General features: G+C 39.2%; 52 protein-coding genes and 1 pseudogene (1 of these 53 running past the window's edge). 23 read left to right on the top strand and 30 right to left on the bottom strand.

Going from position 1 to position 57,671, the window contains the following annotated elements; all coding sequences use genetic code 11:
• The 6 genes in view from I6F48_RS06310 to pelG are tightly spaced (at most 14 nt apart) and all read left to right on the top strand, a layout consistent with a single transcriptional unit that may run on beyond the window.
• Positions 1–2,586, top strand: the 3' portion of a protein-coding gene (locus I6F48_RS06310) for a tetratricopeptide repeat protein (RefSeq protein WP_197119081.1). Its footprint begins 702 nt before the window's first position; only the last 2,586 of its 3,288 coding nucleotides appear in the window; its start codon lies off the left edge, out of view; the stop codon is at positions 2,584–2,586.
• Between the two features lie 14 nt (positions 2,587–2,600).
• Positions 2,601–3,116, top strand: coding sequence for a protein PelC (locus I6F48_RS06305; protein WP_165728463.1), 516 nt, complete (start codon positions 2,601–2,603; stop codon positions 3,114–3,116).
• Positions 3,113–4,411: a PelD GGDEF domain-containing protein gene (locus I6F48_RS06300; protein WP_165728462.1), complete on the top strand. Its 1,299-nt coding sequence runs from the start codon at positions 3,113–3,115 to the stop codon at positions 4,409–4,411. Before I6F48_RS06305 ends, I6F48_RS06300 begins: the two co-directional genes overlap by 4 nt.
• The gene (locus tag I6F48_RS06295) at positions 4,408–5,391 is read left to right on the top strand and encodes a HEAT repeat domain-containing protein (protein ID WP_165728461.1); all 984 of its coding nucleotides are present in this window, start codon (positions 4,408–4,410) and stop codon (positions 5,389–5,391) included. The genes I6F48_RS06300 and I6F48_RS06295 overlap by 4 nt, the downstream gene beginning before the upstream one ends.
• Entirely contained in the window at positions 5,384–6,901 is a 1,518-nt protein-coding gene (gene pelF, locus I6F48_RS06290) for a GT4 family glycosyltransferase PelF (RefSeq protein ID WP_197119080.1), read from the top strand. Before I6F48_RS06295 ends, pelF begins: the two co-directional genes overlap by 8 nt.
• Positions 6,889–8,253 (top strand): exopolysaccharide Pel transporter PelG, encoded by a 1,365-nt coding sequence (gene pelG / locus I6F48_RS06285; RefSeq protein WP_007584803.1) that lies wholly within the window; start codon positions 6,889–6,891, stop codon positions 8,251–8,253. Before pelF ends, pelG begins: the two co-directional genes overlap by 13 nt.
• Before the next feature lie 48 nt (positions 8,254–8,301).
• On the opposite strand, the gene I6F48_RS06280 is transcribed toward pelG, so the two are convergent.
• Complete coding sequence (locus tag I6F48_RS06280) at positions 8,302–9,276, bottom strand: DNA topoisomerase IB (protein ID WP_197119132.1); 975 nt, start codon at positions 9,274–9,276, stop codon at positions 8,302–8,304.
• Positions 9,277–9,493: 217 nt separating this feature from the next.
• Here I6F48_RS06280 and I6F48_RS06275 point away from each other — a divergent pair, with 217 nt between their 5' ends.
• On the top strand, positions 9,494–11,380 hold the full coding sequence (locus I6F48_RS06275; RefSeq protein ID WP_197119079.1) for a hypothetical protein: 1,887 nt from the start codon (positions 9,494–9,496) through the stop codon (positions 11,378–11,380).
• Between the two features lie 213 nt (positions 11,381–11,593).
• Positions 11,594–12,424 (top strand): formyltetrahydrofolate deformylase, encoded by an 831-nt coding sequence (gene purU / locus I6F48_RS06270; protein ID WP_197119078.1) that lies wholly within the window; start codon positions 11,594–11,596, stop codon positions 12,422–12,424.
• Between the two features lie 181 nt (positions 12,425–12,605).
• Here purU and I6F48_RS06265 read toward each other — a convergent pair whose 3' ends face one another.
• Positions 12,606–13,256: a response regulator transcription factor gene (locus I6F48_RS06265; protein WP_007584799.1), complete on the bottom strand. Its 651-nt coding sequence runs from the start codon at positions 13,254–13,256 to the stop codon at positions 12,606–12,608.
• Positions 13,257–13,360: 104 nt separating this feature from the next.
• Positions 13,361–15,301: an acetate--CoA ligase gene (acs, locus tag I6F48_RS06260; RefSeq protein ID WP_165741001.1), complete on the bottom strand. Its 1,941-nt coding sequence runs from the start codon at positions 15,299–15,301 to the stop codon at positions 13,361–13,363.
• A 440-nt stretch (positions 15,302–15,741) separates the two neighbouring features.
• On the opposite strand from acs, the gene I6F48_RS06255 reads away from it, so the two are divergent.
• Together I6F48_RS06255 and I6F48_RS06250 are read left to right on the top strand one after the other, a co-directional pair.
• Complete coding sequence (locus I6F48_RS06255) at positions 15,742–16,908, top strand: DcaP family trimeric outer membrane transporter (RefSeq protein ID WP_197119077.1); 1,167 nt, start codon at positions 15,742–15,744, stop codon at positions 16,906–16,908.
• A gap of 220 nt (positions 16,909–17,128) precedes the next feature.
• Positions 17,129–19,252, top strand: a complete 2,124-nt coding sequence (locus I6F48_RS06250) for a TonB-dependent siderophore receptor (RefSeq protein WP_197119076.1) — start codon at positions 17,129–17,131, stop codon at positions 19,250–19,252.
• 382 nt (positions 19,253–19,634) lie between these two features.
• Here I6F48_RS06250 and recA read toward each other — a convergent pair whose 3' ends face one another.
• Together recA and I6F48_RS06240 are read right to left on the bottom strand one after the other, a co-directional pair.
• Positions 19,635–20,678 (bottom strand): recombinase RecA, encoded by a 1,044-nt coding sequence (recA, locus tag I6F48_RS06245; RefSeq protein ID WP_024591486.1) that lies wholly within the window; start codon positions 20,676–20,678, stop codon positions 19,635–19,637.
• 68 nt (positions 20,679–20,746) lie between these two features.
• Complete coding sequence (locus I6F48_RS06240; RefSeq protein ID WP_197119075.1) at positions 20,747–21,235, bottom strand: CinA family protein; 489 nt, start codon at positions 21,233–21,235, stop codon at positions 20,747–20,749.
• Positions 21,236–21,256: 21 nt separating this feature from the next.
• On the opposite strand from I6F48_RS06240, the gene mutS reads away from it, so the two are divergent.
• Positions 21,257–23,842, top strand: coding sequence for a DNA mismatch repair protein MutS (mutS, locus tag I6F48_RS06235; RefSeq protein WP_197119074.1), 2,586 nt, complete (start codon positions 21,257–21,259; stop codon positions 23,840–23,842).
• Between the two features lie 252 nt (positions 23,843–24,094).
• On the opposite strand, the gene rpoS is transcribed toward mutS, so the two are convergent.
• The 11 genes from rpoS to I6F48_RS06180 all read right to left on the bottom strand — a co-directional run bounded on the left by rpoS (position 24,095) and on the right by I6F48_RS06180 (position 31,680).
• Complete coding sequence (gene rpoS, locus I6F48_RS06230) at positions 24,095–25,069, bottom strand: RNA polymerase sigma factor RpoS (RefSeq protein WP_149594147.1); 975 nt, start codon at positions 25,067–25,069, stop codon at positions 24,095–24,097.
• A 35-nt stretch (positions 25,070–25,104) separates the two neighbouring features.
• Positions 25,105–25,929: a peptidoglycan DD-metalloendopeptidase family protein gene (locus tag I6F48_RS06225; RefSeq protein ID WP_165728453.1), complete on the bottom strand. Its 825-nt coding sequence runs from the start codon at positions 25,927–25,929 to the stop codon at positions 25,105–25,107.
• Between the two features lie 41 nt (positions 25,930–25,970).
• Positions 25,971–26,549: a YqaA family protein gene (locus I6F48_RS06220; RefSeq protein WP_166420172.1), complete on the bottom strand. Its 579-nt coding sequence runs from the start codon at positions 26,547–26,549 to the stop codon at positions 25,971–25,973.
• A 9-nt stretch (positions 26,550–26,558) separates the two neighbouring features.
• Positions 26,559–27,197, bottom strand: a complete 639-nt coding sequence (locus I6F48_RS06215; protein WP_165728451.1) for a protein-L-isoaspartate(D-aspartate) O-methyltransferase — start codon at positions 27,195–27,197, stop codon at positions 26,559–26,561.
• Positions 27,187–27,951, bottom strand: coding sequence for a 5'/3'-nucleotidase SurE (surE, locus tag I6F48_RS06210; protein ID WP_197119073.1), 765 nt, complete (start codon positions 27,949–27,951; stop codon positions 27,187–27,189). The genes I6F48_RS06215 and surE overlap by 11 nt, the downstream gene beginning before the upstream one ends.
• Entirely contained in the window at positions 27,932–28,984 is a 1,053-nt protein-coding gene (gene truD / locus I6F48_RS06205; RefSeq protein ID WP_197119072.1) for a tRNA pseudouridine(13) synthase TruD, read from the bottom strand. The genes surE and truD overlap by 20 nt, the downstream gene beginning before the upstream one ends.
• Positions 28,981–29,478, bottom strand: a complete 498-nt coding sequence (ispF, locus tag I6F48_RS06200) for a 2-C-methyl-D-erythritol 2,4-cyclodiphosphate synthase (RefSeq protein WP_197119071.1) — start codon at positions 29,476–29,478, stop codon at positions 28,981–28,983. Before ispF ends, truD begins: the two co-directional genes overlap by 4 nt.
• Complete coding sequence (gene ispD / locus I6F48_RS06195; protein WP_197119070.1) at positions 29,475–30,176, bottom strand: 2-C-methyl-D-erythritol 4-phosphate cytidylyltransferase; 702 nt, start codon at positions 30,174–30,176, stop codon at positions 29,475–29,477. The genes ispF and ispD overlap by 4 nt, the downstream gene beginning before the upstream one ends.
• Positions 30,166–30,453, bottom strand: coding sequence for a cell division protein FtsB (gene ftsB / locus I6F48_RS06190; RefSeq protein WP_165728446.1), 288 nt, complete (start codon positions 30,451–30,453; stop codon positions 30,166–30,168). The genes ispD and ftsB overlap by 11 nt, the downstream gene beginning before the upstream one ends.
• Positions 30,454–30,484: 31 nt before the next feature.
• Positions 30,485–31,126, bottom strand: coding sequence for a hypothetical protein (locus I6F48_RS06185; RefSeq protein WP_197119069.1), 642 nt, complete (start codon positions 31,124–31,126; stop codon positions 30,485–30,487).
• A 74-nt stretch (positions 31,127–31,200) separates the two neighbouring features.
• Complete coding sequence (locus I6F48_RS06180; RefSeq protein WP_165740820.1) at positions 31,201–31,680, bottom strand: DUF2947 domain-containing protein; 480 nt, start codon at positions 31,678–31,680, stop codon at positions 31,201–31,203.
• 60 nt (positions 31,681–31,740) lie between these two features.
• Between I6F48_RS06180 and I6F48_RS06175 the strand changes: the two genes are divergently transcribed.
• The 4 genes from I6F48_RS06175 to I6F48_RS06160 all read left to right on the top strand — a co-directional run bounded on the left by I6F48_RS06175 (position 31,741) and on the right by I6F48_RS06160 (position 34,755).
• On the top strand, positions 31,741–31,980 hold the full coding sequence (locus tag I6F48_RS06175; RefSeq protein WP_166420176.1) for a DUF1653 domain-containing protein: 240 nt from the start codon (positions 31,741–31,743) through the stop codon (positions 31,978–31,980).
• Between the two features lie 52 nt (positions 31,981–32,032).
• Positions 32,033–32,878, top strand: coding sequence for an AAA family ATPase (locus I6F48_RS06170; protein WP_197119068.1), 846 nt, complete (start codon positions 32,033–32,035; stop codon positions 32,876–32,878).
• 265 nt (positions 32,879–33,143) lie between these two features.
• Complete coding sequence (locus tag I6F48_RS06165) at positions 33,144–34,331, top strand: vWA domain-containing protein (protein WP_197119067.1); 1,188 nt, start codon at positions 33,144–33,146, stop codon at positions 34,329–34,331.
• 1 nt (position 34,332) lies between these two features.
• Positions 34,333–34,755: a hypothetical protein gene (locus tag I6F48_RS06160; protein WP_197119066.1), complete on the top strand. Its 423-nt coding sequence runs from the start codon at positions 34,333–34,335 to the stop codon at positions 34,753–34,755.
• A gap of 468 nt (positions 34,756–35,223) precedes the next feature.
• Here I6F48_RS06160 and I6F48_RS06155 read toward each other — a convergent pair whose 3' ends face one another.
• The 4 genes and pseudogenes from I6F48_RS06155 to I6F48_RS06140 all read right to left on the bottom strand — a co-directional run bounded on the left by I6F48_RS06155 (position 35,224) and on the right by I6F48_RS06140 (position 37,572).
• Positions 35,224–36,243, bottom strand: coding sequence for a DUF2971 domain-containing protein (locus I6F48_RS06155; RefSeq protein WP_197119065.1), 1,020 nt, complete (start codon positions 36,241–36,243; stop codon positions 35,224–35,226).
• Between the two features lie 95 nt (positions 36,244–36,338).
• Positions 36,339–36,622, bottom strand: a pseudogene (locus I6F48_RS06150) (helix-turn-helix domain-containing protein).
• Positions 36,623–36,681: 59 nt separating this feature from the next.
• Positions 36,682–37,098: a GNAT family N-acetyltransferase gene (locus I6F48_RS06145; RefSeq protein ID WP_197119064.1), complete on the bottom strand. Its 417-nt coding sequence runs from the start codon at positions 37,096–37,098 to the stop codon at positions 36,682–36,684.
• An 18-nt stretch (positions 37,099–37,116) separates the two neighbouring features.
• Positions 37,117–37,572 carry a GNAT family N-acetyltransferase gene (locus I6F48_RS06140; protein ID WP_197119063.1) on the bottom strand — a complete coding sequence of 152 codons (456 nt, stop codon included), beginning with the start codon at positions 37,570–37,572 and terminating at the stop codon, positions 37,117–37,119.
• An 800-nt stretch (positions 37,573–38,372) separates the two neighbouring features.
• On the opposite strand from I6F48_RS06140, the gene I6F48_RS06135 reads away from it, so the two are divergent.
• A complete protein-coding gene (locus I6F48_RS06135) occupies positions 38,373–39,152 on the top strand; it encodes a hypothetical protein (protein WP_197119062.1) in 780 nt (259 codons plus the stop codon).
• A 15-nt stretch (positions 39,153–39,167) separates the two neighbouring features.
• On the opposite strand, the gene I6F48_RS06130 is transcribed toward I6F48_RS06135, so the two are convergent.
• The 4 genes from I6F48_RS06130 to tkt form a co-directional block, all read right to left on the bottom strand.
• Positions 39,168–40,343 carry an NRAMP family divalent metal transporter gene (locus tag I6F48_RS06130; protein ID WP_197119131.1) on the bottom strand — a complete coding sequence of 392 codons (1,176 nt, stop codon included), beginning with the start codon at positions 40,341–40,343 and terminating at the stop codon, positions 39,168–39,170.
• A 164-nt stretch (positions 40,344–40,507) separates the two neighbouring features.
• The gene (gene hpf, locus I6F48_RS06125; RefSeq protein ID WP_007376058.1) at positions 40,508–40,864 is read right to left on the bottom strand and encodes a ribosome hibernation-promoting factor, HPF/YfiA family; all 357 of its coding nucleotides are present in this window, start codon (positions 40,862–40,864) and stop codon (positions 40,508–40,510) included.
• Between the two features lie 187 nt (positions 40,865–41,051).
• Positions 41,052–41,366, bottom strand: a complete 315-nt coding sequence (gene ppnP, locus I6F48_RS06120) for a pyrimidine/purine nucleoside phosphorylase (RefSeq protein ID WP_002958974.1) — start codon at positions 41,364–41,366, stop codon at positions 41,052–41,054.
• Between the two features lie 185 nt (positions 41,367–41,551).
• A complete protein-coding gene (tkt, locus tag I6F48_RS06115) occupies positions 41,552–43,543 on the bottom strand; it encodes a transketolase (protein ID WP_197119061.1) in 1,992 nt (663 codons plus the stop codon).
• Positions 43,544–43,846: 303 nt separating this feature from the next.
• Between tkt and metK the strand changes: the two genes are divergently transcribed.
• The 5 genes from metK (at position 43,847) to serA (ending at position 48,283) form a co-directional block, all read left to right on the top strand.
• On the top strand, positions 43,847–44,998 hold the full coding sequence (gene metK / locus I6F48_RS06110) for a methionine adenosyltransferase (protein ID WP_007584761.1): 1,152 nt from the start codon (positions 43,847–43,849) through the stop codon (positions 44,996–44,998).
• 175 nt (positions 44,999–45,173) lie between these two features.
• Positions 45,174–45,722, top strand: coding sequence for a hypothetical protein (locus I6F48_RS06105; RefSeq protein WP_165728434.1), 549 nt, complete (start codon positions 45,174–45,176; stop codon positions 45,720–45,722).
• Between the two features lie 18 nt (positions 45,723–45,740).
• Positions 45,741–46,337 carry a 5-formyltetrahydrofolate cyclo-ligase gene (locus I6F48_RS06100; protein WP_197119060.1) on the top strand — a complete coding sequence of 199 codons (597 nt, stop codon included), beginning with the start codon at positions 45,741–45,743 and terminating at the stop codon, positions 46,335–46,337.
• A 53-nt stretch (positions 46,338–46,390) separates the two neighbouring features.
• The gene (gene rpiA / locus I6F48_RS06095) at positions 46,391–47,044 is read left to right on the top strand and encodes a ribose-5-phosphate isomerase RpiA (RefSeq protein ID WP_007584757.1); all 654 of its coding nucleotides are present in this window, start codon (positions 46,391–46,393) and stop codon (positions 47,042–47,044) included.
• A gap of 9 nt (positions 47,045–47,053) precedes the next feature.
• Positions 47,054–48,283 carry a phosphoglycerate dehydrogenase gene (gene serA, locus I6F48_RS06090; protein ID WP_007584756.1) on the top strand — a complete coding sequence of 410 codons (1,230 nt, stop codon included), beginning with the start codon at positions 47,054–47,056 and terminating at the stop codon, positions 48,281–48,283.
• Positions 48,284–48,350: 67 nt separating this feature from the next.
• On the opposite strand, the gene panP is transcribed toward serA, so the two are convergent.
• A complete protein-coding gene (panP, locus tag I6F48_RS06085) occupies positions 48,351–49,976 on the bottom strand; it encodes a pyridoxal-dependent aspartate 1-decarboxylase PanP (protein ID WP_024594075.1) in 1,626 nt (541 codons plus the stop codon).
• Positions 49,977–50,240: 264 nt separating this feature from the next.
• Between panP and I6F48_RS06080 the strand changes: the two genes are divergently transcribed.
• The gene (locus I6F48_RS06080) at positions 50,241–52,124 is read left to right on the top strand and encodes a bifunctional diguanylate cyclase/phosphodiesterase (RefSeq protein ID WP_007584752.1); all 1,884 of its coding nucleotides are present in this window, start codon (positions 50,241–50,243) and stop codon (positions 52,122–52,124) included.
• A 6-nt stretch (positions 52,125–52,130) separates the two neighbouring features.
• Here I6F48_RS06080 and trmB read toward each other — a convergent pair whose 3' ends face one another.
• From trmB to mpl, 5 genes are read right to left on the bottom strand one after another with little or no spacing between them, the layout of a single operon-like run.
• On the bottom strand, positions 52,131–52,802 hold the full coding sequence (gene trmB / locus I6F48_RS06075) for a tRNA (guanine(46)-N(7))-methyltransferase TrmB (protein WP_007584750.1): 672 nt from the start codon (positions 52,800–52,802) through the stop codon (positions 52,131–52,133).
• A complete protein-coding gene (locus tag I6F48_RS06070) occupies positions 52,802–53,569 on the bottom strand; it encodes an ABC transporter permease (RefSeq protein WP_007584748.1) in 768 nt (255 codons plus the stop codon). Before I6F48_RS06070 ends, trmB begins: the two co-directional genes overlap by 1 nt.
• The gene (locus tag I6F48_RS06065) at positions 53,570–54,499 is read right to left on the bottom strand and encodes an ABC transporter ATP-binding protein (RefSeq protein ID WP_024594076.1); all 930 of its coding nucleotides are present in this window, start codon (positions 54,497–54,499) and stop codon (positions 53,570–53,572) included.
• Entirely contained in the window at positions 54,499–55,119 is a 621-nt protein-coding gene (locus I6F48_RS06060; protein WP_007584746.1) for a flavin prenyltransferase UbiX, read from the bottom strand. The genes I6F48_RS06065 and I6F48_RS06060 overlap by 1 nt, the downstream gene beginning before the upstream one ends.
• A gap of 1 nt (position 55,120) precedes the next feature.
• Positions 55,121–56,476 carry a UDP-N-acetylmuramate:L-alanyl-gamma-D-glutamyl-meso-diaminopimelate ligase gene (mpl, locus tag I6F48_RS06055; RefSeq protein ID WP_024594077.1) on the bottom strand — a complete coding sequence of 452 codons (1,356 nt, stop codon included), beginning with the start codon at positions 56,474–56,476 and terminating at the stop codon, positions 55,121–55,123.
• Positions 56,477–56,727: 251 nt separating this feature from the next.
• On the opposite strand from mpl, the gene I6F48_RS06050 reads away from it, so the two are divergent.
• Positions 56,728–57,516: a hypothetical protein gene (locus I6F48_RS06050; protein ID WP_007584744.1), complete on the top strand. Its 789-nt coding sequence runs from the start codon at positions 56,728–56,730 to the stop codon at positions 57,514–57,516.
• Positions 57,517–57,671: the final 155 nt, after the last annotated feature.

Here is a 57,671-nt window from a genome sequence, read left to right as displayed (position 1 = left end):
GCCATTGAAAGCTTATTAAAGAGCGATCCAAATAACACCGAGTACTTAACAAAAGCCATGCACCTGCGTTTAGCAAATGGGAATGCAAAAGGGGCTGAGCAATTACTCGCCAAGCTATTACTACAAACTCCAAATGACAAAGAGCTACGCTTACTAAATTGGAAAATAAAGCGCTGGCAGAACAAGCCTAAAGAAGCGCTTAAAGAGTTTAAATGGCTAATGTCGAACAGAGCTGTAACCCCAGCGATGCTTACTGACAGTGTTAATGACGCTGCGGCATTATATTTATACCAAGACGCCAACGATATATATGAATACAAAGCACAAAACCGACAATTAAAAGGCAATGGCTTTGCTAAGTGGATGCAAACAAACGAATTTATAGGCAACACAAAACAAGAACTCAGTAATATTGACCGTTTTGAACAAATAAATGGTAAGAGTGCATTATCGCAATATTGGAAAGCGAAAGTACTTCACGATTCCGGAAATTTAAAAGCACTAAGAGCTTTATGGCCTAAATATAAAGGGCCTAAAAATGAAGAAGACTTACTTTGGATAGCTCGTGCATTTTGGCTTGAGGATGACTTTAAAACAGCATTGTCTATTTTAAAAAACAAGCAACAAAGTACTAATGGAGAATTTTGGACTGCACGAGTAGATATGGCAATGCGTGTTCAAGATAAAAAAGATGAGCTTTATGCTTTTGAGCAACTAAAAGCAATCAGCACACTAAGTGTTGGCGACACGCTTTATTACCAACAGCTGCGCTTTGAAGGACGGCCTCAAGAGCTTCTCGATTATCTATGGGAAAATGAGTCACTTACAGACCGCCAACTGATACAAATTGCATTATTAAGCACGCAAGTAAACGATGCTAAATCGGTTGCCCGTATTCACACAGAGCTTGATAAACAACGTTATAATAAAGCTCTCTACCCTGCTTGGGTTATTCTTTCAAATTGGTATCAAAATCAAAGTGATTTAAATTCGGCTTATACAACTCTAAACCGCGCCGCTAAATTAAGTGAATACGACCCCGATGTTGTACTCGCACAAGGTTGGTTAGCGCTACAAATGCACGACACTATAATGATCAGCCGTATTTTAACTCGCTATTCGGACAGCGATCCTACCTACGCGTGGACGCAATTATTAGCTAGCCTATCTATTTATGAAAAATCATATAACAGTGCTTACTTTTATTTACGAAAACTAGCTGTTGCAGATCCAAGTGACTTAACAACACTGGTTAACTTAGCCGATGTAATGAAGCAGCTTGGTTATTATGCGAATGCTGCCGAGCTAAATCACTATTTATTACAGCATTTACCTAAAGATAAATACGCATACAGAGGCCTAATGTACCGCTGGGCAGGTGCAATGGCTGTTCCTCATTTAATGCAATTAAACACCATGGATGAGCTCGCGCCCGACACTATTGGTGAGCCTCAAGCAAACTGGTGGTTAGCACGTCGAGCTGCACAAAAGTTAGAACCTTGGCAAAAACTACAGCTTTATATGACCAACGGCGAGTTTAATAAAGCGAAACAGCTTATAGCTGAAGGTTCACTAAGCAAATTAGATGAGCTAAACGCCCTACTCTATTTAAAACAACCCTATGCCACCATGCAACGTTGGTACGAAGAACTTACTGGCGAGGCAAATGAATCGCAATTGAGTTTACTCAGAAATGCACGCGCATCCTATTTTAGAGCACTTGAAATAAACCTATCGCCAGAGGCTGGTTTAAACAGTAGCCAGTACGATGTAAACGTTTATTTTCCTTATGCTAATGGGCAATGGAAATTAAGTTTAAGTAATCAGCAAAATCTTGATAACAACGGATTACTGTTTGCGATAGAAGATAAGATGACATTTGGTCGTTGGTATTTTGATGCAAAAATAGATTCTCACCAAGGCAGCTTAGTTAGTCGCCAAGGTCTTAGCTTAGACTCTCGTTATCAATGGGATTCGCGTACTCAGGTAGGTTTAAAGCTTGAATATAATGTTGAAAACCGCCAATCAGAAGCGCTACTTAGCTATGCTCAGCTAGATAAAGCCACGGCCTATGTTAACTACAATATTGATGGTAGACAAAATGTACAGCTATCAGCAGCAGCGATGTCTTTTTCTCGAAGAAGCGATGGCAGCTCACTAATAAATGGCCAAGAATATAATGCACGTTACCAATACAGTATTTTAAAAGACCGCCCAATTTGGAACGCTTATTTTAGTGCACAGTGGCAAGACTTTGAACGTGTTAATGCATTAATAAATACAGATGCAAGTAGAAGACCGCTAAGAGTTGACCTTCAACCATTTAGACGTTTTGCACTAGGGACCTCATTTGCTTCAACAGGTTCGTTGGAGCCGCCTTATTTAGGCGCAAGCCCTTCATGGTTATTTGATATAAGTACTGGCTATCAAACACTTAACGATACAGTAGATGTATCAGTTTCAAGTGGCGCTGGTTGGTCTGTACTGGGCGATGATTTATTTAAATTACAGCTGGGTTACCAAAGTAGTAATAAAGTGGGTAACTCAGATACACAATTACAATTAGGTTATTACGTACATTTTTAATGTTAGGAGAGAGTATGTTTCGTTTAATTATACCGTGTTTGGTATTACTATTATCAGCATGTACCACCAGCAGAGTTGCTGATGATGTAGAGCTTAGCCCTTCAAAAATTGTGGCATTAATGCCACTTGTTAATCATGCTCAAACACCGCTTGCTGGTGAGCGTGCTGAAGATATTTTGGCCAGTATTTGGCAGCAAAATAAATTGCCAACTCTTATACGCGCTCCTCGCGTAAACACTAAAGAGCTTCCACCACTGGACGATCAATACCGTTTAGACAATGCTATGCAATGGTTAAGCACTCAACAAGCTGACTATGTACTAACAGGTAGCATTGAAGAGTGGCGCTATAAAGCCGGTCTTGACGGAGAACCTGTTGTAGCACTGACCTTATCACTCACAGTTAACGGGCAAACAACGCCAATTTGGACGGGAACTATTGCTAAAAGTGGCTGGGGTCGCGATAGCATTGCAGCAACAGCACAAGATGTGATTGCCGATTTAATTTCTTATATAGAGGTTAGTGAGTGAAAACACATTTCCTTAGACCAAGAGACGTTCCTGAGCTACAAATATGGGCTGAGGTATTTATATTTACCGCGCTTGCTTTAGGGCTGCCTGTATTATTTAACGCAGAGGACCCATTTTGGACTGAGGGAGGGTTTTCGTGGCCTGTACTTGGCCCACTTTTAGTTTCTCTACGTTATGGCTTTTCAAAAGGCTTTATTAGTATTTTATGTTTGCTTGTTGGTCAACTTTGTTTACTTCAAGCAAATATTTTATCACCACAAAGCGACTTCAATATTAACGCCATGATTGGCTACATTATTGTAATTATGATCACTGGCGAATTTAGGGATGTGTGGGAACGTACTAATCAACAACAAAGTATTCAGCTTGAGTACGTAACCGATCGCCTTGAAACATTTACTCGTCAGTATCACTTAATTAATTCATCTCACGATAGAATAGAGCAAATGCTTGCTGGCCACACGTTAAGTTTGCGTGAATCGCTACAAGCAGTAAGAACCTCTATCGGGCTATTAAAAGAAAGAAGGCTTGATAGCGCAGCGCAAAAAATAATCGACCTATTCGTTGAATATGGCTTATTAGAAAGAGCGGGATTATATAAAGTTGAAAACGACACTGTTTTAGAGCCACCACTTGCCTCTATTAGCCAAATGGGTCAAATAGCTGAAAATGATCCTCTTATATTAGCGATGATTGAAGAAAAAGAATTAGTATCAGTAAAAGACGCAAAAACTGCATTAGGTATAAGTAAATACCATATGGCAATCCCACTTATCGACGTAAATAATACAATTTACGGCGTTATTTTAGTTGAAAGAGTACAATTTTTTGCACTTAAAAATACCACTCTTACACTACTTGCTGTTATGGCTGGGCATATTGGCGACCTGCTGCGCCATGAAATAACAAACCCAGTAATGACGTATGAAGAGTCTCCATACTTTATTCGCCAAGTTAAACGCGCGAATAAAGAAGCAAAACGATACAACATTCCATCGCAGCTGCTAAAAATAAAAGCCAATAATATTACTGATAAATCGACTCAACTTATGAGTTATTTAAGTGAAGCACGCCGTGGTTTAGACATTTATTTGTATGATAATCAAAATCAGGTATTACTGCTATTAATGCCATTAGCTGATGAACTTGAAAAAGCAGGCTTTATTGCCCGAATGAACACGTGGTGTAAAGAGCGCACTGGTAGCACTTTAGCTGAGCTTGATATTGTTATTGAGCAACAACTTGCACTACCAATAAGCTCAGATGATATAAAGAGATTGGTTTCACTTTCATGATTATAATTATTATAGCGGCTATTTTAGGGTGTATTTGTCAGTACTTTGCACTAATAGAAGTACTGGAAACACCTAATTGGTTTTTAGCTATACTATTGCATGCTATTGCTAGCATCCTTTTTGCTATTGTTAGTTATGTGTTTATACCTAAAAAATACAAAACGACTCCTTATAGCTCTTTTTTGCTCATGTTTTTATTATTGTTTACATTACCAGTACTTGGAATTATAGGTGTTGTAGTAGCGCTTACGTTTGCTCTGTGTAAACCTCTAAAAAACGATGATATAGAAATTGAAGAGCATAAAATACCTGAGCTTCCTTTTGAAGCCAGAGCTATATCAGCAAATCCAACCTATTCTATGGGCGGGCTTAAAGCAATTTTAAAGCACGCGAGTGAACCAAATAAACGTTTAAGTGCTGTAATGGCAGCTCGTCACATGAGTGACTCACAAGCTATTCCTATTTTAAAGCTAGCACTTAAAGATTTAGAAGATGATATTCGCCTACTCGCCTACTCAACCCTTGATGGTAAAGAAACCAAACTCAACGAAAAAATCAGTTTATATCAGCAAGAAATAGCCGTTACGACTAAGCAGCCTAAATTGAGTCATTTACAAAAACAACTAGCCGAACTTTATTGGGAACTTAGCTACTTAGGTTTAGCCCAAGGTGCACTGCGAAAATACGTTTTAGAAAAAGCCGAAACACTTGCACAGCAAAGTATTGAGCACGTAAAAACACCTGCAACCTTTATATTTTTAGGCCGTATATCTTTAGCCTTAGACAAATACGAAATAGCCCATGAGTACTTACTTAAAGCAACCGAATTTGGTATGGCAAGGCGTCATGTTCTCCCTTATAAAGCCGAAGTTGCCTTTTGTATGAACAAGTTTGACGACTGTAAACGCTACTTAAAAGAACTCCCAGAACAACCTAAAGGCAGTGAATTACGTCATTTGCAGGAGTATTGGCATGAGTAATAAAAATGCAGACATTTTACTGCTTTTGGAAGGTACCTACCCTTACATACGTGGTGGTGTATCTAGCTGGGTTCATCAAATAATTGAAGGGTTACCTCATTATAACTTTGAGCTTGTTTTTATAGGTGGAGCGCCAGAGCATTATGGCGAGATTCAATATACTTTACCTAAAAACGTTACCAAGCTGCATGTTCATTATTTAGTGGAAAATGACACTTCTGAAATAAAAGCTAAGCATGGCATTAAATATAAAAAAGAGCTCTTTGATTTTTGGCAGCAACTACAAAATTATTTTAGAGATTGTAACGAGCCTATTCCGAGTGAATTGTTAAAATTTGCATTTGAAACTTTGGCTAAAAAAGACGGTATTAACGAAGCCGACTTTTTATATAGTGAATCATCGTGGCAAGTGCTCATCAATTACTATTCAACTTTTTGTGATGAATCCTCTTTTATTGACTTTTTTTGGTCATACCGCAATTTATATAAACCGCTATTTAAAATAGCCGAAATTGCACGTGGACTTCCAAAAGTTAAACTTATTCACTCAATATCTACCGGGTATGCTGGTATTTTAGGATCTGGTGCCAGTGTAATAAGCGATACTCCCTTTTTGTTGACCGAGCATGGTATTTACACCAAAGAGAGAAAAATAGATCTTATTCAAGCCAGTTGGATCAAAGAGTCTGAACAAAGCCTAGGTAAAAACTTAAATACCGAGATGGGCTTTATTCGCCGAATGTGGATCAGCTTTTTTGAGCAAATAGGCCGAACAACATACCAAGAAGCAGATAAGATCATTTCGCTATACGATGGTAACAGACAGCGCCAAATAAAAGATGGTGCAGCGCCTGAAAAAGCATTTGTTGTACCTAATGGTATTAAAACAGTGCGCTTTATTGAAGCGCTTGAGAAGCGTCCAAAACAGATACCACCGGTTGTTGGATTAATTGGACGTGTAGTTCCTATAAAAGATATTAAAACCTTTATACGTGCGATTAAAGAAGCGCAATCGATATTACCAGAGGTCGAAGGCTGGATCATCGGCCCTTATGAAGAAGATCCGCAATATTACAAAGAGTGTGAACTACTTGTAGGCAGCCTTGATTTACAAAACAGTGTTAAGTTTTTAGGTATGCAAGATATTACCAAAATTTTACCTAAGCTCGGAATTGTTGCTTTAACCTCGATTTCCGAAGCGCAGCCTTTAGTGCTTTTAGAAGCAATGGCGGCCGGTGTGCCTGTACTTGCTAGTGATGTTGGCTCGTGCCGCGAAATAATCGAAGGCGGCACCGATGAAGATAAAGCATTAGGTAAAGCTGGTGAAGTTGTCTCAATTGCTTCACCTAGCGAAACAGCACAACAAATATCAAATATGCTAACAAATGAGCAAGCTTGGCTTGAGTATCAAAAAAGTGGTTTAGACCGCGTACAAAAATTTTATGACGAGAGCCACATGTTTGCCCGTTACGATAAACTTTATAAGGATACAATGGCATGGCCGGAATAGGTTTTGAGATACGAAAAATTCTCAAAAAAAATACCCTGCTCTCAGTTTTTGAAGCATACGGCTACGCAGGGTTAATAGGCTCAGGCCCCTGGCTGCTCTCTATTGTAGCGTTAATGCTAATTGGTATTTTAAGTTTAGGAATTGTATTACCTAAAGTACTTATTATTCAGTTTTTAACGCTTGTTACCTACATGATGGCAGCCTCACTTATTTTAACGGGTGGCTTGCAGTTATTACTAACTCGGTTTATTGCCGATTTGTTTTTTCAAAAAGAAGAGGCAAAAGTACTCCCTAATTTACTTGGTGCGCAACTTGTAACAACAATAGCTGCGTTATTGGTGGGCTTAGCTGTATGGCCTATGCTCCCTATACCCGTTGTTACTAAGATTATAATTTTAGGTGCCTTTGTAAGCTTATGTAATCAGTGGCTTGGCGCTATTTTTCTATCAGGTATGAAAGAGTACCGGTTAATTTTAATAACTATGCTAAGTGGTTACGCCTTTATGGTATTGCTTGCATATTTATTAAGAGACTGGCAGCTAGACGGCTTATTTTTTGCGTTTTTTGCAGGCGAAGCACTGCTCTTTTTTAGCTTTTTATTTATGATTATTCGCCGCTACCCAGGTGAAAAACTTATAAGCTTTGACTTTTTAAGCAATAAAAAAGTGTATTACAGCCTATTCTTTTGTGGTCTGTTTTATAACATTGGTGTATGGGCTGATAAAATCATTTTTTGGTATTCTCCAAGCACATCAATTCAAATTATTGGTACATTAAGAGCCAGCCCAATTTATGACTTACCTATATTTTTGGCTTATTTGTCTATTATCCCCGGTATGGCGGTATTTTTAGTAAAAATGGAAACAGACTTTGTAGAAGAGTACGACCGTTTTTACACCGCTATTCGTGGTGGCTCATCTCTTGAAGAGATCTACATATTAAAAGACAGTATGATCCAAACTGCGCGTGCCGGTTTATACGATATATTTAAAATTCAGGGTATTACCGTTGCCTGCTTATTATTATGGGGTGAGCAAATACTTACCTTTATTGGCATTGATCCAAACTATAAAACGCTTTTATTTATTGATGTAGTAGGTGTAGGCGTACAAGTTATATTTTTATCTATTTTAAATATTTTGTTTTATTTAGATAAACGCTCAACAGTGCTATTTTTAGCGGGGTTATTTTTGGTAATAAACGTTGTTTTAACTTTGTTATCAATTGCTTTTGGACCGCAGTTTTATGGCTATGGCTTTGCATTAGCAACCATTATTACCTCGGTAGTAGGATTATTTTGGCTTTCAAAACAATTTGAAGATTTAGAATACGAAACGTTTATGCTGCAATAGCATAATATAAAAACTTAGCATAAAGGCTGTAAGCTACAGCCTTTATCGTTACGTTAAAAACTCTAATAAACCGCGCTCAAACCGACTAAGATACTTTGTTTTACGGGGTAATTTAAAATTGTCGCGCCAATGAGTTTGTTCTGATTCATTTTTCTTACAAAGCTCAATAACATCAGGATGAATATAAGAATTACGCGCTATTGTTGGCGTATTCCCAAGCTTTGAAGACACTTCATCAAGCATTTTTTTTAATGTAATAGCGCCTTTTTCTTCATACACTTCTTTAAAAGCAATCACACTTGCTCGCCATGTTCTAAAGTGTTTTGCGCTAAATTCTTCACCCATTATATTTTGAATATACTGATTGATTTCAGTAGAGGTAACGTTAGAGCGCTCCCCCTCTTCTATATATTGAAACAAGTGTTGCCCGGGTAAGTCCTGAAGCTCCTTAATAACACTACTCAATGCTTTATCCGTTATATTTACTTCCCTTTCTTTGCCTGACTTTGCACGGTATTTTAATCTAATATTTTTTCCTGTTAATTTTGCATGCCTTGATCTTAGGGTTGTCGCACCAAAACTTTTATTTTGTTTTACATTACGTTCATTCCCCACCCGTAAAGCACCTAAATCCATTAATCTAACAATGGCTGCTAAAGTACGTTCATAATCGAGCTCATCACCTTGCAATGCTTCCTTTAATTGAGCCCTAAGTAACGGCAGCTTATGTCCAAACACACTACAAGCTTGATACTTTTTAGCATCTTGTTGTTGTGTAAATAATGGATGATATCGGTACTGCTTTCGTCCTTTACTGTCGTAACCTGTTGCTAAAATATGCCCATTTTCTTCAGGGCAAAACCATACACTTTTATAAGCAGGCGGGAACGCGAGTGAATTTAAGCGCTCAATAACGGCCTTCTCTTTAATTATTTTTCCTATTGGGTCAAAATACTGCCAATGTTTGTTTTTTTTCTTTCGGGTAATTCCGGGCAAACTATCATCAACGTAAATCAATTCCATCATTCCTCCTCAAGCATTTAAAAGAGATATTGTTAACTCGCTTAAGCTTATATTTCAAAGCATAGAATGTACCACTTTAAAATAACCTTAAACTGAACGACTTTATTGATATATAATCAAAAATTGAGCAAAAACAAAAATACGATATATATAATGGTTATTATAACTACGCTTATATTCTCCCTTAATTGGGCATGCTGTTTAAAAGGAGCATTCAATGGCTTTTGATTATGGATCGATTGATCTTGGACTAAAAAACCCCTTCAAACTTGAAGGTAAAGTAACAGCTGTAAGAGGACTCATTGAGTCTATAGCGGGTATTAGTTTACTTGTTATTGCTGCGGGATCAGTAAAAGAAGATACAACCGCTGGATGGATTTTAATGGTGTTTGGCATGCTTATTTTAGCATTCGGCATTCGCTCACTTTCAAGTGGTATTTATGCAACTCTTAAGTATTTTGTAGGCAGAAACCACCCTACTTCACTTGCTTATAACTACAGCAAATCACAAGCATCAACCGCCCAAGAAGAACAAAAAGAAGTAGCCTACACCGCGCAATCACTCGAAGAAATGCTGGTTGGTCGTAAAAACAGTACGTTTAAAGAGCCTAATGGTTTTTTATCACGTTTACTTCACAGCTTAATCCCTAAGTTATTATTCCTACCTTATCCTATTCGTAATGTTGCTCAGCGCTTATTTGGCTCATGGGTAAGTACCCTTGTTGCACTTATTGCTTATGGCCTTGTAGCATTTGTATCTTTATCGGGTTTTACCGGTGAAGCAGGCGAATTAGCATTTCCTGTTTATAGTGCCATATTAATGTTCTACGTGCTTTTTTCGTGGCGCTCTACGGGTAAACCTATTTCTAGAAACGCTGAAAAAAATATTGAAGCACTTGGTACTGGTGCACTCGCTAAAATTATTTCTTTATCTTTTATTCTACCAATCGCTATTGGCCTTTCTATGTCATGGCTGATGAAAGAACAACACATTAGCAAACAAGAAATAGATGGCTGGATTGAGCAACTACCTAGTCTTCATGCTGGCATGTACTTAATTGCGATTATTGTATTAGCCACTCTGAGCTGCGCAATTGCTTTTATTATGATTAAAGCGCGTTTAAATGCAGTTACCCCTTCTGCTGAAGTATCAGAACTACGTGAAAACTGGCAAGAGTCTGTTCATCCAGACGAAATTTTTATAAACCTAGACAATCTAGTAATGGCTAACCGTCGTTATAAAGAAGTACCTAACAGAGTTTATCGCGAATTAGATCCTAAGCTTCAAGAACAAATTGAAGGTAAAGGCGGTTTTAAAGGTGAAATGATCCAAGAGATTCAACCTAAACTGCACTCAATAGACTTAGGTAAAAACTTTACGCTAGCAAGGTTACTTGCTTTAGTAAGTGGTAACTTGCTTTATATTATAGCCTTAGCGTTTACTGTGTTTTTAGCGTATTCGTTTATTAATATTTATCATTACGTTGACGCTGCAAATATTAGTAGCTTTAAACAAGCATTTAATAACCAACATGTTATTCAATTTAGTGAGCTATTAATGACAAGCTTTCACTTATTGCTAATAGGTATACTTATTAAAGCATTTGCGCAATTGCTTACAAATACAGCTCATCTATTTTTTGCTGAAATGCAATTTGAATCACTACTAGTGTACTTTAAATGCGAAGGCACATTTACTGAGTCTAAAATATCAACAGGTACTGGTATTCACGATAGTACTCGCTCAGAAAATACTTTAGTACGCAGTAGCATAACGCCTTGGATTATTGTTTCTCGTGTTATTTCTACTACGTTTGCAGCAACAGGTATGAAAAATCTTGAACATCCTCGCCATATTATGGAAATGCATAAAGACGAAGGACAATTACAAGCAATCAAAAAAGACGTTATCGCGTTCTTGAAAGACCGTGAATCTATCGCCTCAATCACCAGTGAGCGTGATTTAGGTAATGCTTCACAAATACATCAATTAAATCAGCAAACGCGTGCTATACCTACTCAGCAAGCGATAGCTAAAGATGACGAAGAAGCTGCCGGGTATTTAAGACAAGAAGAAAGCTTATCTCCCGAGCCAAAGGGTTAATTAACTTAAACTCTGGATTATTAGTATTAATGCCACCTTGTAAATTAGGTGGCATTTTTTTATCCTTTATTAACCTCTATTCAATACCTTTTAACTTTACTACCTCTTTTATACTCAACAACATGATTAATATTGGATTAGTCCACAAAGCCCTTGCTTTATGTGCCAAAACACAAATAATGAAGTATTAATCACAGGGTAAGAATGAGGACAATGAGCTATATACTAACCACCCAATGTGCTGACGACGTAGGCTTAATAGCTAAAATCACAGGGCTTTGTCATAAAAATAATTTAAATATTACGCGTAACAACGAGTTTGTAGATAAAGACGCACAGCGATTTTTTATGCGCACAGAGCTTACAGGCGAGCCACAAAGCGACTTTTTAGATCAACTACGCGCACTGTTGCCACAAGGCGCTAAACTTGCCCTACATTGCGGTGCAAAAACTAAAGTAGTTTTACTTGCAACTAAAGAAGCCCATTGTTTAGGTGGTATGTTGCTAAAGCAATTTGAACAAACTCTTAATATTGAAGTATTAGCAGTTATTGCTAACTACGCTGATTTAGAGCCTTTAGTAAAAGGGTTTGATGTGCCGTTTCATGTTGTATCGCACGAAGGACTAACTCGTAGCGAGCACGATCAAAAAGTAGGTGATTTAATTGCCAGCTACAACCCTGATATTATTGGTCTTGCCAAATACATGCGTATTTTAAGCCCTGAATTTGTGGGTCGCTTTGAAGGCAAAATAATTAATATTCATCATTCATTTTTACCCGCATTTATAGGTGCTAAACCTTATCATCAAGCATTTGAGCGCGGCGTAAAAATCATTGGTGCTACCGCTCACTTTGTGAATAATGAGCTTGATGAAGGACCTATCATTCTTCAAGACGTAACAAGCGTAACGCACGCTAATACTGCAGAAATGATGGCTAAAATGGGTAAAGATGTAGAGAAAACAGTGTTTTGTAAAGCACTCCAACTTGCATCAGAGCATAAGCTATTTATTAATGGTAATAAAACTGTAGTGTTTTCTTAGCATTGTACCAATTCGCTTAATTAAGTAGTTTATTTTGAGGTAATAAAACAGTGTTGATAACAAGGTATGCACTTTGTTATTAACCTGAATTCTGATTAACTATTCTACACATAAAAATATGCCAGCATTGTTGCTGGCATTTTTTTGCTCATAATTAAGCAAGTGACTTTTTAAATGTAAATTATGCCTGCTCTATTGGCTCGAGTTTTAATTTCGCGGCAATTAAAACGGCTTGGGTACGATTGTACACGCCGAGTTTTCTAAATATGGCTGTAATGTGTGCTTTTACTGTTGCTTCTGATATGTGCAGTTCATAAGCAATTTGCTTATTAAGTAAACCTTCGTGCAGATATTGCAGCACTCGGTATTGTTGAGGTGTTAATGAGGCAACTTGCGCTGCTATTTCTCGGTCTTCACCTTCAATTTCAGCTACTTTGTTTTTTAACTCTTTTGGTAGCCATGTATCGCCTTCAAGTATTTGGTTAATTGCACTGGCAATATCATCAGACGATGACGATTTAGGAATAAAACCCATAGCGCCGTAACCCATTACTTTAGAAACTATATTAGCGTCTTCACTACCCGAAACAACGGCAATAGGTAAGCTTGGGTATTCTTCTCTAATACGAATAAGACCATATAAATCACCATTACCTGGCATGTGAAGGTCTAGCAGTAATATATCAAGATCCTCTTGCTCGCTTAACACTTGCAGTGTGCTGTCAAAATCGGATGATTCAAAAACCTCTAAACCTTCAAATTTTGCGCTCAATGCGCCCTTTAGTGCTTCACGAAATAACGGATGGTCGTCCGCTATTAAAAACTGACTCATGGTTCACTCCTAATAAATTCGGCTGCCAGTTAGGTATAAAACCCTTACTGACAGCCGATATACTACGTTTAGAATCAACTTGTAATCAAGTTTTTAACGCACATTTAACGATTTAATCTGTTCTCGATTAGTTCATCGACTACAGATGGATCTGCAAGCGTTGACGTATCACCGAGTTGTTGGTGCTCATTTGCAGCGATTTTACGTAAAATACGACGCATAATCTTGCCTGAGCGCGTTTTAGGTAAACCTGGAGACCATTGAATCATATCTGGTGATGCTATTGGGCTAAGCTCTTTACGAACCCAGTTACGTACCTCTTTGGTTAACTCATCGCTTACTGTTACACCTTCATTTGGCGTAATATAAACATAAATACCTTGGCCTTTAATATCATGCGGGTAACCTACAACAGCGGCTTCTGCTACTGCTGGATGTGATACAAGAGCACTTTCAATCTCCGCAGTACCTAAGCGATGACCTGATACGTTAAGTACATCGTCCACACGTCCTGTGATCCAGTAATAACCGTCTTCATCACGACGACACCCATCACCAGTAAAGTAAACACCTGGGTAGGCGCTAAAATAAGTTTGTTCAAAACGTTCATGGTCGCCATAAACAGTTCGCGCTTGCGATGGCCAACTATCTAAAATAACTAAATTACCATCTACGGCACCTTCGAGTGTATTACCTTCAGCATCAAATAATGCTGGCGCAATACCAAAAAATGGATGGGTTGCAGAGCCAGGCTTTGTATCAGTTGCACCCGGTAAAGGCGTAATCATTATGCCACCGGTTTCTGTTTGCCACCACGTATCAACAATCGGACAATTAGATTTACCAATACTCTCGTAATACCACGTCCATGCTTCTGGATTAATTGGCTCACCAACCGAGCCTAAAATACGTAAACTATCGCGATTTGACGAAGCAGTTGGCTCATCACCTTTCGCCATTAGCGCACGAATTGCTGTAGGCGCAGTATATAAAATAGTTACACCGTGTTTATCAACAATTTCGCCCATACGTCCTGCAGTTGGATAAGTTGGTACACCTTCAAATAATACTTGTGTACAACCGTTTACTAATGGCCCGTATGCAATGTAACTGTGGCCTGTGATCCAACCTACATCGGCACTACACCAATACACATCGTCTTCTTTTAAATCAAATACGTATTCATGTGTCATTGATGAGTAAACTAAGTAGCCACCAGTAGTATGCACAACACCCTTCGGCTGACCTGTTGAACCTGATGTATATAAAATAAACAATGGATCTTCAGCGTTCATTGGCTCTGGTTCACACTTTGCTGGTAAATCAGCAACTAGGTCATGCCACCATATATCGTGCTCATTCCAATCAACTTCACCGCCGGTTAATTGGTGCACAATAACATGCTCAATTGAGGTTACAGTTTCTTGCGCTACCGCTTCATCTACATTTGCTTTTAATGGAACACAATTACCTGCTCTGCGCCCTTCATCCGAAGTAATAACAATTTTGGCACCCGAATCTCGAATACGATCTGCAATCGCAGAAGGTGAAAAGCCACCAAATACAACCGAATGAATAGCACCAATACGTGCACAAGCCTGCATTGCATAAACAGCTTGAGGCGTCATAGGCATATAAATCGCTACACGATCACCTTTTTGAACACCTAGCTTTTTTAAACCATTGGCAAACTTAGCCACTTCATCATGCAATTGTTGATAAGTAATATTCTCACTTTGAGATGGGCTGTCACCTTCCCAAATAAGCGCCGTTTTGTCTGCTTTGGTTTTTAAGTGACGATCGATACAATTGTACGAAGCATTAAGGTAGCCATCCTCATACCATTTAATATTTATATGTCCTTTGTCGAATGATGTGTTTTTAACTTTTGTATAAGGGGTAGACCAATCAAGACGTTTGCCATGCTCACGCCAAAAACTTTCTGGGTCATCAATAGATTGCTTGTAAAGCGTATTATATTTATTTTTATCTACAAGAGTCGCATCTTTAATATGCGCCGGAACTGGATAGATACTTTGTGACATCTTCGTCTCCATTAAATTACTTGCCTTAGGCTCTTATCAAGGATTACTCAGCAGTACTTTATTAAGTATTAGACCTTAGTTGTATTCCTCACCAATTTGCTCATTTGTAGTTTATAATCCTTCTGCTTTCAATTTTTTTACATAAATAATACAACGCGTTAAATGTAAGTGAATACAAACTTATCAACTCTAAAACCTTAGTCTTATAGACCAATAGGTAATTGAGTAAATATTGCGCATATTCAACAGTGTTCGGTACTGTAATAAACGTATTTACTGCAGTACTTAATAAAAGCTTTATTTAACGAATGAAAACAATATGTGTATTGAAAAGCTAAATTAACACCCTTTTTATTCGTAAGTAATACTCGTAGCAAGTAATACAACCTTACATGAAAAAAAAAGTAACAGACAACAAGTAGCCTATAAAGGACACCACAATGAAATTTATCCCATTAAAAACATTGGCAGCAAGCGCTGTACTATGTGCACTATCAAGTACTGCATACGCGGCAACTGCTGCAAAAATTGGTGATACCGAATTTACTTACGGTGGATACATCAAGCTAGACACAATGTGGAGTGATTACTCCGCAGGTGCACCGGCTGGTACAAACGTTGGCCGTGATTTTTACGTACCAAGCACGCTAACCGTTGGTGACGACAATAGCTCTGATGCAGTATTTGATATGCATGCACGCGAGTCACGCTTTAATTTTGGTACATCAACTTTAATGGATAACGGCAAAACCGTTAAGACTAAAATTGAGATTGATTTTTTAGCCTCGGCTGCTGGCGGTAATGAGCGAGTTTCAAACTCTTACGCACCACGTATTCGCCACGCGTTTGTTACTTACGATGGTTGGTTATTTGGTCAAACGTGGTCTAACTTTCAAAACGTGGGTGCCCTTGCTGAAACGCTTGATTTTGTAGGGCCTGCTGAAGGCACTGTGTTTGTGCGTCAATCGCAAATTAAATATACCACTGGCGCATGGTCTTTCTCATTAGAAAACCCAGAAAGTACAATTTCTACGACTAGCGGTATGGTAGTCACTGATGATGCATCATTACCCGATTTTACAGCTCGTTACACACACAAAGCTGATTGGGGTAACATTGTTGTTGCCGCGCTTGCTCGCCAACTTACTTATAAAGTAGGCAGTGTTGATGCCGATGAAACATCTTTTGGTATTAGTGCATCGGGTAAAATAAACCTTGGTGAAGACAACCTTAAATTTATGCTTACTCAAGGCAAAGGCTTAGGCCGTTACGTAGGCTTAAACGTAGCTCACGGTGCAGTACTTAATGGCGATGAACTAGATGCGATTGACTCAACTTCTGGTTTTGTTGCTTACCAGCACAAGTGGACAAGCAAATGGCGCTCAACGTTCTTATACTCATTCTTTAGCGCTGATAACAACACTGATTTATTAGCTATTTCTGGCGATCCGACAGAATCAAGCCAAAGCTACAGCGCAAATATTCTATACTCACCCGTTAAACGTTTAACGTTTGGTGCTGAACTAAAGCATGCTGAACGTGAAACTGAAAGTGGCGTAGATGGCGATCTAGATCGCTTACAGTTCTCTGTTAAATACTCTTTTTAATAACTAAAAAGCTAACTACTTTAAAAAAGCGGCCTAGGCCGCTTTTTTATAAGGGATATTAAGTTCTATATAATTCATCAATTCGTACCCATAATCTCTTTATGTGACGCTAAAATCCAACAAAATAGAATAATAATAGGTAAAAACACACAACCTAATTGCAAATCGATATCATTTAGATTAAGTTACGCACTTCTTTTTGAACTAACTGGAAAAACTTATGTCGTCCCCTCAAGTTTTGCGTTTATCTAAATTAAGCTTTGCTACTTCTTTAATTCTATCTGGTTATGCACTTGCTGATGAAGCAACTGTAAAAGATGAACCTCTCGAAAAAATTGCGGTATATGGTCAACATCACAAAAACTACATAACAGAAGAAGCGCAATCAGCTACCAAACTAGGTCTAACAATTAAAGAAACACCACAGTCAATCTCGGTAGTATCACGCGCATTAATGGACGACTTTTCACTAGACGATATAAACTCAGTACTTGAAAGCACCCCCGGCGTAACAGTAGAGCAAATAGAAACAGATCGTACTTACTTTAAAGCTCGTGGCTTTGAAATTACTAACTTTCAAGTTGATGGCTTAGGTATTCCACAAAGCTCTGGATCTATTCAAGGCAGTCTTGATACTTCAATTTATGACCGTGTAGAAATAGTTCGTGGCGCTAATGGCTTAATGACCGGTGCCGGTAATCCTTCTGCTACTGTAAATATGGTTTTAAAAAAACCAACATATAACACACAAGCTAATGCGTCTGTGTCATATGGTTCGTGGAATAAAAAACGATTAGATTTAGATGTATCGACCCCTATTAATGAAGAACACGCTGTAAGAGCTGTATTTACAAAACAAAAAGCGGATTCATACTTAGATCGTTACGAAACAGATAAAACAATTATTTACTTAGCCTACGAAGGCAAATTAACCGACAACACATTATTAAGCGTTAACTACGTTAACCAACAAAAAGATGCTGATAGCCCACTTTGGGGGGCACTACCTCTTTATTACACCGACGGCTCACCAACCGACTATGACGAATCAACCAGTACTGCTGCTGATTGGTCTTACTGGGATAACAGTGCAGAGCAAGTATATGTAACGCTTGAACAAAACTTATCAGCAACATGGGTGGCTAGAGCGCGCTATGCTCACATTGAAAACGAGCAAGACTCAGAGCTGTTCTACGTATACGGTACCCCTGATAGAGATACTGAACTTGGTTTAACAGGTTATGCTAGCCGTTATGATTACGAAGATAAGCATGACTTATTTGATTTATACGCCAGTGGTAAGTTTGATTTATTTAATCAAGAGCACGACCTATCATTTGGTGTTAGCCAAGCTAAAATGGATTACAACGAGCAGTCTCTTTACGATTACACTACAGGCAATGGTTTTCCAGATATGCCATCACTTAAAACGTGGGATGGTGTAGTACCAGAGGCAACACTTGTTGATGGCGTAAATGGTAGTGATATTACTAACGAGCAAAAATCAGCTTACATATCTACTCGCATTAAATTAAGTGAGCCTTTAAGTGTGCTCGCTGGCGTGCGTTATACCGATTGGGAAACAAAAGGCACAGCCTATGGCGTTGCTCAAACTCGAAGTGACTCTGAGCTAATACCGTACATTGGTACAGTGTACGACTTTAACGAATCTCTATCGGCTTATGCAAGCTATACAGAAACATTTGTACCGCAAAAAGAACTAGACATAAATGCCAATCAACTACCTGCTGTTACTGGCAAAAGTAGCGAAATAGGTGTCAAAGCACAGCTTCTAGACGACCAGTTATTTGTAACGTTTGCTTATTTTGATGCAAAACAAGATGGCCTTGCTGTTGCTATAGCTAACTCATTACCAAGTGATACGCGTTATTATGCAGCTGATGGCATTAGTAGTAATGGTTTTGAAGTAGAGTTAAGTGGTAAATTTACAGATGATTTAAGTGCAAGTATTAGCTTTAGTAATTTAAATATTGATGGTGATGATTTAGTAAAAGATTACACACCAGAAAACCAACTTAAAGTGGCCGCAACCTACCAAGTGCCTTTAGTTGATGGCTTATCATTTGGTGCAAACTATCGCTGGCAGGATTCAACTAGCCGAGTTCAAGTTAAAGATGCTAATGGTATTGCAAGTGTTACTACCAACCAAGATGCATACGGGTTACTTGATTTAATGGCCACTTACAAAATTACAGATAACGTAGGAGTCACTTTCAACGTTAATAACACCACAGGTGAAAAATATTTGCACAGCCTATACTGGGAACAAGGTTACTACGGTGCACCGCGTAACTACGCTCTATCTGTAAATTGGCAGTTATAAATATATTTGATTAATTAAAGGCTGTAGATTTTTGCGGTTAAATTAAAAAACGACACATTTTTAATGTGTCGTTTTTATTTTTATCTAACCTAAACTCTGGTTAAGAGATTTACTAACGTATTGAATCATAGTGGTATTTAAATTTATTTTCTCTAGCCAGAGATTTTCAGTGGAAACAAGGCGAATTTACGCGTCAATAGCTGGCCTATTGTAAGTAAATTCAACGCAGTTAGCGCTGAAAATAGCTGCTCGAGATAGATTTATTATCCAGAGCTCAGGTTATCTACTTTAAGTTTTTAATAACAAAAAAACGCTAATCATTACTGATTAACGCTTTTTAAAGCTCGGGTCAAATCAAGCTTAAAAACTCATTTTGAGGCTGTTAAAGATCAGCGTCATCGCCCAACTTATCTTCACCATCATCTGGTTCAATAGTTGCTTTTAATAAAAGCATTTCGCGTAACTTGCCTTCAATCTCATCTGCAATTTCTGGGTTTTCTTTCAAAAACTTAATTGAGTTAGATTTACCTTGGCCAACCTTGTTGCCACAGTAGCTATACCAAGCACCTGCTTTTTCAACAATTTTATGCTTAACGCCTAGGTCAATTAGCTCGCCTTGCTTAGAAATACCTTCACCATACATGATGATAAATTCAGCTTGTTTAAACGGCGGCGCTACTTTGTTTTTAACAATTTTAACGCGAGTTTCGTTACCAACAACTTCATCGCCTTCTTTAACAGAACCAATACGACGAATATCAATACGTACCGATGCGTAAAACTTAAGTGCATTACCACCCGTTGTTGTTTCTGGGTTACCAAACATAACACCAATTTTCATACGGATTTGGTTAATGAAAATACATAACGTGTTAGAGCGTTTAATGTTACCAGTAAGCTTGCGTAATGCTTGCGACATTAAACGTGCTTGTAAGCCCATGTGCGAGTCGCCCATGTCGCCTTCAATTTCAGCTTTTGGTGTAAGTGCAGCAACCGAGTCAATTACAACAACGTCTACCGCGCTTGAGCGCACTAACATGTCACAAATTTCTAATGCTTGCTCACCGGTATCTGGTTGCGATACAAAAAGCTCATCAATGTTAACACCAAGCTTTTGTGCATAAACTGGATCTAGAGCATGCTCAGCATCAATAAAGGCACATGTTTTGCCTTCTTTTTGTGCTTCTGCGATAACTTGTAAAGTAAGCGTTGTTTTACCAGATGACTCAGGTCCGTATACTTCAACAATACGTCCCATAGGTAAACCACCTATGCCTAAAGCAATATCAATACCTAATGAGCCTGTAGATACAGATTCAATGTTTAACGCTTTGTTATCACCCAATTTCATAATTGAGCCTTTACCAAATTGACGTTCAATTTGTGATAGTGCAGCGTCCAACGCTTTTTGTTTGTTATCGTTCATTTTATTCTCCAAATCCAGCTAATGGAATCAAGTATACTGTATGAAATAACAGTATCAAGCTAATTTTTTTATTTTATCTCATATATTACACTTTTCAATGCAAATACAATAGCTTGCAGTCTAACTTGAGCCCTATCGCCGGTGAATACTTGTTTAAAGGTCAGTACTTTGTCATTAATTTGTATTCCAAACCACACAAGTCCCACAGGTTTGCCATCAGTTGCCCCGCCAGGTCCTGCAATACCCGATACAGCTATAGATATATTTGCATTTGTTGCTTTAATAGCACCTAATGCCATTTCACGCACTGTTTGTTCGCTCACAGCACCGTACTTTGCTAATGTGCTTGCACTTACATTTAGCAAATCTTGCTTTGCTTGGTTGCTGTAAGTCACAAATGCACGGTCAATATAAGCCGAGCTTCCGGGCGTATCTGTAAGGGCATAACTCACTCCGCCACCAGTACATGACTCAGCACTAGTGATCCATAAGCATTTATCCGTTAAAATAGCGCCTAATTGCGCAGCAAGTGTTTTAATCTCTTGATGTAATTCCATATTCAGCCTTTGGGTAAATACATGTCGTTTGATCTTTATGCACCACACACTATAAAACAACAAACCCCTATGATGCAGCAGTATCTAAAAATAAAATCAGAGCATCGCGATATTTTATTGTTTTATCGTATGGGCGATTTTTACGAACTCTTTTTTGATGACGCAAAACGCGCAGCTCAACTGCTCGATATTTCGCAAACACATCGCGGTAAAGCCGGCGGCGATCCTATCCCAATGGCGGGCGTGCCTTATCATGCCGTAGAAAACTACTTAGCACGCCTAGTTCAAATGGGTGAATCAGTCGCTATTTGCGAACAAGTTGGGGATCCCGCAACCAGTAAAGGCCCTGTCGATCGAAAAGTTGTTCGTATAGTTACACCCGGTACAATTTCTGACGAAGCGCTTTTACAAGAACGACAAGACAACTTACTTACTAGCGTTTGGCAAAGTAAAAAAGGCCTATATGGCATTGCATACCTTGATATTAACTCAGGTCGCTTTAACATTGTTGAAGTAAATACCGACGAAGCCTTTAGCTCAACTATTCAACGCCTATCGCCAGCAGAACTTTTGTATAGCGAAAGCTTTGAAAATTTTCATTTAATTGAGCATATAAAAGGCGCTCGTCGTCGCCCAGAGTGGGAGTTCGACTTAGATACGGCTCAGCACTTATTATGCGATCAGTTTGGTACTAAAGATTTAGTAGGTTTTGGTGTTGATAAAGCCCACAGCGCGCTTGTTGCTGCCGGTTGCCTGATGCAATACGTAAAAGATACACAGCGTATTGCACTGCCACATATTCGTGCAATTACGCTTGAGCATAACGAACACGCTGTTATTTTAGATGCCGCAACGCGTAAAAATTTAGAGCTTACCGTTAATTTATCAGGCGGGTTTGAAAACACCCTTGCTCAAGTACTTGATAAAACAGCAACACCTATGGGTTCTCGCTTACTTAAGCGCCGTATTCATACTCCGGTGCGTAACAAAGATGAGCTAAATTCTCGTTTAAATGCAATTAGCGCTATTTTAGATGTACAGCTTTGTGGTGAATTGCATGAGTCATTAAAAGACATTGGTGATGTAGAGCGTGTTATTGCACGCTTAGCTTTATGTACTGCTCGTCCCCGCGATTTAACTCGCCTGCGCAGTGCATTACAAGCACTTGCACCACTGCATACTTTGTTAGGTGATGCTAACGATCCTCGTATAGCGGGTATTATCAAAAACTCACCTGAACTCCCTGATTTACAGGAGTTATTAGAGCGCGCTGTTATTGATAACCCTCCTGTACTTATTCGTGACGGTGGCGTTATTGCCCCTGGTTACAACAGTGAACTTGATGAATGGCGTAACTTAAGTAAAGGTGCAACCGATGTACTTGATCAACTAGAGCTGCGTGAACGCGAACGCACGGGCATTAGCACGCTTAAAATTGGTTATAATCGCGTACATGGCTTTTTTATTGAAGTAAGCCGCGCCAATGCCCACTTAGTGCCAGCCGACTACATTCGTCGCCAAACGCTCAAAAATAACGAACGCTATATTATTCCTGAGCTTAAAGAGCACGAAGATAAAGTACTTGGTAGCCAATCAAAAGCCTTAGCGCTTGAAAAGCAACTATACGAAGAGCTGTTCAGATTTATCGCTCCACATATTGAACAGCTGCAAATGATGGCAGCAGCACTGGCCGATTTAGACGTGTTAAATAACTTGGCCGAACGTGCATTTGCACTCAATTATGCAAAACCAGAACTGTGCGATAACGACAATATAAGCATTAAGCAAGGTCGTCACCCTGTTGTTGAACAAGTAATGAAAGAACCGTTTATTGCTAACCCTGTTGAATTAAACAGCCAACGTAAAATGTTGATTATTACGGGTCCAAACATGGGCGGTAAATCAACCTATATGCGCCAAACAGCACTTATTGTACTAATGGCTCACATTGGCAGTTATGTACCTGCAGACAGCGCTAAAATAGGTAATATTGATCGCATATTTACACGTATTGGTGCTAGCGATGATTTAGCATCAGGTCGCTCAACCTTCATGGTAGAAATGACCGAAACAGCGACTATTTTAAATAATGCCACGGCGCAGTCTTTGGTATTAATGGATGAAATTGGTCGTGGTACAAGTACCTATGATGGGCTCTCGCTTGCGTATGCAACAGCCGATCATTTAGCGTCAAAAATATCAGCTAAAACATTGTTTGCAACGCACTACTTTGAGTTAACAGAACTTGCTGAACAAACAACAGGTCTGGTAAACGTGCACCTTGATGCAATAGAGCATAACGATACAATCGCCTTTATGCATACAGTTCTCGACGGCGCTGCAAGTAAAAGCTTTGGCTTACAAGTAGCTGCCCTTGCAGGAGTTCCTAAAGCTGTGATTGCACAAGCAAAGCAAAAACTTAAGTTACTTGAAAATCATCAAAGCGTTACTGCACCAAATACAGAGCAACAAGCCTTTACTTTTAATAACGAAATTGCACAAAGTGCCCCTTCTGAAGTAGAAGAACAATTAAGCGCAATTGACCCTGATAATTTATCGCCACGCCAAGCGCACGATTTATTATATAAACTAAAAGCATTGTTGTAATACCAACCTGCATAAATCTTTGATCAATTTAACGAATTAAATTGCACTATAACGTCGTTAGAAATTTTTTATTTAGAACAACTAGATACAAAAATTTTTGCCTAGTTCTAGCGTAATTTCCTTAACGTTAAATAGACCCCGTATATAAGCAGATTGGTATAATTTATATCATCTAATTTACAAGCATAAAAAAGCCGAAGAATAAATTCTTCGGCTTTTTAACACACATAGTCTTTTAAATTATTTAAGCTGTTACGAAAACTGATTAAACAAGCTATCTGTACTTAAACCTTCTTGTTGCAAAATGTCTTTTAGACGACGTAATGCTTCTACCTGAATTTGTCTTACACGTTCACGTGTTAAGCCTATTTCGCGGCCTACATCTTCAAGTGTAGATGGCTCGTAGCCAAGCAATCCAAATCGACGTGCTAACACTTCGCGTTGTTTAGGGTTCAATTCACCTAACCAATCTACAATGTGCTTATTAATATCATTGTTTTGTACTTCGCCTTCAGGGCCAGCACTTTTTTCATCAGGAATGATATCAAGTAAAACACTGTCGTTTTCACCACCAATCGGCATGTCTACTGATGCAATTCTTTCGTTTAAACGTAGCATTTTAGTTACGTCTTCAACGGGTCTATCTAGGCAAGCTGCAATTTCGTCAGCTGTTGGCTCATGGTCAAGTTTTTGAGTTAATTCTCGAGCTGTACGTAAATAAACATTAAGTTCTTTAACTACATGAATAGGTAAGCGAATGGTGCGAGTTTGATTCATAATGGCACGTTCAATTGTTTGACGTATCCACCATGTAGCGTAAGTTGAAAATCTAAAGCCACGCTCAGGGTCAAATTTTTCAACTGCGCGGATTAAACCTAAGTTCCCTTCTTCAATTAAATCGAGTAAAGCCAGGCCGCGGTTGTTGTAACGGCGTGCTATTTTAACAACTAAACGTAGGTTACTTTCAATCATACGTTTGCGTGAGGCTTCACAACCTCTAAGTGATTTACGAGAAAAAAACACTTCTTCTTCTGCACTAAGCAAAGGAGAAAAACCAATTTCGCCTAAATAAAGTTGGGTTGCATCAAGATTTTTAGTGACTTCTTCTTTAGCAAAAATTTCATCATCTTCTACTTTATCTAGTAGAGTTGTGCTTTCATCAGCAGCGATGTCATCGAATTTTTCGTCAGTCGTAGTGTGTGTGTCAAGTTTTGCTGCGCTAGCCATAAGCCTTCTCCCGAGCAATTATCAATACCTAAAAATTAGGGTAGGTATTTAGCAGGATTGACAGCTTGCCCTCGGTAGCGAATTTCAAAACGAAGCGCGGTGACCGGAGACTCTGAATTACCAATTTCTGCTATTTTTTGTCCTGCCTTAACCTTCTGCTTTTCTTTAACAAGTAATTTCGAGTTATGTGCATAAGCACTTAGGTAATCATCATTATGTTTCAATATGATTAAACTACCGTATCCTCGAAGAGCGTTACCCGCGTATACCACTGTTCCTTGTGCCGCAGCTAAGACTGAAGCCCCTTTGCGATTAGTAATCTGTAAACCTTTATAACCGTTTTCCTTATTAGAAAAGCGTTTGGTAATTTTGCCCTTTGCAGGCCAAGACCATTTAACTTTACTGCTCGACAAACGTTTAGTATTACTAACTTTGTTACTGGCTTGTTTCTGAACATACTCTCGTTGTTTTGGGGGATCAAGCTCTTTCTTTAATATTATGTTATTTTTTTGTGTGTTTTTTATAGACTTTTTACTCAAGTTCGTATATTTTTCATCCCTTTTAATTTTTTCAGGCTTAGGGATTAAGGAGATATTTTGCCCAGGAAAAATGGTGTAAGGTGATGGAATTGAGTTGTTTTTTGCTAGTAACCTAAAATCCTGCCCGGCACTAAAAGCGATAGAATAAAGCGTATCTCCTCTTTGCACTTTATAACTACTTCCATTAATGTTAATAGTATGACCTAAATCATTAACATTATTATTTAGGCTGCTAACAGGTGCTGGAATATGGCGAGAAGAACAACCAAAGAGAAAAATACTAATAAATATAGTCACATACAGTAAAAACTGTTTATTCATTGTATTTTTCTCCCAAATTAGACAATTGATATTTTTAACGCTTAACGCAATAAAATGTACGCTAGTGCAATTAATACCACTAATCCCCAACCAAGTATTTCAATATACTGACGTAATTTTGCTTCCATTTTAGCCCCGCCCCACTTCATTAAAGCTGAAACTAAAAAGAACCGTGCACCGCGCCCAATAGCTGATGCGAGTAAAAATGGCAAAAATGCCATTTGCAAAACACCTGCGCCAATCGTAAATACTTTATATGGTATCGGCGAAAAACCAGCTAAAAACACAACCCAAACACCGTAATCTTTAAACCAATTTAATGCGATATCAAACTTTTCTTGCCAGTGCATTTGTGCCATTAATGGCTCAACAACAGGTTCGAATAACCAAAAACCGAGTAAGTAGCCAATTATGCCACCAACAACCGACGCTATTGTGGCAAAGCTTGCAAAGCGCCATGCTTTTTTAGGTTGCGCAAGCGACATAGGTGCAAGCATTACATCGGGTGGTATTGGAAAAAAAACTGACTCTGCAAAGCTCATTGCAGCTAAATAACGTTCCGCATGACGGTGTTTTGCCCACACTAGGGCCATATCGTATAATTTGGTAAACAACTTCAAAATGAATTCCTATTCAATATCGCCAGGTACTAGCGGCACAAATCTAACGGGAGCAATAACATGCTCTTTATAATTATCGCCTTTGCGGATAACCATTATTAATTTTTGATCACTCTCACCAATTGGGGCTAATAACACGCCACCATCGGCTAACTGATCAAGTAAGTCTTGCGGTACTTTAGAGGCCGCTGCAGTCACTATAATACCATCAAACGGTGCTTGTGATTGCCAGCCTTGCCAACCATCGCCATGCTTCATGGTTACATTATATAAATCGAGTTGCTGCAACCTGCGTTTTGCCTGCCACTGAAGTGTTTTAATACGTTCTACCGAGTAAACCTTAGTAAACGTTTTAGCTAATATTGCAGTTTGATAGCCAGACCCAGTGCCAATCTCCAATACTTTATCGCGCACACCAGCTAAGCGAAGTAGCTCTGTCATGCGCGCTACTATATAAGGCTGAGAAATAGTTTGCCCTTGCCCAATAGGTAACGCTGTATTTTCATAGGCTTTGTGTTTTAACACATCATCTATAAAAATATGGCGAGGAATGTCAGCTATAGCACTGAGTACTTGTGTATCTTCAACGCCTTCACGCTTTAGTAAGTCAGATAACGCTTTTGCACTGCGAGTATAATTAGCGAGCACGATTAATCTCCAAATCGGCTAACCAGTCTCCTACGGCTTTTAAGCTATCTTTTGCTGTCATATCAACACTCAATGGCGTCACCGATGCATAGCCATTGTTAATAGCGTGAAAATCGGTCCCCTCTCCTGCATCGCTTTCAGTCCCTAGCGATCCATACCAATAAATATCACGACCCCAAGGATCGGTTTGTTTGGTCATGGTTTCGGCTTTGTGGCGAGCGCCTAGGCGTGTTACTTGCACCCCTTTTAATTCACTTAATGGAATATCTGGCACATTAATATTTATTATTTGATCTTTTGGCAGCGGGTGCGAAGCCAAGCCTTTAATAATATTTACGGTAACCGCGGCGGCTGTTTCAAAATGCTCGCCCTTATGTGAGCAAAGCGATACCGCAATTGCAGGTAAGCCTAAATGGCGACCTTCAGTTGCAGCGGCAACGGTACCAGAATAAAGCGTATCGTCGCCTAAATTGGCACCATGGTTAATGCCTGCAACAACTAGATCTGGTTTTTCACCAGCTAACTGGTTTACACCTAAATGTACGCAATCAGTAGGCGTGCCATTAACCGACATAAAACCATTTTCGAGCGTTGTAGCTCGCAGCGGGTTCATTAATGTTAAAGAATTACTAGCGCCACTACAGTTGCGGTCAGGTGCAACCAGAGTTACATCAGCAATTTGTATAAGCGCCTGATATAAAACTGCAATGCCTTTAGCATTTACGCCATCGTCGTTACTTAACAGTATCTTCATTTATGCCATTATCCTTTTCTTTGCGCTCTCGTGGGCTTGCATCTGTGTAATCCACCAGCTCACGTAATAATGCGGTTGCAAAACACCCTTTAGGCAAACCAAAACTCAGTTTTAAACTGGTTTCATCTATGGTCTCAACCGTTAAGTTTTGCGGAATTAAACGCAGCATTCTGCGCTCATTTTTAAGACCTAGCTCACCTAAACCATCACACCATGCTTGATATGGTTCGAGCCATACTTTTTCTTGATCGGTTAAGCCTTTTTCACTTTTACCTACCATAGGTGCCGACATCATAATATCGCCAGTGGCTAGTCGTTCTATGTTTTCGTCGTTAATTGCATCTTCAAAAAATGCGTTACTGCCGCTAAGCATAAATACTTCACGGTGCATTGTTTTAGCTAAACCATGTTCTTTTACACGTAGGCTTACTAACTGATTAAACACATGTGAGCGCGCCGCTGAAATAATAATACCGCGCAGTTTTCTATCGCGAATACGCTCACCGGCAAACATTTTTTCAGCCATTACTAAATTATGCCCGCCATGACCAAAACGTTGTTCGCCAAAGTAATTAGGCACACCTGCGCGCACAGCATTAATACGGCATAAAATATCAAGGGGCTTGGTTACATTACGCAGCGTAATAGTAAATTTATTACCTTTGTGGCAACCCGTACGTAATTTACGGTCGTGGCGCTGTTGCGACACAATAAAAATACTCTCGCTATTTAAATCACTAAAATCGATAGGCTTTTTAATCGGTACTTTTACGCTAAACCACTGCGAACACACACCGTGGCGATCTTTCATACCTGCGTAGCTTACGTCTCGTGGTGACACACCTGCACGTTGTGCAATTAGCTTTGCAACGTATTGCGTATTTTCGCCTTTTTTAACCACCTGCAAACACACGTGTTCGCCACTGCCGGTAAATTCTATACCTAGGTCTTCATCAACCATAAAATCTTCAGCGGTGGTTTTAAAATCAGCTTTAGAAAGCGGTGCTCCGTATAAATAATTTAAATCGCTCATGCGCTTTTTGTACTCGTAAACTCTTTACTCATAATAACCACTGCATGGCTCGAAATACCCTCTTTACGCCCTTCAAAGCCTAGCTTTTCGGTAGTAGTGGCTTTAACGTTAATTTGGCATAGGTCACAATTTAAATCGCTGGCTAAATTAGCGCGCATAGCTTGAATGTGTGGCAGCATTTTAGGCGCCTGTGCAACAATAGTTACATCGCCATTACCAAGTACATAACCTTGCTCTTTAGCCAAGCCAACTACATGGCGAAGTAAAATACGGCTGTCGATATTTTCATACTCGCTTGCCGTATCTGGGAAGTGCTTACCAATATCACCCATTGCAAGGGAGCCTAAAATAGCATCGCATAATGCATGAATAGCCACATCGCCATCTGAGTGCGCTAAAAAGCCCTGTGGATAATCAATTTTTTCACCACAAATAGTTAAAGGGCCTTCGCCGCCAAATTTATGTACGTCAAAACCATGGCCAATTCGAATCATAATGCACTCTCGTTTTGTTGTTTATGTAGTAAAAAACCAGCTAGGTCTAAATCCTCTGGCGTGGTTATTTTAATATTATCGCTGCGACCTGCTACAAGCTTTACTGGTTTGCCTGCCCATTCAATTGCGCTGGCTTCATCGGTAATAGTTACTCCACTCGCTAATGCGTTTTGAAGTGCACTTTTAAGCTCGTCATATTTAAAAAGCTGCGGGGTAAGTGCTTGCCATAAGTCATCGCGAGGTACAGTTTGTTCGCTGTACTCGTGTCCGCGTTTTATGGTGTCTTTTACTTTACTCGCTAAAATACCGCCTTCATCAGCGCGTATACATTCATCAATTAAACGCTCTATATCACTAATATTAACTAATGGGCGCGCAGCATCATGTACTAATACCCACGTAGGCGGGTTAGGTGCTAAAAAAAGTAAGCTATTGAGTACTGAATCTGCTCGCTCTTTTCCACCACTAGCTCGCACAATGCGATTATCAAGCAGTGGAAGTTCGTCAAAATAGGGGTCGCTGTCGCTGAGGGCAACAACAATAGAGCTTAATTGGGGTAATTGAGAAAGTTTAGCTAAGGTATGCTCTAAAATAGTTTTACCCGCTAATTGTATGTATTGCTTAGGCGCATTGTGCTGCATTCTACTGCCAACACCCGCTGCAGGAACAATTGCAGCAATAGTCTGTTTATTTGTCATATTGTTTGCCCGGTAAAACACGAATAAATGTTTCGTCCGGTTTAATCATTCCCAATTCGTTGCGTGCACGCTCTTCAATGCCTTCTTGGCCAAGCTTTAAATCTTCAATATCTGCTTTAAGCACTTTATTTCGTTTAATGAGCTTTTCGTTGGTTTGTTGATGCGATGCAACAGCACCTTTTAGCCGTGTGTAGTCTTGTAAACCATTATGACCAAACCATAATCTGTATTGTACAAACAGTGCTAAGCACAGTAAGCCAACTTGAAAAATACGCATTTAACACTCCTTATTTTAAATTCCAAATACCTTAACTTTCATACGCTAAGGGGCGCTTTAAATTGCGCCAATTAATACTACCCGCTAAAAGCATTTCACGTAGTGATAAAACCCGTGGCATACAACGCTTCGAAAATTGCCACTGGTGCCCACAACATGCCCCCGTTAAACTCACTTTACTTGGCTTTATTAGCTGAGCATTTTGTTGCTCGAGCCCATTACCTAAAAAATCAAACCAACCTAGCTCGTTGCAATGCAGCTTATTTTCGCCTAACTGATCAATGCTGTCTATTCTAAGGCGCACCTGATCGTAACCATGCAATATAACGGGCACTATAAGCCCCACTTTGGCATACGTTTGATAAAAAAGTTCATTAGCGTGAACATTCACATCGGGTGGAGTCGGTTTTTGCTTTTCAAGCCACGTCCCGTTTTGCGCATCCAGCGTAAAAGGCGTGTCGCCATTAGCTACTAACGTTGCCGCTCGCTCAATATAATAAGGTAGGCTTTTTAACTGGCGGCGCAATTTCTCGGCATTAGGCTCTGCAACTAATCGCTGAACCTCACGCTGATAAAACGCATTACACAATTGTGCATACAACACTTTTTGTGCATCAGTTTGCCAAATTTCAACTTGCTGCTGAGCACCAAGTGACTGATTTTTAGCGACCAATAGCTGTACTCAAAAATATTCAGGTAAATGTTTTATAACACAGTATTGAATGTTTTTTAAGCGCAGCGCACTATTTAAGCGCTTGGCTTTTCACCTAATTTTGCTTTACCTGATTCTAAAAATTGCACAACCGTATTACGCTTTTTACCAATCAATAAACTGCCATCGGCTAAAAACATAAAGTTTTGCCAATTGCGTTTAAATACATCAAACGTCGTTTCGATAATATTATCGCGCGCCATACAAAAATAAACCGTGGTATTAGCTTCCCAATCTAAAAAAGTTAAGATTGCTTCTGGTGGTTGCGCATCGCCATTTTCCCACGCATCTTGCCAATCTACTTCTTGGCTAAAGCTTTTTTCTTGGCCACACCAATCGGTGTCTTCAAAAAAATCTGGGTGATCAAACTCACGGCTCACCATGGTTGTCCAAAGTACGGCTGCACGCTCATCGCCCATAGGCTTTATTTTTGCTGCGTCTTCATCAGATACAGGTAAATCTTTGTGGCGAAAAACCCACGCCTTTTTGTAATCATCTAAAGAAATATAGTTCATAGTGTTGGCAAATTAGTTAACATTAAAAGTGCAAAGCCAAATTATACAAGAGATCAAAACATGACTACAGCAATAAAACCACTTTCCCTCAAACCAGGTATGTACCAACACTACAAAGGGCCGCAATACAAAGTTATTCACGTTGCCACCCATAGCGAAACCGAGGAACAACTTGTGATTTACCAAGCACTCTATGGTGAATTTGGAATCTGGGCACGTCCACTTAGTATGTTTTTAGAAACCGTTGAAAAAGACGGTGAGGTCATACCGCGTTTTGCCTACCTTGGACCTGCCGTTTAACTATGGCATTATAACGAAATAACTTACTCCTCAGACCAGACAAGGGTACACCGTGCAATTTAATTCTACTGACAATTACATCGCAAGCAGCTCGCTAAAACAGGCAGTAAATGCGGCCATTATGCTTGAAAAACCACTTTTAATTAAAGGCGAACCCGGCACAGGTAAAACTATGCTGGCTGAGGAGTTAGCTAAAAGCCTAGATACCACGCTTATTCAGTGGCATATAAAATCGACTACTAAAGCGCAGCAAGGCTTGTACGAGTACGATGCGGTTTCGCGCCTGCGCGACAGTCAATTAGGTGACGAGCGTGTACACAATATTGGTAACTACATTGTTAAAGGTAAGCTTTGGCAAGCATTTACTCATGCAGAACTACACGGTAAACGCCCAGTGCTTTTAATTGATGAAATAGATAAAGCCGACATAGAGTTTCCAAACGATTTACTACTTGAGCTCGATAAAATGGAGTTTCATGTTTATGAAACTAATGAGCGCATTGTCGCAAAAGAGCGCCCCATTGTGATCATCACTTCAAATAATGAAAAAGAGTTGCCAGACGCATTTTTACGCCGCTGCTTTTTTCACTATATTGATTTTCCTAGCAGCGATGAAATGCAGCAGATTATTGACGTGCACTACCCTAACGTTAAGCAAGATTTAGTACGCCAAGCACTCGAAGTGTTTTTTAACCTGCGTGACGCAAACGGCCTTAAAAAGAAGCCATCCACCAGCGAATTACTCGATTGGCTTAAATTACTAATGGCTGAAGACATTGACGCTAAAACACTGCACGATAAAGCTAAAAAAGGTGGCTTAATGCCCATGTTTGGCGCATTACTTAAAAATGAGCAAGATATAAGCCTAATCGAAAAACTCGCGTTTATGAGCCGCTAGGGCCTGTTGACCTTTCAGGATTAAATTTGTTCTAACTAGGGACGATTTAATCGTGGCGCGAGGTTTGTAACCTAGTGGGCTAAGTAAAAGCCGAGCAACAAAGAGTTAATCGTCCCTAGGACGAACCTTCGGGCAGCGCGTGTTTGGTATTTATGCTGTGTTATCGCCTATTTATGGGGAATAACCACACTACATAGGCTCTGCCTTACCTAAATACTAAACACACTGCTGCAAATTTAACCTCGAAAGATAAACAGGCCCTTATATGTTGATTGCATTTTTTTTCAAACTACGGGAATACCGCTTACCAGCCAGTTTGCGCGAGTTACTCGATTTAATTAACGCCTTAAAAAAAGGCGTTATATTTGCCGACGTAGACGCCTTTTACCATTTAGCACGCACCATAATGGTAAAAGACGAAACGCACTTTGACCGATTCGACAAAGCCTTTAGCGACTACTTTAGTGGGATTGCCGACCTTGATTTGCTCGAGAGCTTAAAGCAACAACACAACTTGCCGGAAGATTGGCTACGTAAAGAGTTTGAAAAAAATCTAAGCGATGAAGAAAAAGCCCAACTTAAAGCTATGGGCGGACTCGACGAGCTTATGAAAACCCTAAAAGAGCGTTTAGAAGAGCAACAAAAACGCCACGCTGGCGGCAATAAATGGGTGGGCACTGGCGGTACATCACCTTTTGGTGCGTATGGCTACAACCCAGAAGGCGTGCGTATAGGGCAAGACGGCAACCGTAATCGCCAAGCGGTAAAAGTGTGGGATAAACGAGAATATAAAAATCTTGATACCGATCGCGAAATTGGCTCGCGTACTATTAAACTCGCCCTTAAAAAGCTGCGTAAATTTGCCCGCACTGGCGCAAGCGACACACTGGATTTAAACGAGACTATTCGCGCTACTGCAAAACAGGGTGGCATGCTTGATGTAAAAATGGCACCCGAGCGCCACAATGCCGTAAAAGTATTGATGCTGTTTGATATTGGCGGCTCAATGGATGACTACATTCATACCTGCGAAGAGCTATTTAGCGCCGCCCACAGCGAATTTAAACACCTAGAGTTTTACTACTTTCATAACTGCTTGTATGAGCACGTGTGGCAAGATAACGCGCGCCGCCATTCAAACGTAATAGACACCATGACGCTGATTAATAAATTTACTAGCGACTATAAAGTCATATTTGTTGGCGATGCCACTATGGGACCGTACGAAATAGCCTACCCTGGCGGCTCAGTAGAGCACTACAACGAAGAGCCCGGCAGTGTATGGTTATCACGAGTCACCAACCACTTTGATAAAGTCGCTTGGCTCAACCCACAACCCGTTGAACACTGGCCGTACTATCAATCAATTGGCTTTATAAAAGAGCTAATGAACGACCGCATGTATGCGCTGAGCTTAGATGGAATAAGTAGAGCGATAAAAGAGCTGAGTTAAAATGAATAATAGGAATATATTAAAATTAGTTTTGTTTGCATCACTTATAATAAATATGGTTTTTATTACTATCTTTATAAGTGACTCTAAAAAGGACAAAAGCATTTATTTATTAGCAAGCAATGTTGAAGCTAAATGCTTGAATGACTGGAAGTCACAAGACTCTAGGGTACCTTTTATTACCTCTCATCAAATTTTAGGGCCAGATCCTTTTACTGAATATAACCTTTTAGAGCTGAGAGGTTATGATCAGTCAACATCTTTCACATACGAATTTTCAGCATGTTTTAAAGATAAATTTTCTACAGTAAGAACAATTGCAGAGATGAAATATGCTATTGATTTCATGGGTAAGCAATCAAAAAATGTTGGATTTTATAAATTACCAAATTCTGATGAAATTGTTGTTTACTCAAATGAGTAACAATTAAACTAGATTGGCTAAACTCATAACTCGTTGAGCATTAGCTGTACTATCAATCAATTGGCTTTATAAAAAAGCTAATGAACAACCGCATGTATGCGTTGAGTTTAGATGGGATAAGTAGAGCGCTAAAAGAGCTGAGTTAGATGCGAACTAACGACAGTTCAGTTCCTGCAGCGAACCTTCTAAGCGTGTATCTGAAACTCTGTTGGGTGGCGCCTTCGGCTTAACCAACCTACCTTTTGACGTAGGTCGGATAAGTAGTGAAGCCACGCCATCCGACAAAAATAATGAATTAACTAGAAACAACCCGACTTACCCCTTTATCAATCAATTGATTTTATAAAGCAGCTGATGGATAACAGAATGTACCCGCTGAGTTAAATGTTGATTTACGACGGCTCAGTGCCATGAATAGGCTTTAGTAACGCTTTCCAATTTTTATCCATCAACTTATTAATGAACTTTTTAATTGGAAAATTCATCTATATCAGTCAATTTTTTATATTGTTCTTCTATTTCTTTAATGGATAAATAATGATTAACGTATCTGTTTTCTTTTCGTTTGTACTGAACATATATCACAGGACTTTTTAGGTCACCTTTCGAATCACTAAATTCAACCATTTCAACTTCATTACAGTCAGGTTCTCTTCGGACTATTTCTGCAGCTTTAGTTAAGTACTTAATAAAAGGTTTGTATTTTTCATTGACATACTCAGGAGTAATCGCATAGTCAGCAATAGGAGCAACTGAGTATTTATACTTGTTTGCATTCTCATAAGGGTCATTAAAAGTGACAAACGAAAAGTCATAGCTTTTAGACTTTAATACAACTTGGTTGTATTTAATGCCTCGGCCTTTGAGCTTTTCCATTAAATCATTTTTTTCTTCATCAGACATACGCAAACCAAAATAGATAGATTTTACAGCACGATAATCGTAATTATGCTTCCCTGAAATTGATGTAATTACCCTTATTTCCTTTTCGTAGCCCCAAGCTTTAGACTTTGTACCCAGCATTTTTAGTAAAATTTTATTCTGTTCATTTGTATCAATATCTGAAATGCTTATTTTTTGCGGTGAGTCTTCATATTTAACAGCTAAGTATCTATAGTCATTTTTTTCGTATTCCATTAATTTATCTAAATCATATTCAACACAAAAACCAGTATGGTTACATGCATAATGTGCCCATAACAACTCATCTAGAGGTGTTTGACTTAGAGAATATATACCTGACTTGTCAACAAAGCCTAATAGCTCCTTTAATACTATTTTGACATTCTCTAATGCGTTAGCCGTGCCACTATCTCCTCTAGCAAAGACTTTAAAAATAGTGTCCAGTTCAGAATTAACATTTTGATCCTCAAAAAAACCTTCACATGGATCATTTAAGCTTGTTCTCGTAGGAGCCCAAAAGTAATTTTCAGAGAGAGACTCTAAATCCCTCTCAAACTCCCCACCGCGATATTTATATACCCTCACAAACTTTCCTTAGCGAATAAAACAATAATTTGCAATTTAAATATGTAATTCATGGAAAAGCCTTAATCACTTACTTAGAGTTGTTTTATAAAGCTCTACAACTCAGCTATATGATTCAATGTCTCAAGATGACGCTGCAAAAGCTTTAACAATGTTATCGCTTGCCCATTTGGTGCGCTGCGTCCTTGTTCCCAATTTTCGAGCGTTCTTGCTGGTGTAAGCTGGATGTTTCTCGAATATTTACTATTTCATCAGGGGAGATAACAAGATCGTTAATATCATTTACTAAATGAGTACCTAACGTTAGCTTTCCTTGTGAATGCGCTTTAGCGTCCACAAGTGCTGTCGTTAATTCTGAAAATAAATCACGTTTGCTCATTGCGCCATACCTCTAAAAGCTATCTTAATAGTCTTGATATCATGCAGCAATATTTGTTATTACTTGCTAATAAACTTACACATTCCTAATCCTAAAACATCGCCATCGCGTTTTACATAACCATATTGTGTATAAAAACTCTCTTTTCCATGAGCACTTAATAAAGCTATTGTCGCGCCATTAGAGCAGGTGCTGCTTAGGTAGTTTTCAATGTGGGCCATAACTAAATGACCTATGCCTTGTTTTTGATAGCTTGGCGCAACAATTACATCTTGAATATAAAAATACATTGCCCCATCACCGATTATTCTACCAGTACCTATCAACTTATCGATGTGGTACACGGCAACCCAAAACAATGAATTTTCAATGCTTACTTTTAATGTTTTATCGTCAGGGTTTTGCCACTTTGCTTGTGCGCGTAAATTAGCAAATTCATCCAGTGCTGGGGCTTCAAGTTCAACTTTATAAGCCATAATATCTCTTACTCACTTTTAAAGCACTTTACTCATAAACAAGCTGTACGGGTCTAGCTCATAATCACCAAACGGCTCACACTCTTTAAAACCAAATTGAGCATAAAGCTTTTGTGCCGGTAAAAATGCCTCTGCGGTGCCGGTCTCTAAACTTAGTGTTTTATAACCACGCAGTGTGGATTGCTCAATAATATGCGTGAGTAACTTAGCCGCTATGCCTTGGCGTAAATAGTTGCTTGATGTGCGCATTGATTTAATTTCGCCATGCGTTGTATTTAGTGCTTTTAAAGCGCCAACACCCGCTAAATTATTATCAATCCATAAGCTATAAAAAGTTATGTCGGGCTGAGTGAGTTTACTTACATCCAGTGCATGCACGCTCTCGACGGGTGAGTGCTTTAGCATATCGTTATGATGCGCTTGTAGTAGTTTTATAACTTCAGGGTTTGAAAGTTCACCTGTTCTAATATCCATTTATACCTCGTTTAATCCTAGAATTTAATGCTTTAAGGCTTTAGGGCTTTAGGGCTTTAATTAAAACCCTAAAGTAAGGGGTTATATTTAGGCTGCTAGCTCCCACACTATAAACGCTACTGCAAAACCTACTAAATACACTAGTCCTAACCACGTTAAGCTACGTAATAACACGCTGTGTTTTATTGCTAAATCAAACTAGACATCCACCTTAATTAAACAAACAAAGCTATCTCAATTAAGATAGGTGTTGTCTTAATTTTTTTACCTCGCGAGTAGTAAAAAAAAAAACCAAAACCGCGGCTTAAAGCCGCGCCTACAAATATATCCCCAATCCTGTAGGCGCGAGTTTACCTCGCGTACTAAATCAAACTAGACATCCACCTTAATTAAACAAACAAAGCTATCTCAATTAAGATAGGTATTGTCTTAATTTTTTTACCTCGCGAGGAGTAAAAAAAAAACCAAAAACGCGGCTTAAAGCCGCGCCTACAAATATAACCCCAATCCTGTAGGCGCGAGTTTACCTCGCGAACATGCTTAATAAAACATACTTAACAACAAAATTTAGGGTGGGTGTTTTGTTGCTGTCTTTTTTATTTTTGTTTTATGAGCGACCTGATAAAAAGCGGATCGTTACCTAAATCAGAGGGCGAGTATTTTTTTGTTCGCACTACTGAATAACTTATTTACACGAGGTTTTCAATTGTGAGTAAGGGTAATATTTATCAAATTGAACTTTTGATTAAAACCGTTATAATTCACGCACTTTTGATTAAAGCTGTTGTAATTCATCCATTATGAAAAATATTTTTATTGTTATTTTACTCATTTTAGCTGGTTTTTTTGGCTACAACTATTTCACTTCCAACTCGACAAAAGTTGTATTAGATAGCGCATCCGAAACTTCAACACAAAAACTTGCTAACAATTGGGATGATATCACTCTTCCAGAAGAAATTGAAAATCATTCAAATATTGAAGCTTGTGATACAACAGAGGTAAACATTTGTTTTGGCTCAGGAAGTATATTTTACAAAGAAACCAAAGATGTGACTGTAGCAAGTTTAGTATCAACTGCAGAAACATCGCGTTACGGTGTCCAGGTTAAAAAAACAGGTGAGCTGTTTGTGTTTTCTATAGAGAATGACATTTCTGACGACGAACTGGATTTTGGTAATATTGCTTGTTACAAATATGAGGGTAGTGAAGAAGGCGTTACCGAAACGCGTGAATTAAAATTAGATATTTACGGTACAAAAGTAACAGGGACAAAGTTAGGTTACTCCCAATCAGTTGAATACAGCGTTGGGTATGAAGGTATTGTTGAAGGAGTACTAAACAGCCTTGGAGGAAATACTGTAAATGCTATCACTACACTTACTATTGCAGATGGAGGGGAGATCCGCCAAGAAGAAATATACATTTTAGGCGAAAACTCAATGACTGAAATGCGATATCGTTTAGTCGATGATTTTAAAAATAGTATTTTACGTATCGATAAGAGTATAAAAAAATCCGCAGAAGGTCAGATTTTCCCTATTGAGTATAAATATAACAAAGTAGAGTGCCCGTTATAGGGCTTTGATCTTTAATTAGGCTACCAACTTCCAAATTATAAAAGCTAAAGCAAAGCCTACTAAATACACTAGCCCTAACCACGTTAAACTACGTAGTAACACGCTGTGCTTAATAGCTGGCTCTGATCGCACAAGGCTAAAGTTAAGCCATGCAAAAATAGGCGTTGTAACAAATGAAAGCGTCATCGCAAACGTAAGCATGGGGCCAAGGGCTGATTTAAAAAATAAAATAACCGCCATACCGGCAAGTGCTTGTAGTATTAGCCAAATATTTAAGCTGTGTTTTGATTGCTTAAAGCCAAGTAATTTATGCGATTCGTTTAAAGTACGCGCGTAACCATCTAGTACAGTTAATGTGGTGCCAAACATACATAAAAAAGCAATGGCTGATACAAGCGGCCTTGCCCACTCCCCTATTGTTAATGCGTACATATCAATAAGCTGCTTGGCAAACGCGACACCACCGAGTTCTATACTGCTGGTTTGCCCGTATTGCACTAATACACCTAAGCTAAAAAATACTAATGCTAAGCCAGCTGTAAGCCAGTAACCTACATTAAAATCGAATAAGCCTTGGCTTTTAGAAACTGTTTGCTGCGCTTGTTTTTCTTTTAGCCATAAAGAACTTAATGCAGATATTTCGATAGGCGCTGGCATCCACCCCATTAAAGCCACCATAAAACTCAGCATTGCAAGTTCGTACGGTGAAGGACCAACGTAGTCAGCAGGTGCCATTGGACCGTTACTAAATGCTATAGCAAGAGCAATTAATGTTGCAAGTGTAAGCAGCCCCATAATGCCTTTGGCAACGTTATCGAGCGCTTTAAAGTGCCCAAGTAGTAATATAACTAAACATACCCCTAGCAGCATCCAACAAAGTAAGGTTACTTCAATAACAATAGGTAGAGCGTAATGCAGTAAGCTTGCGGTAAGCAGTAATACGCCGGCGGTATTAACAACGGCGGCTACAATGTTTAAACCAATAAAGCTATAAAAGTAAAACGGACCTTTACTTTTATACCCCTCTACTAGGCTATTTTTAGTAGCGAGAGTGTATTCCATACCAAAGCGAAAAAACGGGTACTTTAAAACATTAACAACGAGGATAAGCCAAAATAATTGCCAGCCAAATATTGCCCCAGCTTGTGTAGAGGCAACTAAGTGAGAACCTCCAATAGCGGCTGTTGCCATGAGAATCCCAGGGCCAAGCGCGTTCAGGCTTGATTTCCATTTCGATACTGCTTGGTTCATTTACTGCTCAAAAATAGTGTGTGTGTGAGCCTCTAACTTACAGAAATTACAGGCAATAAAAAAGAGCCATGCGGCTCTTTTTTACAATACTTTGTGACTAATTTTTATTTAAGATCCATCTCTTGGATGATCTCGTGTGCGATTTCAGGTGTCGTGCTTACAGGCTTTTCGTGTAGGTTAGCTTTTATTTGCCCTTTTCGATGTTTTAGTGCCGCATCGAGTTTTTTAGCTGCGCTTGCAATGGCAGGGTACATAACTTCGTTTTCCCCTTTTACCGATATGCGCGTGCCTTCGTAATTTGTGCTAATTTCAGCTTGGATCTTATGATGCTCTTTAGACAAAATAATATCGAGCGCAATAAGCGATGGGAAATGGCTCTCGATTTTTGAAAATTTTTCGTTGATGTGCTCTCTAATAGAGTCAGTAACTTCAACATGGTGACCAGAAAGATTAATTTTCATAGGGTATCCTTTTATTTGTTACCTACAATTAGTATTGGGGGCTATTTAGATTAACACAAGGAAAAAAGAGAGATATTTGAGGATTATTTACGGCTTTTGGTGATTTAAATCATGTGTTGCGCAAAGTTTATGCAAAGCCCACATTGCATGGGCTTTCAGACGTCTACTTAACTTAAGCTCTGATTGATCAATCTGTGTACGAACAACAGTAATCAGCAAAGTCAGATACTTTTACTTTAAAGCTTACGTTTGCATCTACATTAAACGACTCACCTGCATTAAATGTTTTCCACTCACTCGCGCCTGGTAATAAAATATCCCATTGGCCAGCTAAAAGCTCCATGCATTCTTTTTGGTTTGTATCAAAAACAAACTCACCTGGTTGCATAAAGCCTAACGTTTTCGCTTCGCCATCACCTAAAATAACGGTACGGCTCGACACTTTTCCGTCAAAATATACATTGGCTTTTTTTACTACACTCACGTTATCGAACTTTGGCATTTTTAGCTCCTGCTATTAATTTAAGATTTTTATTTATGAATTTTATCGCACTACCTTGCCTGATAGCTTACTTTCTTGCAAGGAAAGCTGCATTGTTCAAGGTGAAGTTGCTTCATGTAAGGGCATAAAAAAACCCGCAACATGTGCGGGCTTTTCAATTACTTACTTTATTTAATCAAAAGCGATTAAAAAAGCTCGTTTGCTTTGCTTACAATGTTTGCCACTGTAAAACCAAAGTGCTCAAACAGCTCGCCTGCAGGTGCTGACTCACCAAAGGTAGTCATACCTACTACTGCGCCATTTAGGCCTACGTACTTGTACCAGTAGTCAGCAATACCAGCTTCTACTGCTACGCGGCGTGAAACAGATGCCGGTAATACGCTTTCTTTGTATGCTGCGCTTTGATCTTCAAAGGCATCAGTACATGGCATAGATACAACACGTACCTTTTTACCTTGGCTGCGTAGTTCGCTTGCTGAATCTTGTGCTAGTTGCACTTCAGAGCCCGTCGCAATAAAGATAATCTCTGGATTGCCGTCACAGCTAAGGATGTAACCACCCTTTTTAACATCTGCTAATTGCTGTGCGTCACGTGCTTGTTGCTCAAGACCTTGGCGAGTAAAGATAAGCGATGTAGGACCGTCTTTACGCTCAATAGCTTGTTGCCATGCAATTGCCGACTCAACTTGGTCACACGGGCGCCAGTTGTATAAGTTAGGCGTTAAACGCATGCTTGCAATTTGCTCAACTGGTTGGTGAGTTGGACCATCTTCACCTAAACCAATTGAATCGTGCGTGTATACAAAAATGCTTGGTTGCTTCATTAATGCAGCCATACGTACAGCATTTTTTGCATATTCAACAAACATTAAGAACGTAGCACCGTAAGGAATAAAGCCTTTATGAAGGGCAATACCATTCATAATTGCCGACATACCAAACTCACGTACACCGTAGTAAATGTAGTTACCGCTTGCATCATCGCGTGTTAAACCTTTAGAGCCATCCCAAATTGTTAAGTTTGAGCCAGCTAAATCGGCTGAGCCACCCATAAATTCTGGTAATAACGGTCCAAATGCATTTAATGCATTTTGCGATGCTTTACGAGACGCTGGGTTTGCTGGGTTTGCTTGTAATTGCTCAATATACGCTTGAGATTTTTCAGCCCAATCGCCAGGCAGTTCGTTGTTAATACGACGCTTGTATTGTGCTGCAAGCTCTGGGTATGCTTTTGCGTATGCTGCAAATTTTTCGTCCCAGCTTGATTCAAGCTGTTGGCCTTTTTCTTTGCTATCCCATTGTGCGTAAATATCATCAGGAATTTCGAACGCATCGCCAGTCCAACCTAAGAATTCGCGAGATGCTTTAATTTCGTCATCACCTAGTGGAGCACCGTGACAATCGTGGCTACCTGATTTATTAGGTGAGCCGTAACCAATAATTGTTTTACAACAAATTAGTGATGGCTTGTCGGTAACATTTTTAGCTTCTGCAATTGCAGCACTTACAGCATCGCTGTCGTGGCCATCAACACCACTAATTACATGCCAGCCGTATGCTTTAAAGCGCGCTGGTGTATCATCTGTAAACCAACCTTCTACTTCACCATCGATTGAAATGCCGTTGTCATCCCAAAACGCAACAAGTTTACCAAGGCCTAATGTGCCTGCAAGTGAACCCGCTTCATGAGAAATACCTTCCATTAGGCAACCGTCGCCCATAAATGCATAGGTAAAGTGATCAACAATATCGTGACCTTCACGGTTAAACTGTGCAGCTAGCGCTTTTTCAGCAATTGCCATACCTACGGCATTTGTGATCCCTTGACCTAATGGACCCGTAGTAGTTTCGATTCCTGGTGCATAGCCATACTCAGGGTGACCTGGTGTTTTAGAATGCATTTGACGGAAGTTTTTAATTTCGTCTAGCGGTAAGTCGTAACCACTTAGGTGCAATAGAGAATATATAAGCATTGAACCGTGGCCGTTTGAAAGAATAAATCTGTCACGGTCAGCCCACTCTGGATTCGTTGGGTTATGTTTTAGATAATCGCGCCATAGTACTTCTGCGATATCAGCCATGCCCATAGGGGCTCCAGGGTGACCAGATTTGGCCTTTTGTACTGCGTCCATTGACAAGACGCGAATAGCATTTGCAAGTTCTTTGCGAGATGGCATGAATTCTCCTACCTTTATTTGTATTTGCGCGGGTATTTATGTAATCGTTTATGCTCATAAGTCACTTAAGAGCTTTTATGGCACCATTCTTACTTATTGTGGGGGCGGTGTGCAATTAAAAACCCCATAAAAATGAGGCATTATGAATATTTTTTAAGACCAAAAAGTTATTATACATTTTATTTAGACGTCTAGGCGTAAAAACACTATGCAAGATGTTTTGTTTTCGATAAAATACGCCCCTTAATTTTTTAGCGCTAATACCGACGTTTGTGAAGCGCAATATTTGTGAGCAGAATTACAATGGCAAAACATTTATTTACTTCTGAATCAGTTTCTGAAGGTCATCCGGATAAAATCGCCGATCAAATCTCTGATGCGGTACTTGATGCTATCCTAGAGCAAGACTCTCATGCCCGTGTTGCATGCGAAACTTACGTAAAAACCGGTATGGTTATGGTTGGTGGTGAAATCACTACTAGCGCATGGGTTGATATCGAAGAAATTACACGTAAAACAATTCGTGACATTGGCTACACAAATTCAGACATGGGCTTTGATGCCGATTCATGTGCAATTTTAAACACTATTGGTAAACAGTCTCCAGACATTAACCAAGGTGTTGACCGTACTAGCCCAGAAGAGCAAGGCGCTGGCGACCAAGGCTTAATGTTTGGTTACGCATGTAACGAAACAGAAGTACTAATGCCTGCTCCAATTACTTACTCACACCGTTTAGTACAGCGCCAAGCGCAAGTACGCAAAAGCGGCGAGCTTAACTGGTTACGTCCAGATGCAAAATCTCAAGTTACTTTTGCATACGAAAACGGTAAGCCAGTAGGTATTGATGCTGTTGTACTTTCTACTCAGCACAGCGAAGACATTTCGCAAAAAGATTTAGTAGAAGCTGTGATGGAAACAATCATCAAGCCGGTACTTCCTGCAGAACTTATTACAAGTGCAACTAAGTTTTTCATTAACCCAACAGGTCGCTTTGTAATTGGCGGACCAATGGGTGACTGTGGTTTAACTGGTCGTAAAATTATTGTAGATACATACGGTGGTATGGCTCGTCACGGTGGTGGTGCATTCTCTGGTAAAGATCCATCAAAAGTTGACCGTTCAGCAGCATACGCTGCACGTTACGTTGCTAAAAACATTGTTGCTGCTGGTCTTGCTGACAAGTGTGAGCTACAAGTTTCTTACGCAATTGGTGTTGCAGAGCCTACTTCTATCAGCGTTGAAACGTTTGGTACAAGCAAGCTAGAAGAAAGCCGTTTAATCGAGCTTATTCGTGAACATTTTGACCTGCGCCCTTACGGCTTAATTCAAATGCTTGATTTAGAACGCCCTATCTACCTTCCTACAGCGGCTTACGGCCACTTTGGTCGTGACGAATTCCCTTGGGAACGTACAGATAAAGCAGACGCACTTCGCGCAGCTGCCGGCCTTTAAGCCAAAATTGTTGTAGTAAATTAAAAACGGCCCTTTTAAGGGCCGTTTTTACATCTAAAACTTATTCGCTATATTGTTTGTAGAGCGTCTACAAAATAACTATTAAATCGACCTCGAATTCTTTTGTACTTTAGGTATATACTCATTTCATTATAAAAGCTTTAGGGACAGTTAAATGGCCGATAACTTTCGCGTTATATTTGCAGGACTTGCCGATAACGTTGACATAAAAACAGCATGTACAAATTTAGCTGCAAAATTAAAAACATCAGATGAAAAAGTAGCTCTTTTTTTTAAAGGTAAGCCACTGTTTGCACCAAGCGATAAAGACAAAGCGTTAAAACAGGCTAAGTTACTAGCAGGCTTAGGCATTAAAAGTAAGCTTCAAGCTGTTTCAAACATCATTCAAAATGGCTCAAACCCTGCTGCAAATAACAACCAACGTGACGAACGTATTTTTGATGCACTCGATTACATCACTAGCAGCTTAATTCGCCTTGAAGAAAAGCTAGACGAGTTAGAGCAACGCCTTCCTGAAGCTCAATTAAAAGCACCAGACGAAAGTATTGACGAATGGCAAGGTGACGATCTAATGCTAGATGATGATTTAGCGCCTCCTAAAAAACGCAGTAACTTACTTTTATATTCATTGATTGCAACTGCCACAATTTTGCTAGTCGTACTGGCTGTTTTTTTAATTTTTCCCGATTTATTCTCTTTTTAAGAATGGCTAATTAATTTAATGAGTAATAAACGCGCAAAAATAAGAGCAGAAATTCGTAATACCCGTAAAAACTTGTCAAATAATCAGCAAATAATTGCTGCGCAATCGCTAAAAATGAATTTTATTCAACATTTAAAAAGCGAAAAAACAACGAATTCAAAGCATATTGCCATTTACTTAAGTAACGATGGAGAACTCGACACCTCATTGTTAATTAAAGAATTACGGAGTTTAAACCATACTGTTTGCCTACCTATAATACACCCATTCAATGGCGCTAATTTACTATTTCAGCGCTATGAGAAAAACTCACCCATGAGAGCAAATCGCTATGGTATCTTGGAGCCTAAGCTGAACTGCTCTCAAATATGCCCATTACCAGTGCTTGATTACCTCCTTATGCCATTAGTTGCATTTGACAAACAAGGTAATCGCCTAGGAATGGGAGGTGGGTTTTACGACCGGACATTGGCACGTTTACACGAACAAAATTGGCAAAAACCACAACTAATTGGCCTTGCACATGAATGCCAAAAAGTTGAGGCTCTACCAATCGAGTCGTGGGATGTACCACTTAAAACCATTATCACCCCAGATAAAACATACTGTTGGTAACATTTAAATTTAGTTACTAACCGCATATTTCTGACATACATGAGCACAAAGCAATGACACAAGACGAATTAAAAAAAGCAGCTGCTTGGGCAGCACTCGAGTTTGTAAAAGAAAACACTATTGTAGGTGTGGGTACAGGCTCTACTGTTAATCACTTTATTGATGCCCTTGGCTCAGTAAAGGACACTATTGTAGGCGCTGTATCAAGCTCAGAAGCCTCAACCGCGCGCTTACAAGCGTTAGGTATTGAAGTATTTGAGCTTAATAACGTTGCTGCTTTAGATGTATACGTTGACGGCGCTGACGAAATAAACGCCCAAAACGAAATGATTAAAGGTGGCGGTGCAGCCCTCACTCGCGAAAAAATAGTAGCCGCTGTAGCTAAACAATTTGTGTGCATTGTAGATGACACCAAATTAGTAAAAACATTAGGCGACTTCCCGCTTCCGGTAGAAGTTATTCCAATGGCTCGCAGCTACGTTGCACGAGAATTATTAAAGCTTGGTGGTGACCCCGTTTATCGCCAAGGCGTAGTTACCGATAACGGTAACGTTATATTAGATGTATTTAACTTAAAAATTACCAATGCTAAACAACTTGAAGCACAAATAAATTCAATTGTTGGCGTAGTTACCAACGGCCTATTTGCAATGCGTGGTGCTGATAAAGTGATTATCGGTACTAAAAATGGGCCACAAATTAAATAGGATGAGGTTATGAGTAAGGTATCGTTAGCAAAAGACAAAATTAAAATTCTCTTGCTTGAAGGTGTTCACCAAAGCGCTGTTGAAACGCTAAAACGTAACGGTTACAGCAATATCGACTACGTTAAAACATCCTTACCTGAGGACGAATTAAAAGAGCGCATTAAAGATGTTCACTTTGTAGGACTTCGTTCTCGTACTCATATTAACCAAGCCGTATTAGACTCAGCTGACAAGCTAGTTGCTGTTGGGTGTTTTTGTATTGGTACAAACCAAGTTGATTTAGATGCAGCACGCGAACGCGGTATTGCTGTATTTAACGCACCATTTTCTAATACTCGTTCAGTTGCTGAACTTGTACTTGGTGAAATCCTACTTTTATTACGCGGTATTCCAGAGCGTAATGCAGCGGCTCATCGTGGTGGCTGGTTAAAAACAGCAAATGGTTCGTTTGAAGCACGTGGTAAAACTTTAGGTATTATTGGCTACGGTCACATTGGTACTCAGCTAGGTATTATGGCTGAAAACATCGGTATGAATGTGGAGTTTTACGATATCGAAGATAAATTATCACTCGGTAATGCAAAACAAGTTCACAACCTAACTCAGCTGTTACAACGCTCTGATATTATTAGTTTACACGTACCAGAAACACCGCAAACTAAAAATCTTATTGGTAGTGCAGAACTTGCTGTTATGAAGCAGGGATCTATTTTGATCAACGCTTCACGCGGAACTGTTGTTGATATTGATGCACTTGCAGAAGCACTAACAGAGAAAAAACTAAGTGGTGCAGCAATCGATGTGTTCCCTACTGAGCCAAAATCTAACGATGAAGAATTTGTATCGCCACTGCGCCAATTCGACAATGTTATTTTAACGCCGCACATTGGTGGTTCTACACAAGAAGCGCAAGAAAACATTGGTATTGAAGTAGCGGGTAAACTGGCTAAATACTCAGATAATGGCTCAACTATTACAGCTGTTAACTTTCCTGAGGTATCACTACCAGAGCTTGCTAATCGTAGCCGTTTATTACACGTGCACCACAACCGCCCTGGTGTACTAACGCAAATTAACCAAGCGTTTGCACAGCACGGTATTAACATTGCTGCGCAATACCTACAAACAGACGCATCTATTGGTTATGTAGTTATTGATGTAGATACAGATCAATCTGAAGTAGCACTTAAAGAACTAAGCGCTGTTGAGGGTACAATTAGAGCACGTATTCTGCATTAGTAATTTAATCAGCTATTCTAATATCAAAAAGGGTCACTTCATTAAGTGACCCTTTTTTGTATTTAGATTACATATACTTTCTTAAGTATTTTTTGAATACCGGATCTGTTGCTGCCAACTCTTTTTGCTCAGCTAATATCTCTTTTAAAATAGCACCTGAAGTAAGCGGGTTAGCTAGTACCACCCTAAATACAACTGTTGGTTGATTGTCGTATTTAGAAGGCGTTAAACGAGTACGTGATACAAATGAGCGACCAGACTCTCGCTGACGTTTTTGCATACTGGCAGTAAAACGGTTCAGTGAAGCAAAAATATCTAACCGAGTTGCTGCATCAGCATCGGCTATTGCTTGTTTAATTTGCTTAGGTACATAACGATACGTTAATAAGCACAACTCAGGCTCCGAAATAAGCTCAAAGTCTTCATCAGCCTTAATTAAATCAGCAAAGTAATGTGCTTTTTTGATGCTTCGATCAATCAGCATTTCGTAACCTTTACGACCAATAACACGTAAGCAAGCATGTACTAACATTGCCATACCAGGTCGGCTGCCTTCAAGCGTGTGGCTACCTAAGTCTTTTGAACCTTTACGTAATATGTACTCAGCGTGATGCTCTATAGCATCGGTTGCAGCGGGATCTTTAAATAAAACTAAGCCCGCTCCCATTGGTACATACATTTGTTTATGTGCGTCGATGGTAATTGAATCTGCTCGCTCAATCCCTTTTAGTAAAGGGCGATGCGTGTTCGATAAAAGGGTTGCTCCTCCCCATGCAGCATCTACATGAAAATGGCAGTTAATGTCTTGTGCTAAGTCGGCCATTTCATCAAGTGGGTCAATATTACCGGTTTCGGTTGTACCCGCTACCCCAATAATCGCCATTACTTTAATGCCTTGCGATTCAAGCTCACGTGCTTTTTCGCGCATAGCTCCTACATCAACTTTATTATTTTCGCAGGTTTTAATACCAATTAAGTTATCGCGGCCAATACCGAGTAAATCAACCGATTTACCTAATGAGTAATGTCCGCGTTCTGATATTAATACTGCTAAACCTTTATAGCCGTAATGCAGCATACCGGCAATTAGGCCTTGTGCGCCGATACCTCTAAAATCGCCATCGGGTTTTAATAAGCGGTTTCGAGCAATCCAAAGCGCAGTAATATTAGCAACCGTTCCACCAGAGCAAAATGCACCTAATGAGGTTTTAGCACTGTGCATCCATTTAGAATAAAATGAATCTTCTTGCCCATAAGCTAAATGATGCATCATTCCAAGCACTTGACGCTCAAGAGGCGTAAACGCTTTAGACGTTTCTATTTTTACTAGATTTTGATTTAGCCCTACCATCAATTTTGACAGCGGTAATAAGAAATGCGGCAAGGCAGAGGTCATGTGACCAATAAAGCTAGGCGCAGCTGTATGCACAGAATGCGCAACAAGTTGCTCCATTATGTCTTGGGCATAAGCAGATACAAACGTTGGATCCTCTGGGATCACTGCCGACTGAAAATCTTTTTCGATTTCATGTAATGGTTTTTCAATTGCCGCTATATTTTCGTTTAGAAAACCTGCTAAATTACTCGAAATTTCAAGCTCGATTTTGCTTAAAGTTGAGTCTGGCGCTTCAGGTACAGTAAATATACGCTTAAGGCTTTCTTTAGAGGCGACGGCACAACGCTTTTGATCCATCTCAATACCTAGTGTGTGTAGCTAAAACACGCGCTTACCCATCAAAAACGCCTACTTATTAGGACATTTAGAGCAATCGTGTTTCTTTAAAAATTGCGCTAACTTTACTGCAATATAACTAAAATGTCTCGTTTAAACCTATAAAAGCAATCAAAGCGATGACAAAAAAATGATAATTTAATTAAAACTCTACCAAACCTAATTATTTATTGGGCATTTACTTATTTTGGGTATAATAAATTTGATAACAAAAAAGGGACACATATGCCAGAAGGAAGAGTCAAAGTTAGTTGGATAGTGGCAGGCTTTAGCTTGTTTTTAATAAGCTTACTTACCTATGTTTACTACACTTACCAAACCACGCGTGCTGAAATAATGCAGTCGGTTGATAATCGCTTACTTAATGCAGCCACCAGCGTAAAACATATTTTAGGTGAAAATTACTTAAGTGCGGTTAATCAAGGCGACAACATAAGTTTTTCTTACTATCAAGATAAAAGTAAACAGCTCTCTGAGTTTGCTCAAGCACTTGATATTGCTTATGTGTATTCAATGATTTTAAAAGACGGTAAGGTTCTTTTTAGCTCATCAAGCTACACGCAAGACGATCAGAATAATGGCAAAGTAACTCAATTTTTAGATCTCTACCCTGAAGCTACCGATGCCAATATAAGTGCTTTTTACTCAACCGAGCCTGTATTTGAAATATCGAGCGATCAGTGGGGCCACTTTAAAACTATTTTTATTCCTTACGTTGACCCTATTAACGGCAATACCTATTTAACGGGTGCCGATATAACTATTTACAATTTAAACGAGAAACTTAAAGAAAGCGTATCAAAAGCAGCTGCAATGGCTAGCTTCTTCTTTTTTATCGCGATACTTGTTGCCGCCATATATATTTATTTACTAAAGCGCTCGTTAGCAACTGACTCAAGTACTGGTTTTTCAAATCATATTGCTCTTGAGTACTTTATTAAAAAAAGTAATGCTCATCACATGCAGTTAGCCGTTATTTGGGTTAATGAAATAGAAGATATAAACAGTTTCTACGGCACTGAAGTGGGTGATAAAGTAATGAAAAACTTACTTATTCACTTTAAACTCAGAAGCTCTGCGCATTGCCATATATACAGACTAGCAACCAACAAAATAGTATTACTCGCGCCTAAAGAAATGAGTAATGACGAATTTACCGATCTCGTAAAAACATATAACTTTAATACCCCAGTGTTAACTGACCCTTTTATTTATATAACTCTATGTGCAGGTATTGCCAGTGGCAATAAATCGCTACTACTTGAAAACGCTCATATAGCGGCGCTGCAAGCTAAACAAGGCAGGCATAGCGTAGTTAACTACTCAAAAGCGCTACACGATGTAAAAACGCAATATCAATACAATGTTGAAATGGCTAAAGAGGTGCGTGAAGCGTTTGATAACAACCGTATAGTGCCTTACTTTCAACCCATTATTGATACAAATACCAACAAGGTCGTTCAATACGAATGTTTAGCTCGAATGGTAACGGCGCAAGGGGAAGTGTTGAAACCTGATGCATTTTTAAATGTTGTTACTCGATCAAGAATGGACGGAATACTTACCCGTACTATATTTTCACAATGTGTTAGTCGCTTTAGAAAAACCGATATTTGCTGGAGTTTAAATATAACAGCACAAGATATGCTCGACCCTAATTTAAGCGAGTTTATTGCGGACGAACTTAAGCGCTACCCGCATCCTGGTAATATCACACTAGAGCTTTTAGAAACCCAAGCTATTGCCAACTTTTCTGAGGTAAAAGCATTTATTGGAATGGTTAAAACGAAAGGCGTTAAGGTTATTATTGATGACTTTGGTAGTGGTTATTCAAATATATCAAACGTACTTAAGCTGGAAGTAGATGGTATTAAGCTAGATGGCGCACTAATAAAGCAAATAGTGAATGACAAAGATATCTATTTATTTATTGAACATATAGCCAGTTTTGCTAATCAACTTGGTTTGCAATTAATGGCAGAGTCGGTAGAAAATGCAACCATAGTAACCGCACTTAAAAAGGCGAATGTGACACTAATGCAAGGCAACTACTTTGCCCACCCAGTGTCACATGTTAGTACGGTTATAGAAGAAGAATTAGCACTTTAACTTACTTTAGCGAGGTAAGTTAATAACGAGTCGGTGGCTTTGCTGGCCACTGGCCCAGTATTTACGCTCAAAAGGCGTAATGGCATCGTCTGACTCATAAAGCGTTACATCGCAAGGGTTGCCTGTTAATTCGAGCGCCCGAGCAAACTCCTTAACGTAAATATCCCAATTGCTGCGTACTTCTAATTTTCCACCTAACTTAACAATAAATGGAAAAATAGCTGCGCCATGCCAGCGCCTACGAATATGCTTAGATTTAGGCCACGGGTTTGGATACAACAAATAATGGTGCGTAGGTTGCCAATTAGCAGCTACCGCTAAACGCCAAAAGTCATTTAAGTCTGCTTGCACTAAGATGTACTGACCACTGTCGGTTTGCTTATATTCAACATCGTGCTTATCTAATCGGTGCGACGATTTATCAATACCAATTATAAGTGCATCTGGGTGGCGCTTAGCTAAGTTAGCTGAGCTTTCACCTACGCCACAACACGAGTCTAAAATAAGCGGGCCACTAAAGGCTTGTACTTTAGCATTAACCTCGTCAAATGCGGCTTGGGTGTGTGCTGCAATTGGCTTTTTAAATTCAGCATCTAAGTGCTTATTTACTATTTCATCAAGCTTTTCGTGAATACCCGCTTGATTAGATACAATACTACGTGAATTTGCATCACTCATTAGTGTCTTAGCCCCACACCTTTTTTGATCAATGTAAGCGCTAATGTAAATAACGCTGTTATAAATACTAAAATAACCCCAAGAGCCACGCTCAAATCAACATCCGACACACCTAAAAAGCCATAACGAAATGCGTTAACCATATAAATTATAGGGTTGATTTGTGATACATTCTGCCAAAATTCAGGCAGCAACGTAATTGAATAAAATACACCGCCTAAGTAAGTTAGTGGCGTTAGTATGAAGGTGGGGATAATGCTTATATCGTCAAAGCTGTTTGCGTAAATCGCATTAATTAAGCCACCTAAAGCAAACACGGCTGAGGTTAAAATAACCGTTGCCATAATTACAAAAATATTATGAATTTGAATATCAACAAATAATAACGATACACAGGTAACTATAAAGCCCACCATAATACCGCGCGTCATACCGCCACCCATATAGCCTAGAACAATGATGTAGTTAGGTACAGGTGCAACTAAAAGCTCTTCAATGCTTTTTTGAAACTTTGTTGAATAAAAACTAGAGGCTACGTTGGAATAGGAATTGGTAATGACCGACATCATTATAAGGCCCGGTACAATAAACTCCATGTAGCTAAAACCGCCCATATCGCCAATTCGTGAACCAATTAAGTTACCAAAAATAACAAAATATAAGCTCATTGTAATTGCTGGCGGTACTAAGGTTTGCACCCAAATACGTAAAAAACGAATACACTCTTTAATCCATAAACTCTTTAAGGCTACGCCATATTTAAACATTTATTCGCCCCGCCCTTGCTCTAGTAATCCTACAAATAACTCTTCTAGTCTGTTTGCTTTATTTCGCATACTCAATACAGTATTACCTTGAGCTGTTAATGCACTAAACACAGCATTTAACCCTTGTGATTTAGCAACTTCCACCTCAACAGTGCGATCGTCTGTCATGGTAAATTTATAGCCATCAAGCGTTACAGGATTTGCAGGCGTTTTTAAATCTAAAATAAACGTTTCTTTATCAAGCTTTGCAAGCAGTGCTTTAATAGTGGTGTTTTCAACAATTCGACCATTATCGATAATCGCAATGTTTTTACACAGTAACTCTGCTTCTTCAAGGTAATGTGTGGTTAAAATAATGGTAACGCCTTGCTGATTTATTTGGCGTAAAAAATCCCACATTGAGCGACGAAGCTCTATATCTACACCTGCTGTTGGCTCATCAAGTATAAGCAACTTTGGTTCGTGCATAAGCGCACGTGCAATCATTAAGCGGCGTTTCATACCACCTGAAAGCGTACGCGCTTGCTTGTCTTTTTTCTCAAGTAAACCAAGTTGAGCTAGGTATTTATCAGCACGCTTATGGGCTTCAGCGCGTGGAACACCGTAATAACCAGCTTGATTAACAAGTATTTGGCTAAGCGTTTCAAACTGACTAAAGTTAAACTCTTGCGGCACTAAGCCTAAATGCGCTTTTGCGGCTTCTAAATCAGTATCAATATCGCAACCGAATACTTCTACTTTGCCTTTTGTTTTATTAACAAGTGAGGAAATAACACCAATAGTGGTTGATTTACCAGCTCCATTTGGGCCAAGCAAAGCGAAAAAATCACCTTCGTAAACTTGTAAATCAACGCCTTTAATGGCCTCAACACCATTTTTATAAACCTTAGTAAGGCCTTCTATATTTAAAGCAATATTTTGCTTAACCATTACTTACCCTCACCATAACCCCAACGTTTTGTTAGGTTATGTTCAATGTTTAAATGATCTAAAATTCTTGCCACCATAAAATCGACTAAGTCTTCAATACTTTGTGGCTTATGATAAAAACCAGGTGCTGCTGGCATAATAGTTACCCCTAAACGAGATAACTTAAGCATGTTTTCTAAATGAATTTCGTTAAATGGTGTTTCGCGCGGTACTAAAATTAGCTGCCCGCGTTCTTTTATTACAACATCGGCGGCGCGTTCTAGTAAATTATCTGACGCCCCTACCGCAATTGCAGAAACCGATCCTGCACTACACGGGCATACCACCATTTTTTTAGGTGCCGCAGAGCCCGATGCCACAGGGCTAAACCAGTTATCTTTACCGTATACTTTTAACTGCCCAGATTTAGCATTAAACAGCGTACTTAACTGCTCAGTGGCTTTATCTTCGTTACCAGAGAGCTTAATATTTGATTCTGTATCAAGCACCACTCGCGCTGCACTTGAGATAAGTACGTAAACTTGAAATTGCTGTTCAAGCAATACTTCAAGTAACCTTAAACCATAAGGCGCACCTGATGCACCGCTAAAAGCGAGCGTAATTCTATCTTTAAATTGCACACTATTCTCCGCTGTATTTATCAGCTAAACCATCAACAAGGTGTTGATGAAGGCCATTAAAACCGCCATTACTCATAATTAAAATATGTTGATTAGGCTCAATATTTTCAAGCACCGTATCAATAATTGTTTGCGTGCTGCTAAAGCACTGCATGCCTGCTTTATCTGCTTGCTCTTTTAGCGACCAATTTAGATTCTCTGGTTCAAAAAGTAGTACGTCGTCAGCATCACGCAGTGAATCTAATAATGTATATTGGTGCACGCCCATTTTCATCGTGTTTGAGCGCGGCTCTAAAATAGCGATAATTTTTTCATCACCTACTTTTGCGCGCAGTCCTGCAAGCGTAGTTTTAATTGCTGTTGGGTGATGCGCAAAATCGTCATACACCTTAATATTATTAATATCAGCCTTTAGCTCCATACGCCTTTTAGGGCTAATAAATTCTCCTAAGGCATCAATACTATGATCAACAGCTATACCCACATGACGCGCTGCTGCGATAGTCATAATTGCATTTTTAACGTTATGCTCGCCTATTGCTTGCCAGCAAACAGTGCCCTGCTTTTCGTTATTTAAAAGTACATTAAACTCACTACCATCGGCTTTTATTAATTCATAGCTCCAATCATCGCCTAGCGTTTCGCTTTCGCTCCAAAGCCCTTGTGCTATTACGTCATTAAGCGCTACGTCTTGCTTAGGCCAAATTACCTTGCCGCTTTGAGGTAATGTACGCATTAAGTGATGAAATTGTTTTTTTATTGCGTTCAAATCTTCGAAAATATCAGCGTGATCGAATTCAAGATTATTTAAAATAAGTGTACGTGGAAGGTAATGGACAAACTTACTGCGCTTATCAAAAAAAGCAGTGTCGTATTCATCGGCTTCAATAACAAAAAATGGCGTTTCACCCACTTTTGCCGATACACCAAAATTTTGGACTATGCCGCCAATTAAAAACCCTGGTTTTAAACCTGCATACTCTAAAACCCACGCAAGCATACTTGCTGTGGTTGTTTTTCCATGCGTACCCGCTACAGCAAGTACCCACGATTTTTGTAATAAATTATGTTTAAGCCATTCAGGGCCTGAGGTGTAAGGCAGACCTTTATCAAGCACATATTCAACACACGGGTTACCACGGCTCATTGCATTACCGACAACTACCATATCTGGTTTTGGCTCTAATTGAGATACGTCGTAGCCTTGAGTCAGTTCAATGCCAAGCTCTTCAAGTTGCGTACTCATTGGTGGGTAAACGTTTTGATCAGAACCCGTTACTTTATGACCTAATGATTTAGCAATGGCTGCAATACCACCCATAAACGTGCCACAAATGCCCAAAATATGTATATGCATATACTTTCCTTAAATCGTATGCTCACTTTACAGCTATGCAAAGTTTAATGGCGCTATAATGCCAAAATTCGTGCTTAGTTACTATGTACGTCTGCACAATTCACTCGTGCCAAAAACACGTTAATTAGTTTTTTAAACGCTAAAAATCAAAAAATAGGCACGTTCACCTACCCTGTATTGCTTTTAATCAATTATTATCAATGTTATAAACCAGCTTGCTGTATAACTTTAAAACTTAAAAAGGACTTAATATGAAAAAACTATTCTTTATAGCCTGTATTTTACTTAGTCAAAAAAGCTTTGCTTTGGAATTTGCTAAGTACCCAATAGAATTAAGTTCGGGCGAAGGCGTTAATGTTGTTATTGCCCCAACAACAGATAAAAAACAAGCTTTAGTAAAAGTAACAGGCATAAACCATGATATTGATGGGATTGTATTTTTAACCGATTTAAAACCTCATGGTAGTAATAAAGCTTACAAATATACTTACGATGGTACACAAAGAAGTTTAGTAAGTGTTGAGGAAGGCTACCGCTGTTGCTCTTACAATCTTTATATTCCAGACACTCGTGATGGAATTTACTTATCAAAAAAAGAAGAGTCAAACCCTGCCATTGTTGAAGACTTAAAAGCGCAATACGATCAACAATTAAATAAAGGTACTCAAGCTAAACTAGCGAAGTTTAATCGTGAAAAGCATTTAGGGTATCAACAAAAAAATATAGCTGCCGCTAATAGCGAAATAGATAAGCAATGCGGATTAAAAATAAATACCAATGTTGATTGGGAAAGCATTGATGATGAAAACCTAAAAGAATATCCAGTGGGTTCATTTTGTGCACAAGTTGCAAACGAAATGGCATACATGTGCGAAAAAGACCAAAGTTTTAAAAACGACATAGCTCAGTTCAATGCTATCGAATGTAAATTTACTAATGAGCTAAAACTACGTAAAAATGGTAATACACTTATATTTAAAACAGCGCCAAAAGCCGCTAACCAACGCCGATTTATTGAAGCTTATTTATTAAATTTATAAGCTGAGTTTAAAACCAAAAAAAGCACCTAAAGGTTAATGCCGATCAGTTAAGAAAATGACCGGTTGACCGATCCAAACGATCATGCAAAATCCGTAGTTAGGAAACTAACTACGGATTTTTTTGTGAATATAGAACAAGCACTGCAAGCAACACT

The organism is Pseudoalteromonas sp. SWYJ118, from assembly GCF_015864505.1.
Classification (GTDB): domain Bacteria; phylum Pseudomonadota; class Gammaproteobacteria; order Enterobacterales; family Alteromonadaceae; genus Pseudoalteromonas; species Pseudoalteromonas arctica.
Note: the sequence above shows the minus strand (reverse complement) of the source record. Positions and strands in the feature narration are given on the sequence as shown.

What these genes read in the sequence shown, in the direction of transcription:
- I6F48_RS06130 (WP_197119131.1), bottom strand. Translation starts at nt 40,343, where the DNA reads ATGGCAACAGCCGCTATTGGAGGTTCTCACTTAGTTGCCTCTACACAA.
- I6F48_RS06250 (WP_197119076.1), top strand. Translation starts at nt 17,129, where the DNA reads ATGTCGTCCCCTCAAGTTTTGCGTTTATCTAAATTAAGCTTTGCTACT.
- recA (WP_024591486.1), bottom strand. Translation starts at nt 20,678, where the DNA reads ATGAACGATAACAAACAAAAAGCGTTGGACGCTGCACTATCACAAATT.
- I6F48_RS06305 (WP_165728463.1), top strand. Translation starts at nt 2,601, where the DNA reads ATGTTTCGTTTAATTATACCGTGTTTGGTATTACTATTATCAGCATGT.
- pelF (WP_197119080.1), top strand. Translation starts at nt 5,384, where the DNA reads ATGAGTAATAAAAATGCAGACATTTTACTGCTTTTGGAAGGTACCTAC.
- ftsB (WP_165728446.1), bottom strand. Translation starts at nt 30,453, where the DNA reads ATGCGTATTTTTCAAGTTGGCTTACTGTGCTTAGCACTGTTTGTACAA.
- ppnP (WP_002958974.1), bottom strand. Translation starts at nt 41,366, where the DNA reads ATGCCAAAGTTCGATAACGTGAGTGTAGTAAAAAAAGCCAATGTATAT.
- I6F48_RS06145 (WP_197119064.1), bottom strand. Translation starts at nt 37,098, where the DNA reads ATGGCTTATAAAGTTGAACTTGAAGCCCCAGCACTGGATGAATTTGCT.
- metK (WP_007584761.1), top strand. Translation starts at nt 43,847, where the DNA reads ATGGCAAAACATTTATTTACTTCTGAATCAGTTTCTGAAGGTCATCCG.
- I6F48_RS06255 (WP_197119077.1), top strand. Translation starts at nt 15,742, where the DNA reads ATGAAATTTATCCCATTAAAAACATTGGCAGCAAGCGCTGTACTATGT.
- mutS (WP_197119074.1), top strand. Translation starts at nt 21,257, where the DNA reads ATGTCGTTTGATCTTTATGCACCACACACTATAAAACAACAAACCCCT.
- I6F48_RS06050 (WP_007584744.1), top strand. Translation starts at nt 56,728, where the DNA reads ATGAAAAAACTATTCTTTATAGCCTGTATTTTACTTAGTCAAAAAAGC.
- I6F48_RS06180 (WP_165740820.1), bottom strand. Translation starts at nt 31,680, where the DNA reads ATGAACTATATTTCTTTAGATGATTACAAAAAGGCGTGGGTTTTTCGC.
- acs (WP_165741001.1), bottom strand. Translation starts at nt 15,301, where the DNA reads ATGTCACAAAGTATCTATCCAGTTCCGGCGCATATTAAAGATGCGACT.
- I6F48_RS06265 (WP_007584799.1), bottom strand. Translation starts at nt 13,256, where the DNA reads ATGAGTCAGTTTTTAATAGCGGACGACCATCCGTTATTTCGTGAAGCA.
- I6F48_RS06280 (WP_197119132.1), bottom strand. Translation starts at nt 9,276, where the DNA reads ATGGAATTGATTTACGTTGATGATAGTTTGCCCGGAATTACCCGAAAG.
- panP (WP_024594075.1), bottom strand. Translation starts at nt 49,976, where the DNA reads ATGGATCAAAAGCGTTGTGCCGTCGCCTCTAAAGAAAGCCTTAAGCGT.
- ispF (WP_197119071.1), bottom strand. Translation starts at nt 29,478, where the DNA reads ATGATTCGAATTGGCCATGGTTTTGACGTACATAAATTTGGCGGCGAA.
- I6F48_RS06070 (WP_007584748.1), bottom strand. Translation starts at nt 53,569, where the DNA reads ATGTTTAAATATGGCGTAGCCTTAAAGAGTTTATGGATTAAAGAGTGT.
- rpiA (WP_007584757.1), top strand. Translation starts at nt 46,391, where the DNA reads ATGACACAAGACGAATTAAAAAAAGCAGCTGCTTGGGCAGCACTCGAG.
- I6F48_RS06175 (WP_166420176.1), top strand. Translation starts at nt 31,741, where the DNA reads ATGACTACAGCAATAAAACCACTTTCCCTCAAACCAGGTATGTACCAA.
- I6F48_RS06160 (WP_197119066.1), top strand. Translation starts at nt 34,333, where the DNA reads ATGAATAATAGGAATATATTAAAATTAGTTTTGTTTGCATCACTTATA.
- I6F48_RS06165 (WP_197119067.1), top strand. Translation starts at nt 33,144, where the DNA reads ATGTTGATTGCATTTTTTTTCAAACTACGGGAATACCGCTTACCAGCC.
- truD (WP_197119072.1), bottom strand. Translation starts at nt 28,984, where the DNA reads ATGAGCGATTTAAATTATTTATACGGAGCACCGCTTTCTAAAGCTGAT.
- I6F48_RS06080 (WP_007584752.1), top strand. Translation starts at nt 50,241, where the DNA reads ATGCCAGAAGGAAGAGTCAAAGTTAGTTGGATAGTGGCAGGCTTTAGC.
- I6F48_RS06225 (WP_165728453.1), bottom strand. Translation starts at nt 25,929, where the DNA reads ATGAATAAACAGTTTTTACTGTATGTGACTATATTTATTAGTATTTTT.
- I6F48_RS06295 (WP_165728461.1), top strand. Translation starts at nt 4,408, where the DNA reads ATGATTATAATTATTATAGCGGCTATTTTAGGGTGTATTTGTCAGTAC.
- I6F48_RS06240 (WP_197119075.1), bottom strand. Translation starts at nt 21,235, where the DNA reads ATGGAATTACATCAAGAGATTAAAACACTTGCTGCGCAATTAGGCGCT.
- ispD (WP_197119070.1), bottom strand. Translation starts at nt 30,176, where the DNA reads ATGACAAATAAACAGACTATTGCTGCAATTGTTCCTGCAGCGGGTGTT.
- I6F48_RS06275 (WP_197119079.1), top strand. Translation starts at nt 9,494, where the DNA reads ATGGCTTTTGATTATGGATCGATTGATCTTGGACTAAAAAACCCCTTC.
- trmB (WP_007584750.1), bottom strand. Translation starts at nt 52,802, where the DNA reads ATGAGTGATGCAAATTCACGTAGTATTGTATCTAATCAAGCGGGTATT.
- I6F48_RS06065 (WP_024594076.1), bottom strand. Translation starts at nt 54,499, where the DNA reads ATGGTTAAGCAAAATATTGCTTTAAATATAGAAGGCCTTACTAAGGTT.
- surE (WP_197119073.1), bottom strand. Translation starts at nt 27,951, where the DNA reads ATGAAGATACTGTTAAGTAACGACGATGGCGTAAATGCTAAAGGCATT.
- I6F48_RS06140 (WP_197119063.1), bottom strand. Translation starts at nt 37,572, where the DNA reads ATGGATATTAGAACAGGTGAACTTTCAAACCCTGAAGTTATAAAACTA.
- tkt (WP_197119061.1), bottom strand. Translation starts at nt 43,543, where the DNA reads ATGCCATCTCGCAAAGAACTTGCAAATGCTATTCGCGTCTTGTCAATG.
- I6F48_RS06105 (WP_165728434.1), top strand. Translation starts at nt 45,174, where the DNA reads ATGGCCGATAACTTTCGCGTTATATTTGCAGGACTTGCCGATAACGTT.
- pelG (WP_007584803.1), top strand. Translation starts at nt 6,889, where the DNA reads ATGGCCGGAATAGGTTTTGAGATACGAAAAATTCTCAAAAAAAATACC.
- I6F48_RS06100 (WP_197119060.1), top strand. Translation starts at nt 45,741, where the DNA reads ATGAGTAATAAACGCGCAAAAATAAGAGCAGAAATTCGTAATACCCGT.
- hpf (WP_007376058.1), bottom strand. Translation starts at nt 40,864, where the DNA reads ATGAAAATTAATCTTTCTGGTCACCATGTTGAAGTTACTGACTCTATT.
- purU (WP_197119078.1), top strand. Translation starts at nt 11,594, where the DNA reads ATGAGCTATATACTAACCACCCAATGTGCTGACGACGTAGGCTTAATA.
- mpl (WP_024594077.1), bottom strand. Translation starts at nt 56,476, where the DNA reads ATGCATATACATATTTTGGGCATTTGTGGCACGTTTATGGGTGGTATT.
- serA (WP_007584756.1), top strand. Translation starts at nt 47,054, where the DNA reads ATGAGTAAGGTATCGTTAGCAAAAGACAAAATTAAAATTCTCTTGCTT.
- I6F48_RS06135 (WP_197119062.1), top strand. Translation starts at nt 38,373, where the DNA reads ATGAAAAATATTTTTATTGTTATTTTACTCATTTTAGCTGGTTTTTTT.
- rpoS (WP_149594147.1), bottom strand. Translation starts at nt 25,069, where the DNA reads ATGGCTAGCGCAGCAAAACTTGACACACACACTACGACTGACGAAAAA.